Below are 57,186 nucleotides of genomic sequence, written 5' to 3'. Positions count from 1 at the left end.
CTCGGGCACGCCGGGGCCGCTGTCGGTGACCCGCAGCACGACCGTACGGCCCTCGGTGCGGAACGCGACCTCGATCTGGGCACCCGGCGTGCCCGCGACGGCGTCCAGCGCGTTGTCGACCAGATTGCCGACGACCGTGACCAGCTCGCGGGGGTCGACGAGGCGGTCCGGAAGCAGGGACTCCGGGGAGATCCGCAGGGGCACCCCGCGCTCGGCGGCCACGGTCGCCTTGCCGACCAGGAGCGCGGCGAGCAGCGGGTCGTGGACCTTCTCCGTGACCTGCTCGGCGGTGGCCCGGTGGACTCCGACCACCTCCGTGACGAACTCGACCGCCTCCTCGTGCATGTCCAGCTCCAGGAGGCCGAGGAGGGTGTGCAGCCGGTTGGCGTGCTCGTGGTCCTGGGCGCGCAGGGCGTCGATCAGGCCGCGCGTCGAGTCCAGCTCGCGCCCGAGCCGCTCCAGCTCGGTGCGGTCGCGCAGGGTCGCCACGGCGCCGCCGTCGTCGGTGGGCATGCGGTTGGCGATCAGGACCCGGTGGCCCTGGACGGTGACGAGGTCCTCGCCCGTGACCCGGCCGGCGAGGACGTCGGCGGTACGGCCCTGGCCGAGGACCTCGTCCAGGGGCCGGCCCGCGGCCTCGGGGCCGAGGCCGAGGAGGCGCTGCGCCTCGTCATTCACGAGCCGCACGGAGCCGGTGCGGTCGATGGCGACGACACCCTCCCGGATGCCGTGCAGCATGGCCTCGCGCTCGGCCAGCAGCGCGGAGATGTCGGAGAAGGCCAGGTCGTGCGTCTGGCGCTGGAGGCGCCGGGAGATCAGGTACGCCGCGAGGGCCCCGACGGCGAGCGCCCCGCCCGCGTACGCGAGGAGACCGGGGATCGCGGCCAGGAGCCGGTCGCGGACGCTGTCGTACTCGATGCCGACGGATACCGCGCCGACGATCCTGCCGTCGGCGTCGCGCAGCGGTGCCTTGCCGCGCGCCGAGCGGCCGAGCGTGCCGCTGTCGATCTCCATCACCTCGCGGCCCGAGAGGGCGGCGCTCGGGTCGGTGGAGACGCGCCGGCCGATCTGGCCGGGGTCGGTGTGCGACCAGCGCACTCCGCGGGTGTCCATGACCACGACGTACTCGGCGCCCGTGGACACCCGGATCCGTTCGGCCTCGGTCTGCACCGGGCCCCGCGCGGAGGGCGGGGTGCCGACGAGGTCGGCGGCGAGACCGGGGGAGGCGGTGGTCTCGGCGATGGCCAGGGCCCGTCGCATGGCCTGGTCGTCGAGCTGGTCGCTGAGCGGGGCGAGGAAGAGACCGGTGGCGAGGACGGTCACCCCGGTCGCGATGGCCAGCTGCATCAGCAGGACCTGCGCGAACACCCGCCGGGGCCACCCGAACCGCCGACGGCGCGCGAGGGGCCGCGCGGGGCTGGTCTGTGCGGGTCTCATGCCGAAAAGGTACGGGGCGGGCCCCCGGGACCGGAAATACCGGTCCGGGGGCGAACCGACGGCCGTCCCGCCCTCGGGCGGATTCGGACGCCCCCGGATGATCCCGCCTATCCTGGGGCCTTCCCACGGCCGTGGGAAGGAATCCCGCTACCGGAGGCACGACCCTTGAGCACGCAGCAGATTCCCGTCGTCGTCCTCGCCGGGTTTCTCGGGGCCGGGAAGACGACGCTCCTCAACCATCTGCTGCGGAGCGCCCGGGGTACCCGGATCGGGGTCATGGTCAACGACTTCGGGGACATCGGCATCGACGCGATGACCGTCGCCGGGCAGGTGGGCTCCACCGTCTCGCTCGGCAACGGGTGTCTGTGCTGCGCGGTCGACGCGAGCGAGCTCGACGAGTACCTGGAGGTCCTGACCCGGCCCGAGTCCCGGCTCGACGTCATCGTGATCGAGGCCAGCGGGCTCGCCGAGCCGCAGGAGCTCGTTCGCATGGTGCTCGCCAGCGAGAACGAGCGGATCGTCTACGGGGGGCTCGTCCAGGTCGTCGACGCGGCCGAGTTCGGGGCGACCCGGCAGCGCCACCCCGAGACCGACCGGCACCTCACGATCGCCGACCTCGTCGTCGTCAACAAGGCGGACCGGGTCTCCGAGGACGAGCTGTCGGCCGTACGCGAGACGGTGGGCGCGCTCGCCGGGAAGGCCGTCGTGGTCGACGCCTCGCACGGGCGGGTCGATCCGGAGCTGCTCTTCGACCGGGTGGTGCCCGAGGACGAGATCGAGGGCCAGATGTCCATCGAGGACATCCTGTACGGCCCCGAGGACGAGGCCCACGCGCATCCGCACGCAGAGTACGAGACCGTCTCCCTGAGCGCCTCGACCCCGCTCCACCCGCGCCGCCTCATGGCCTTCCTGGACGCGCGGCCCGAGGGCCTGTACCGGATCAAGGGCTTCGTGGACCTCGGTGCCGCCGACCCGGACAACCGCTACGCGGTCCACGCGGTCGGCCGCTTCCTGCGCTTCTATCCCGAGCCGTGGCCCGCGGGCGAGGAGCGGCTCACGCAGCTCGTGCTGATCGGCTCCGGCGTCGACTCCGCCGCGCTGCGCAAGGAGCTCGCCGCATGCGAGCAGAACGGCCCGCAGGACGCCCCCGACGAGCACAGCATGTGGGGCGTCCTGCGGTACGTACAGCAGACGGAAGAGGAACCGGACGAGCGCTAGGCCCTGTCCGACCCTGATCCGCCGGACAGGGCCTAGGGGGCGTCCGGAAAGCCCCGCCTGGCCTGCGGGCAGACGGCGCTACTTTCCGGACACCCCCTAGCTCGCCGGGCCCGCCAGCACCTCCACCGGCTGGGGGAGCGGCGTGCCCGAGCCGTCGCGGCGCGGGTCGACCTCCGGCAGTGGTGCCGGGGTGCCGTTCTTCTGCGCGGCCCGTGCCGGGGTGGCGCCCGCCCAGGCCAGGATCAGGACGTCCTCGCCCTTCAGGAACCGCTGGCAGCGGACACCGCCCGTCGCGCGGCCCTTGCGCGGGTACTGGTCGAAGGGGGTCAGCTTCGCCGACGTGCCCGCCGAGGCGTCGAGGGTGCCCGTGGAACCCGCGACGGTGAAGACCACGGCGTCCGCCGCCGGGTCCACGGCCGTGAACGAGAGCACCTCGGCGCCCTCGGTCAGCTTGATGCCCGCCATACCGCCGGCCGGGCGCCCCTGGGGCCGTACCTGCGCGGCCGGGTAGCGGAGGAGCTGGGCGTCGGAGGTGATGAAGACCAGGTCCTCCTCGCCCGACCGCAGCTCGGTCGCGCCGACGATCCGGTCACCGTCCTTGAGCGTGATGACCTCCAGCTCGTCCTTGTTCGCCGGGTAGTCCGGGACCACACGCTTCACCACGCCCTGCAGCGTGCCGAGCGCGAGACCGGGCGAGGACTCGTCGAGCGTGGTCAGGCAGACCACCGACTCGTCCGTCTCCAGGGACAGGAACTCCGAGAGCTGCGCGCCGCCGGCGAGGCTGGGGACGCTCGCGGTGTCCGGGAGCTGCGGCAGGTCGATCACCGCGATCCGCAGCAGCCGGCCGGCCGAGGTCACCGCGCCGACGTCGCCGCGCTGGGTGGCGGCCACCGCCGACACGATCAGGTCGTGCTTGGTGCGCGGCGCGTCCGGGTCGGCCGGCGGCAGCTCCGCCGTCGCCGTACGGGCCAGCAGTCCCGTCGAGGAGAGCAGCACGCGGCACGGGTCGTCCGCGACCTCAAGGGGGACGGCCGCGACGGGCGCGCCCGCGGATTCGAGCAGGACCGTCCGCCGGTCGGTGGCGAACTTCTTCGCGACCGCGGCCAGTTCCCCCGAGACCAGCTTCCGCAGCTCCGCGTCGGAGTCGAGGATCCCGGTCAGCTCGTCGATCTCCCCGTTGAGCCGGTCGCGCTCGGTCTCCAGCTCGATGCGGTCGAACTTGGTGAGGCGGCGTAGCGGGGTGTCCAGGATGTACTGCGTCTGGATCTCGCTCAGGGAGAAGCGCTCCATCAGGCGCTCCTTGGCCTGGGCGGAGTTCTCGCTCTCCCGGATGATCCGGATGACCTCGTCGATGTCGAGGAGCGCGACGAGAAGGCCGTCGACCAGGTGGAGCCGGTCGCGCTTCTTGGTACGGCGGAACTCGGAGCGGCGGCGGACGACCTCGAAGCGGTGGTCGAGGTAGACCTCCAGGAGCTCCTTGAGGCCGAGCGTGAGCGGCTGGCCGTCCACCAGCGCCACGTTGTTGATGCCGAAGGACTCCTCCATCGGCGTCAGCTTGTAGAGCTGCTCCAGGACCGCCTCCGGCACGAAGCCGTTCTTGATCTCGATGACGAGACGCAGGCCGTGGTTGCGGTCGGTGAGGTCCTTGACGTCCGCGATGCCCTGGAGCTTCTTGGAGCCGACGAGGTCCTTGATCTTGGAGATGACCTTCTCGGGGCCGACCGTGAAGGGCAGCTCGGTCACGATGATGCCCTTGCGGCGGGCGGTCACCGTCTCCACGGTCGCCGTGGCGCGGATCTTGAAGGAGCCGCGGCCCGACTCGTACGCGTCCTTGATGCCGGACAGGCCGACGATCCGGCCGCCGGTCGGAAGGTCGGGGCCGGGCACGAAGCGCATCAGGGTCTCGAGGTCGGCGCCCGGGTGGCGGATCAGGTGGCGGGCCGCCGCGATCACCTCGCCGAGGTTGTGCGGCGGCATGTTGGTCGCCATGCCGACCGCGATCCCGGACGCGCCGTTGACCAGCAGGTTCGGGTAGGCGGCGGGCAGCGCCACCGGCTCCTGCTCCTGGCCGTCGTAGTTCGGCGAGAAGTCGACCGTGTCCTCGTCGATGGACTCGGTCATCAGCAGCGCGGCGGGGGCCATGCGCGACTCCGTGTACCGCATGGCGGCGGGCGGGTCGTCGTTGCCGAGGGAGCCGAAGTTGCCGTGGCCGTCGACGAGGGGCAGCCGCATGGAGAAGGGCTGCGCCATGCGGACCATGGCGTCGTAGATCGACGCGTCGCCGTGCGGGTGGAGCTTGCCCATCACCTCGCCGACGACGCGGGCGCACTTGACGAACCCCCGGTCGGGCCGGAGCCCCATCTCGCCCATCTGGTAGACGATGCGGCGCTGGACGGGCTTCATGCCGTCGCGGGCGTCGGGGAGCGCGCGCGAGTAGATCACCGAGTACGCGTACTCGAGGAAGGAGCCCTGCATCTCGTCGACGACGTCGATGTCGAGGATCCTCTCCTCGTACGCGTCGTCCGGCGGCGGTGTCTTCGTGCTGCGGCGGGCCATCGCGGCTGCGGCTCCTTCACCAACAAGGTTGATCTGACGCGGACCATTGTGGACCGTGCCACCGACAACGCCGACCGCGACCCGGAAGAGGGACATCTGGAAGGGACGGGAACTTCGCGAGGTGTCGGCGCGCTTGCATACAGTGGCAGGACTTTTTCACATCGCGATCGAAGGGACGTACATGCCCATGGGTCACACGGCCACGGCCGAGGCCGGCTCCGGCGGCCTGACAGCGACCGAGCACCGGTTGGCGAACGGCCTGCGCGTGGTGCTCTCGGAGGACCACCTGACCCCGGTCGCCGCGGTCTGCCTCTGGTACGACGTCGGCTCGCGGCACGAGGTCGAGGGGCGCACGGGCCTCGCCCACCTCTTCGAGCACCTGATGTTCCAGGGCTCGAAGCAGGTCCACGGCAACGGGCACTTCGAGCTGGTGCAGGGCGCGGGCGGCTCGCTCAACGGCACGACGAGCTTCGAGCGCACCAACTACTTCGAGACCATGCCCACCCACCAGCTGGAGCTCGCGCTCTGGCTGGAGGCCGACCGCATGGGCTCGCTGCTCGCGGCCCTGGACGACGAGTCCATGGAGAACCAGCGGGACGTCGTCAAGAACGAGCGCCGCCAGCGGTACGACAACGTGCCGTACGGCACGGCCTTCGAGAAGCTGACCGCGCTGGCCTACCCGGAGGGCCACCCGTACCACCACACACCGATCGGGTCCATGGCGGACCTGGACGCCGCCACGCTGGAGGACGCGCGGAACTTCTTCCGCACGTACTACGCGCCGAACAACGCGGTGCTGTCGGTCGTCGGCGACATCGACCCGGAGCAGACCCTCGCCTGGGTCGAGAAGTACTTCGGCTCCATCCCCTCCCACGACGGCAAGCGGCCCCCGCGCGACGGCTCGCTGCCCGACGTCATGGGCACGGAGCAGCGTGTGGTCCTCGTCGAGGAGGTCCCGGCGCGCGCGCTCATGGCCGCCTACCGGCTGCCGCACGACGGGACGCGCGAGTGCGACGCCGCCGACCTGGCCCTGACGGTCCTCGGCGGTGGCGAGTCCTCCCGCCTGCACAACCGCCTGGTCCGCCGGGACCGGACGGCCGTCGCCGCCGGCTTCGGCCTGCTGCGGCTCGCCGGGGCCCCCTCGCTGGGCTGGCTGGACGTCAAGACCTCCGGCGGCGTCGAGGTCCCGCAGATCGAGGCGGCCGTCGACGAGGAGCTGGCCCGCTTCGCCGCCGAGGGCCCGACGCCCGAGGAGATGGAGCGCGCGCAGGCCCAGTTGGAGCGCGAGTGGCTCGACCGGCTCGGCACCGTCGCGGGCCGCGCCGACGAACTGTGCCGCTTCGCGGTGCTGTTCGGCGACCCGCAGCTCGCCCTCACCGCCGTCGACCGGGTCCTCGACATCACCGCCGAGGAGGTGCGGGCGGCCGCCGCGGCCCGGCTGCGCCCCGACAACCGCGCGGTGCTCGTCTACGAGCCGGTGACGACCGAACAGAGCGACAGCGACGAGGAAGAGGGAGCGGACCAGTGACCGACGCTGCCGTGTCTTTGACGAGCATGGACTTCCACCCGCAGCCCGCGCCGGGCGTCGCCAGGCCCTGGGCCTTCCCGGCCCCGGACCGCGGCTCCCTGGCCAACGGCCTGACCGTGCTGACCAGCCACCGCCCCGGCCAGCAGGTCGTGGCCGTGGAGCTCTTCCTGCCCGCCCCGCTGGACGCCGAGCCGGCCGGTCTCGACGGTGTCGCCACGATCATGGCCCGCGCGCTCTCCGAGGGCACGGACCAGCGCGACGCCGAGGAGTTCGCGGCCGAGCTGGAGCGCTGCGGCGCCACGCTCGACGCGCACGCGGACCACCCGGGCGTGCGGGTCTCCCTCGAGGTGCCCGTCTCCCGGCTGCCCAAGGCGCTCGGGCTGCTCTCCGAGGCGCTGATCGCCCCGGCGTTCCTGGAGACCGAGATCGAGCGCCTCGTGCGCAACCGCCTCGACGAGATCCCGCACGAGACGGCCAACCCGGCCCGCCGCGCGGCCAAGCAGCTCTCCAAGGAGCTGTTCCCGGCCGAGTCGCGCATGTCCCGGCCGCGTCAGGGCACGGAGGAGACGGTCGCCGCGATCGACGCCGCCGCGGTCCGCGCCTTCTACGAGGCGTACATCCGCCCCGGCACGGCCACCGCCGTGGTGGTGGGCGATCTGACGGGCGTCGACCTGGACAAGGTCCTCGCCGAGACGCTGGGCACCTGGACCGGAGAGCCGGCCGAGGCGCTCGCGATGCCGCCGATCACCGCCGACGACACCGGACGGGTCGTCATCGTGGACCGTCCCGGCGCGGTCCAGACCCAGTTGCTGATCGGCCGGATCGGTCCGGACCGCCACGACAGCGTCTGGGCGGCTCAGGTCCTCGGCACGTACTGCCTCGGCGGCACGCTGACCTCGCGGCTCGACCGGGTCCTGCGCGAGGAGAAGGGCTACACGTACGGCGTGCGGGCCTTCGGGCAGGTGCTCCGCTCCGACGCCGAGGGGAACGGCGCGTCGATGCTCGCCATCAGCGGCTCGGTCGACACCCCCAACACCGGTCCGGCACTTGACGACCTGTGGAAGGTGCTGCGGACCCTCGCCGCGGAAGGTCTTAACGACGCGGAGCGAGAGACGGCCGTGCAGAACCTGGTGGGTGTGGCACCGCTCAAGTACGAGACGGCCGCCTCGGTCGCCGGGACGCTCTCCGACCAGGTCGAGCAGCACCTCCCGGACGACTACCAGGCCCAGTTGTACGCGCGCCTGGCCGAGACGGGCACGGTCGAGGCGACCGCGGCCGTGGTCAGCGCCTTCCCGGTGGACCGGCTCGTCACGGTGCTCGTGGGCGACGCGGCGCAGATCGCCGAGCCCGTGCGCGCGCTCGGCATCGGTGAAGTCACCGTGGTGACCGGCTGATCGCACCCGCCGGGCCGCGGGGTCGCACCCGCCGGGCCGGCGACGGAAGGCCTCGACGTCATGATTTCGTCGAGGCCTTCCGCTTTGTCCGGATTAGAGGGCAAGGGTGGCTGTCTGCCCTGTGGCATGTCTTACAAACTGACGTGTCTGTTTGGCGATTGAAAGGCGATCCGCATAGCGTCGGTGCGTCTGTTCGTCAGTTGCACGCGCCGCACTCGCGGCAGCGGACAGTCATCGCCGAGTCCCCGTCAGGCGCGAGCCTGGGGAGCCGGGGACCCACACAGTCCCTGGGGTGAATCGGGCGCCTTCGTCGCGTACGGAGGGGCCCGTAGGAGACCTTCCTGCTCCGAACCCGTCAGCTAACCCGGTAGGCGAGAAGGAAGGAAAGGATCAGCCCCTACATGGCGTTCACCCGTGCCACCGGGAAGCATCGTGGTCCGAGCCGGATGGCGCGCCGCAGCGTGGGCATCGCCGGCGCCGCGACGCTCGCCACCACCGGCGTCATCGGAACCCTCGCCTCCCCGGCGCTCGCCGCCGACACGGAGAGGCGCTCCCCCGAGGACACCGGGCTCACGCAGGTGATCACCGAGGACTCGCTCGCCGACCGGATCGACGCCCAGGCTGCCGCCCAGGAGCAGGAGGCCTTCGAGGCCATCGCCAAGGAGAAGGCCCAGGCGGAGGCCCGCGCCGAGGCGAAGCGCAAGGCCGAGGCCCGTGCCAAGGAGGTCCGCGAGGAGCGCGAGCGCGCCGCCCGCGAGGCCGAGCGCAAGCGCCTCAACTCCTTCCAGCTCCCCGTGGCCGGCTCGTACGTGACCACCGGCTACAAGACCGGCGGCTCGCTCTGGTCCTCCGGCAGCCACTCCGGCATCGACTTCCACGCCTCCTACGGCAGCTCGGTCGTCTCCGTCGGCTCCGGCACCGTCGTCGAGGCCGGCTGGGGCGGCGCGTACGGCAACAACATCGTCATCCGGATGAACGACGGCACGTACACCCAGTACGGTCACCTCTCGTCCATCGGGGTCTACGTCGGCCAGAGCGTCGAGCCGGGCCAGCAGATAGGCATCTCGGGCTCGTCCGGCAACTCGACCGGCCCGCACCTCCACTTCGAGGCGCGGACGGGCTCCGACTACGGCTCGGACCTGAACCCCATCTCGTACCTGCGTGCCCGCGGCGTCAGCCTCTGACGCCACGCCGATCACGTCGCAGAAGCCCCGGCTCGCACTGAGTCGGGGCTTTTTGCCGACCGGAACATATGCCTGGATTCCGGAGGGGCATCGGAATTTCCGGCCTCCTGCAATAGAGTCGCGGAACGGACGCAGAACAGGCGTCGCTCGAATTGTCTCTCGCGGACCAAGGCGGAGGTCGGACATGCGCGTTCCCGCGCAATCGGTATGCACGGCGATCCGGGACGACATCGTCTCCGGTGTCTTCGAGCGGGGTGGGCGGCTGACCGAGGAGCAGCTCGCGCGCCGCTACGGGGTCTCCCGTGTCCCGGTCCGCGAGGCCCTGCGCACCCTGGAGTCCGAGGGCTTCGTCGTCACCCGCCGCCACGCCGGCGCCCATGTCGCCGAGCCCACCGAGCAGGAGGCGGCCGATCTGCTCGACATGCGGGCCCTGCTGGAACCGCTGGGGGCGGCCCGGGCCGCGCAGCGGCGCACCGAGGCACACCTGAAGGTGCTGCGGGGCCTGGTCAGGCTGGGGCAGGAGCGGGCCAGGCGCGGCCAGGGCGAGGATCTGCGCTCGCTCGGGGGCTGGTTCCACGAGACGCTGGCGCAGGCCTCCGGCAGCCCGGCCCTGACCGCGCTGCTCACTCAGCTCCGGCACAAGATCGCCTGGATGTACGCGGTCGAGCAGCCCGCCCATCCCGTGGAGGCCTGGACCGAGCACGGTGCCATCGTGGACGCCGTCGCGCGCGGCGACGCCGAGCGGGCCAGGGCCCTGACGGCGCTGCACGCGGAGCGCTCGCTGGCGCTGCACCGGCTCAAAAGGCCGGAGCGCGGCCGTGTGAGGGTTTCGCAACATGTCGTCAACACGGCGAGCGGCCAGAATTAACGCGCGCACCGTATACAAAGAAGAGTAATTCGGGGGAGCCATTTTGTGCTGCCCGGAAATGCCGGGAAATGCAGACTCCGAAAACGCGAGAACCGCGGCCGCCGGAATTTCGGCAGCCGCGGTTCTCGTCGTACGGGAAAGTGGGGTCAGACGGTCTCGGGGAGCTCGTCGAGGCCCTCGGCCACCAGCTTCGCGAGACGGTCGAGCGCGGCCTCGGCGCCGTCGGCCTCCGAGGCCAGGACGATCTCCTCGCCGCCCTGCGCGCCCAGGCCGAGCACCGCGAGCATCGAGGCGGCGTTCACGGGGGTGCCGTCGGACTTGGCGATCGTCACCGGAACGCCGGAAGCCGTGGCGGCACGGACGAAGATGGACGCGGGGCGGGCGTGGAGGCCCTCGGCCCAGCCGACGTTGACGCGGCGCTCAGCCATGGTGTTGCCCTTCAAGTCTCAAGCGGGTTGTCTAGACCAGTCTCTCACGGGATGCGTGATGCTCGTGCCGACCTCCGGCCCGGGCGGGACCGCCTTTCGGCCCTCCCCACCTTGCACGGCACGCACCCGCCGCGCGACCGGTGCCGGTGTCGTGCACCGGCCGTAGGCTGACCCCATGCAGAGCGCGTCGGAGCAGTCGGAAGCGGCGGATCGACCGGCACCACCGGCATCACCGGAGCACGCCTATCCCGATCACTGGGAGGCGGACGTGGTGCTCCGGGACGGCGGCACCGCGCGCATCAGGCCGATCACCGCCGACGACGCCGACCGGCTGGTCAGCTTCTACGAGCAGGTGTCGGACGAGTCGAAGTACTACCGCTTCTTCGCGCCCTACCCACGGCTCTCCGCCAAGGACGTCCACCGCTTCACCCACCACGACTTCGTCGACCGGGTGGGCCTCGCCGCGACCGTGGGCGGCGAGTTCATCGCCACCGTCCGCTACGACCGCATCGACGACCGAGGCATGCCCGCCTCGCACCCGGCCGACGAGGCCGAGGTCGCCTTCCTCGTCCAGGACGCCCACCAGGGACGCGGCGTCGCCTCCGCCCTCCTCGAACACATCGCGGCGGTCGCGCGGGAGCGGGACATCCGGCGCTTCGCCGCCGAGGTGCTCCCCGCCAACAACAAGATGATCAAGGTCTTCACCGACGCGGGCTACACCCAGAAGCGGAGCTTCGAGGACGGCTCCGTCCGGCTCCACCTCGACCTCGAACCGACCGACCGCTCCCTCGCCGTCCAGCGCGCGCGGGAGCAGCGCGCCGAGGCCCGGTCCGTCCAGCGGCTCCTCACCCCCCGCTCCGTCGCCGTCGTCGGCGCGGGGCGCGCCCCCGGCGGCGTCGGCCGGACCGTCCTCCGCAATCTCCTCGGGGCCGGCTTCACCGGCCGAGTCCACGCGGTGAACGCGGCGCTCACCGACGGGCCCGCGGAGCTCGACGGCGTCCCCGCCCACCCCTCCGTGGCGGCCATCGGCGAGCCCGTGGACCTGGCGATCGTCGCCGTCCCCGCCGAGCGGGTGCCGGAGGTCGTCGCCGACTGCGGCGAGCACGGAGTGCAGGGCCTCGTCGTCCTCTCCGCCGGATACGCGGAGAGCGGCCCGGCCGGCCGGGAGCGGCAGCGCCAGCTCGTACGGCAGGCCCGCTCGTACGGGATGCGGATCATCGGACCCAACGCCTTCGGGATCATCAACACCTCCGAGGACATCCGGCTCAACGCCTCCCTCGCCCCCCACATGCCGGCCGCCGGGCGGATCGGGCTCTTCGCCCAGTCCGGGGCGATCGGGATCGCCCTCCTCGCCGGACTCCACCGGCACGGCGCCGGGCTCTCCTCCTTCATCTCGGCCGGAAACCGCGCCGACGTGTCCGGCAACGACTTCCTCCAGCACTGGTACGACGACCCGGGCACGGACGTCGTCCTCCTCTATCTGGAGTCGATCGGCAATCCCCGGAAGTTCACCCGGCTGGCCCGCCGCACCGCCGCCGTCAAACCGGTCGTGGTCGTCAAGGGCGCCCGGCACAGCGGCAGCGCGCCGCCCGGCCACCGGGTGCCCGTCACCCGCATCCCGCACGCCACGGTCTCCGCGCTGCTGCGCCAGGCCGGGGTGATCCGCGTCGACACCGTCACCGAGCTCGTGGACGCCGGACTGCTCCTCGCCGCCCAGCCGCTGCCCGCCGGGCCCAGGGTCGCGATCCTCGGCAACTCCGAGTCGCTCGGCCTGCTCACGTACGACGCCTGCCTGACCGAGGGACTGCGCCCGCTGCGCCCGCTCGACCTGACGACCGCGGCGGGCCCGGCGGACTTCCGGGACGCGCTCGCGGCGGCGCTCGCGGACGAGACGTCCGACGCGGTCGTGGTGACGGCGATCCCCTGGGTCGGGGAGAACGGCGCCACCGAGTCCGGCGACGGGGAGGTCCTCGCGGCCTCCCTGCGAGAGGCCGTCGCGTCGGTCCCCGCCCCGGCGAAGCCCGTCGTCGTCGTCCACGTCGAGATGGGCGGCCTGGCGGAGGCCCTCGCGGTCGCGACGAGCACCCGACCGGCACCGGCGGGGACCCGTACGGCACCTGCATCGACATCGGCACCCGCGTCGGCATCGGCCTCCGCGCCGTCCCCGTCCCCGGCCCACCCCGGGAAGCCCACCGGCGACGCCGCCGCGCCCCCGGCGCAGACCGCCGCCCCGGCCGGCCCCGAGAGCACCGCCGAGGCCGACGCCTCCCAGGCCGCCGACCGCCACACCACCATCCCCGCCTACCCCGCCGCCGAGCGCGCCGTGCGGGCGCTGGCCGAGGCCGTGCGGTACGGGCAGTGGCGGCGCCAGGCCGCCGAGCCCGGGCGGGTGCCCGAGTACGAGGACATCGACGAGGCGGGAGCCGCCTCGCTCATCGAGCGCGTGCTCGGCGCCGGCGGCGACACGGACACGCGCGGTGTGACCCTCGACACCGCTGACGCGGGGGAGTTGCTCTCGCGGTACGGGATCACGGTCCTGCCCACCCTCCCCGCGCCCACCCCGGACGCCGCCGTCGACGCCGCCCGCCGGCTCGGCTACCCCGTCGCGCTCAAGACGACCGCGCCCCACCTGCGCCATCGCCCCGACCTCGGCGGCGTCCGGCTCGACCTGGCCACCGAGGAGCAGCTCCGCACGGCCTACGCCGAGCTGACCGAGGTCCTGGGCAAGCCCGAGGAGCTCCAGCCCGTCGTCCAGGCGATGGTGCCCCGGGGCGTCGACACCCTCGTCCGCTCCGCCATCGACCCCGCCGTCGGGGCCGTCCTGTCCTTCGGCCTCTCCGGCGCGGCCTCCGAGCTCCTCGGCGACACGGCCCACCGGCTGGTCCCCGCCACCGACCGGGACGCCGCCGAGCTCGTACGCTCCATCCGCACCGCCCCGCTGCTGTTCGGCTGGCGCGGATCCGCCCCGGTAGACACCCCCGCCCTGGAGGAGCTCCTGCTCAGGGTCTCCCGGCTCGTCGACGACCACCCGGAGGTGGTGGCGGTCTCCCTGGAGCCGGTCGTCGTGGCCCCACGCGGGCTGTCCGTCCTCGGGGCCACCGTCCGACTGGCCCCGCCCCCGCCCCGCACCGACCTCGGCCCGCGCCGCCTGCCGAGTTACTGAGGCTCTGAGGGGGCCCACGGCCCCGTAGGATGGAGTCCATGGCGAAGAGCGGTACGACGACCCAGGGGCTGCGCGCGGCGATCGAGCGCAGCGGCTACTACCCGGCCCTCGTGGCCGAGGCGGTGGAGGCCGCTGTCGGCGGCGAGGCCGTGGCGTCGTACGTGGTGCACCAGGAGACCACCTTCGACGCGAACGAGGTCCGGCGCCACGTCACCGTCCTCGTCCTGACGCCGCACCGCTTCATCGTGAGCCACACCGACGAGCAGGCCGCCGACACCAGCTCCCCGACGCCGTACGCCACGACGTCCACCGAGTCCGTGAAGCTCGACCGGATCTCCTCGGTCGTCGTCAGCCGGGTCGTGGCCAACCCCGAGTCGTACACCCCGGGCACGCTGCCCCGCGAGGTGGTGCTCACCATCGGCTGGGGCGCCGTCTCCCGCATCGACCTGGAGCCCGCCGCCTGCGGTGACGCCAACTGTGACGCCGACCACGGCTACACGGGCAACGCCACGGCCGACGACCTCAGCCTGCGGGTGAGCGAGGCCGGCGACGGTCCGGACACCGTCCGGCAGACCCTGGCCTTCGCCCAGGCGCTCTCCGAAGCGATCGCGGCCACCGCCGCCACCGCTCGCTGATGGTGCAGCCCACCGCCTTCGCCCACGGCTGGCCCGACGACCCGGTCCCGCTGTCCCCGGACACCGCGCCGGTGCCCGAGTACACCTTCGGCTCCCTCGGCGACCTGCTCCCGACGCTCGTCGCGGCGCAGGGCGTGCCCGGCTTCGCCCCGCGGATCGCGGAGCTGGCCCCGGCCGACCGGAACTGCGTCTTCCTGATCGACGGGCTCGGCTGGGAGCAGATCGCGTCCCATCCGGACGAGGCCCCGTACCTGACCTCGCTGATCGGCTCCTCGCGCGGCGGCACGGGCCGCCCGGTCACCGCCGGGTTCCCCGCCACCACCGCGACCTCGCTCGCCTCCGTCGGCACCGGCCGCTACCCCGGTACGCACGGGCTGCCGGGCTACACCGTGCGCAACCCCGACACCGGCGAGCTGATGAACCAGCTGCGCTGGCGGCCGTGGACCGAGCCGCGCGTCTGGCAGCCGTACCCGACCGTCTTCCAGCTCGCGCACGCGGCCGGGATCCACACCGCCCAGGTGTCCTCCCCGATCTTCGAGCAGACCCCGCTCACCCAGATCGCGCTCAGCGGCGGAACGTTTCACGGACGGCTCAGCGGCGAGGAGCGCATGGACTTCGCCGCCGAGCAGCTCGCCGCCGGCGACCGCTCGCTGGTGTACACGTACTACAGCGAACTCGACGGCGCGGGACACCGCTTCGGCATCGACTCCGACGCCTGGCGCGGACAGCTCATGTTCGTCGACCGGCTCGTGCAGCGTCTCGCGGAGCAGCTGCCGCCCCGCTCCGCGCTGTACGTCACGGCCGACCACGGCATGGTCGACATCCCCTTCGACGAGCAGCACCGCATCGACTTCGACGAGGACTGGGAGCTGCGCGCCGGCGTGGCCCTGCTCGGCGGCGAGGGCCGTGCCCGTCATGTGTACGCGGTCCCCGGCGCCGAGGCGGACGTCCTCACCTGCTGGCGCGAGGTGATCGGCGAGCAGTTCTGGGTGGCGAGCCGGGACGAGGCCATCGCCCTGGGCTGGTTCGGCGACGAGATCGACGACCGGGTGTACGGGAGGATCGGCGACGTGGTCGCCGCGGCCCACGACGACGTCGCGATCACCGCGTCCGTGAACGAGCCCCACGAGTCGGCGATGGTCGGCATGCACGGGTCCATGACCCCCGCGGAGCAGCTCGTCCCGCTGCTCGAAGTCCGTTCCTGACGTCTTCTCGAAACCCCTCCGGACACCCTCCCCCCGACCTGAAAGGTCCCCGACCCGTCATGCCCGAGCTGGTCTTCTTCTCCGGAACCATGGATTGCGGGAAGAGCACCCTGGCCCTCCAGATCGCCCACAACCGCGACGCGCGCGGGCTCCAGGGCGTGATCTTCACGCGTGACGACCGGGCGGGGGAGGGCAAGCTGTCCTCCCGGCTCGGCCTGGTGACGGAGGCGGTCGAGGCTCCGCAGGGCATGGACCTGTACGCGTACCTCGTCACGCAGCTGTCCCAGGGCGGCAAGGCCGACTACGTGATCGTCGACGAGGCGCAGTTCCTCGCGCCGGAGCAGATCGACCAGCTCGCCCGTATCGTCGACGATCTCGGCCTCGACGTCTTCGCCTTCGGCATCACGACGGATTTCCGGACCAGGCTCTTCCCCGGGTCGCAGCGCCTGATCGAGCTGGCGGACCGGATCGAGCAGCTCCAGGTCGAGGCGCTGTGCTGGTGCGGTGCCCGGGCCACGCACAATGCCCGTACGGTCGGTGGAGAGATGGTGATCGAGGGCGAGCAGGTCGTGGTCGGGGACGTGAACCGGCCGGCGGAGGAGATCGGTTACGAGGTCCTCTGCCGCCGCCACCACCGCCGGCACATGACCTCGGCCACGGCCCACGCCGGCGCCCTCTCCCCGGACGTCCTCCCGGTGAACCACGCCTGACTGCTCCGAGGTGCTGTCGTCGGCCGTGTCTTTCTCCGCAGCTGAGCTCGATCGGTCGCGCGCATGCTCGTAGCGCCGTGCCGGCGGCCTCAGCGGGTCTCCCGCCTGGTGGGGCGAGACCGGCTGACGGAGGCGGGGCCCCGGCCGACGACGTCGGCCGGGCCCGGGCGGATCTGGGCGCTGGCGGGGGCGGGTCAGTCCTTGATCTCGCAGATCGCGGCGCCGGAGGTGAGCGAGGTACCCACGGCCGCACTCAGATCCTTGATGATGCCTGCCTTGTGCGCGTTCAGCGGCTGTTCCATCTTCATGGCTTCGAGGACGACGACCAGGTCGCCCTCGGCCACCTCCTGGCCCTCTTCGACGGCGACCTTGACGATGGTGCCCTGCATCGGGGAGGCGAGGGTGTCGCCGGAGGCGGCCGGGCCGGACTTCTTGGCGGAGCGGCGCTTCGGTTTGGCGCCGGCGGCCAGACCGGTGCGGGCCAGTGCCATGCCCAGGCTGGAGGGCAGGGAGACCTCCAGGCGTTTGCCACCGACCTCGACGACGAGCGTCTCCCGTCCCGCCCCGTCCTCCGCCTCCACGTCGGATCCGGTGGAGAAGGGTGTGACGGCGTTGACGAACTCCGTCTCGATCCATCGTGTGTGGACACGGAAGGGATCGGCGGTGAACGCCGGGTCGACGACGACGGCCCGATGGAACGGGATGGCGGTGGCCATGCCCTCCACCGTGAACTCGGCCAGGGCGCGGGCGGCGCGCTGGAGCGCCTGCTCGCGGGTCGCGCCGGTGACGATCAGCTTGGCCAGGAGCGAGTCCCAGGCCGGGCCGATGACACTGCCCGTCTCCACGCCCGCGTCCAAGCGGACGCCGGGGCCGGAGGGCGGGGCGAAGAGGGTGACGGTGCCGGGCGCGGGCAGGAAGCCGCGGCCCGGGTCCTCGCCGTTGATACGGAACTCGAAGCTGTGGCCGCGTACTTCGGGGTCGCCGTAGCCGAGGGCCTCGCCGTCGGCGATCCGGAACATCTCGCGGACCAGGTCGATGCCGGTGACCTCTTCGGTGACCGGGTGCTCGACCTGGAGGCGGGTGTTGACCTCCAGGAAGGAGATCGTGCCGTCGAGGCCGACGAGGAACTCGACCGTGCCGGCGCCGACGTAGCCGGCCTCCTTCAGGATCGCCTTCGACGCCGCGTACAGTTCGGCGTTCTGTGCCTCCGTCAGGAAGGGCGCGGGGGCCTCCTCGACGAGCTTCTGGTGGCGGCGCTGCAGCGAGCAGTCACGGGTCGAGACGACGACCACGTTGCCGTGGGTGTCGGCGAGGCACTGGGTCTCGACGTGCCGGGGCCTGTCGAGGTAGCGCTCCACGAAGCACTCGCCACGGCCGAAGGCCGCGACGGCCTCGCGAACCGCCGATTCGTACAGCTCCGGGACCTCCTCCAGGGTGCGGGCCACCTTCAGGCCACGCCCGCCACCGCCGAAGGCGGCCTTGATCGCGATGGGCAGGCCGTGCTCCTGCGCGAACGCCACGACCTCCTCGGCGCCCGACACCGGGTCCGGCGTACCGGCGACCAGCGGGGCACCGGCGCGCTGCGCGATGTGACGGGCCGCGACCTTGTCACCCAGGTCACGGATCGCCTGCGGCGGCGGACCGATCCAGGTCAGCCCCGCGTCCAGCACCGCCTGCGCGAACTCGGCGTTCTCCGACAGGAAGCCGTAGCCGGGGTGGACGGCGTCCGCGCCCGAGTCCTTCGCAACGGCCAGCACCTTGGCGATGTCCAGGTACGACGCCGCCGGCGTGTCGCCGCCCAGGGCGAATGCCTCGTCCGCGGCCCGCACATGCAGCGCGTCCCGGTCCGGGTCGGCGTAGACGGCTACGCTCGCGATCCCGGCATCCCGGCAGGCCCGGGCAACACGGACAGCGATCTCGCCTCGATTGGCTATGAGTACCTTGCGCACGATGGCTCCCTCCTCCGGACGCTCCGGATACCTCGCTCACCCTCACCGGAGGCCGCTTCAGGGATCAACGCCCTTGAGTACAGACCTTGGTCAACTCCCTCACTCAGGGATGGCCGAGCCGGAAGCCGACCCCTCGTACGGTGATGACCCAGCTGCTGGCTCCCAGCTTGTTGCGCAGGCTGCTGACGTGCGTGTCGATGGTGCGCCCCGGCCGCGACCAGGAGTCGTCCCAGACCTGGGTCATCAACTGCTTGCGTGAGATGACCGTTTCGGGCTGGGAGGCCAGCAGGTGCAGCAGGTCGAACTCCTTGCGTGTCACCTCGACGGACCGGCCGTCGAGGCGGATCTCGCGCGTACCGGCGTCGATCCTCAGCGGACCGCGCATGATGACCTGTTCAAGGGGCTGCGGCGGCCTGACCCTGCGCATGATCGCTTCCATCCGGGCCATCAGCTCACGGAAGCCGTAGGGCTTGACCATGTAGTCGTCCGCTCCGGCCTGCAGGCCCAGCACCCGGTCGAGTTCGGAGTCGCGCGCGGTGACGGCGATGATCGGGGTTTCGCAGGTGGCCCGGACGCTGCGGCACACCTCGAGACCGTCCAGGTCGGGCAGATCGAGGTCGAGCAGGATCAGGTCGGCACTCCGGTGCACCTGCAGCGCCTTGGCGCCGGTGGCGACACTCTCGGCCTGGTATCCGTGTCGGCGCAGGCCGAGCACCAAGGAGTCGGCGGCTCGGGCCTCGTTCTCCACCACGAGGATCCGCAGCGCCTCCCGACGGGGACGGGCGGCGGGTTCCGCCGCTGGTACGTAGGGATCCTGCCCCACCGGGGACTCCGAGTCGCGGTGTCGCGATATCCGCGGTGCCAGCAGGTCTGTCGGCTGCCCATCCATTCGTCTCTCCCCCATGTCAGCGCACCGGGCGCATCCTAAGTAGACGTTCGACAAGAGAATACAAACCGCGTTGGCGGTTTGTCAAAGTTCCCCGGGCCCCGCCTGGGGCTTTCGCGAGTCCCCACTCGCACTGCTGTCCGAATTGAACCGGTTGGCCACATTTCTCGGGACCCTTGTGCGATCCTTCATGCAAACATGACCGTCACTTGGTCGACCATGCGTTCCGTCAAGCGGAATGATCGGTACTCGGCCATTCGGGAGCAGCGGGGCCCAACTGGTAGAGATCAAACCAGCGTGCTGGTTTGATACATCCGTGAGGCATACGTTCGCGACGGGAGTCAAACAGTGAGCAAACAGGAGCGGGCCGCCCGTACCCGCAACGCGCTGATCCGCTCGGCGGCCGATCTCTTCGAGCGGCACGGCTACGTCAAGGCCAGCCTGGACGAGATCAGTTCGGGCGCCGGCGTGAGCCGTGGCGCCCTGCACTTCCACTTCGCGAACAAGGCCGCCGTGGCCGACGCCGTCGAGACGGCCGCCGCCCTCTCCCTGCGCAGGGCGGCGGACGACGCCGGGCCGGCGCACGTGAACGCCCTGCAGGCGCTGGTGGACCTCTCGCACGCGCTGGCGCGCCTGCTGCACAAGGAGGTGGTGGTGCGCGCCGGGTTCCGGCTCAACTGTGAGACGGGGCTGCACACCGACCTCAGCCTCCGCCGGCAGTGGCAGCGATGCGTGCAGAGGCTCGTGGCCCAGGCCGCGCGCGAGAAGGTGCTCGCCGCGGGGGTGTCGCAGGAGCGATTCGTCGCCACCGTGGTGGCCGCGACCACCGGGTTCGAGGTGCTGAGCAGGAGTGACAGGGACTGGCTGTCCCCCTACGCGCTCGCGGGGTTCTGGCAGTTGCTGCTGCCGGCGGTGGCCTCCCCGCGTGTGCTGGGAGGGCTCGATCCGAGCGGTACGGACTCGGTGCGCGACGGTGCGCCGGGTCTGCCCGGGCAGTTCGCGCCCATCAGGGACGTGCGGCCCCACTGACACGCGTGGGCCTCGATGCCGCGGGGGAGCGGGGCCCCCTCGGTGCTGCCCGGTGAAACCGGGTGACCGGTTTCACCGGGGCGTTTTGTCCATGTATAGGCATATCGGCGAAGGATGAACCCTGGGTCTCTCGCATGCCGGGTGCTTGACAAACAGGCAGACCGGTTTGTTATTTTTCCGTACCCGCCCTACTTCAACCTCAGCCGTCGGAGACCACCGTCGGCATACTCGAACGAGGCTGATCATGGAGATACGACCTCTTCCGGCCGGCCGGTCCGGGATCGGCATGCTGGAATCCTTTGTGGGACAGGGGTTCGCAGCCGCCCTGCAGGACGGCCTGAGCCGGTCCGTCTCGCCGTACGCCTCCGCGCCCCGCAGCGGGTCCGGACGCCGCTTCGGTCCGCTGCAGCGCCATGACCCCGCCCAACAGCACCTGGAAGGTGCCGAGTTACCTGATGGCGTGCTGCTGCCCCAGGAGACCGGCGCGATCCTTCGTCTCTTCGAGCAGCGGCTGCACTCGGCGCTCCAGTCCGACCGTGAACTCGAACTGGACACCCTCGCGGTGCGGGCTGCGCTGACCGCCTGCGCCCACCGGATCCTCGACGACGCCGGGGTGAAGGCCGACGGCGCGGGCGCCGAATCCGCACCCCACGGAACCGGCTTGCCGGCCCTGACCCCGGAGCTGATCTCTGCGGCGGGCAGTCTGCTGACCGAGTGCGCCCTGCTGCATGTCCTCGCGGGCACGCACTCCACGCAAGCCGTCGCGCGCGCGATCGCGCTGATCCAGCCGATCGGCCGGGCCATCCGCAGACAGAGCGCCGCCCGGCCCGTGCCGGCCGACGCGCACCGCGACCTGTGGCACGAACGGCGCAGACTGGCCCGGGAGATGCACGACGGGCTCGGCACCAATCTCTCCGTGGCACTCCGCCGCCTGGAGCTCCGCGCCGAACACGACGAGGACCCCGACGGGCATCTCGCCGCCGCCGGAACCTGCCTGCGCTCGGCCCTCGGCCACGCGCGCGACCTGGTCACCGGCCTGCGCGAGGAGACCGTGGTGCCGCCACTCCGGGAGGCAGTCGAATCCTTCGCCGCGCAGGCGGCGCCCGACTCGGTCGACGTCACCTTCTCCGCCACCGGTGCCGAGCGCCTCGTGCCCGACTCCTCTCGGCACCAGATCTTCCTCGCCGTACGTGAATGCCTGCGCAACTGCTTCGAGCACGCGGCGGCCGACCAGGTCACGGTGACCAGCCGCGTCACACGCCGCTGGGCTCACGTCCGGGTGAAGGACAACGGCATCGGCTTCGACGCCGACGGCATCGGCCCGGACACGCATGAAGGCAACGGGCTGCGCTGCATGTCGGAACGCATCGCGGAGATCGGTGGGCGCATCACGGTCGACAGCAGGCCCGGAGAGGGGACCAGCATCGACATCCACCTTCCCCTCCACGCGCGGCCGTAGACACGGAGGAGTCAGGGCGAGCGGCGCAGGGCGTTGAGCGTCCGCAGCACGTCGGCGTGGTGGTAGTAGGTGCGGCCCTGCTTGCTGTGGCGGCGCCACTTCTGCTGGCTCGCGTGGCGGTAGACCGTGCCCGACGGGATGCTCCACAGCCGGGCGACATCGGCCGCGGTGAACCAGGTCACCGGCTGAGCCTCGGGCTCGCCCGTCTCGCGCCGGTCGGCCTGTGCCCCGCCGGCGTCCTCCCCGCGGGTGGTCAGGGCCGTACGGGCGCTGAGCCGACGGCTCAACTGCAGCCACTGGTGGCCGAGCCAGTGGTGTTCCGGGGAGGCGTCACAGCTGATCTCGGCCGGCACCGCCGGACGGTCCGGGCGGACCACGGCGGTGAGGCCGCCGGGGCAGCCGTGCTCCACGCAGTCGCCGATGGTCACGCGGCGCTGCGGGCCGGGGTCGATCACCCGCCAGGCGCCGCGCGCCAACCGGGCGACCTCCAGGGAGAGATCGCCCGCCGCCTCATGGGTGGTGAGCCAGTCGGCGTGCCGCCGCAGAAACGCGGTGAGCAGCGGGACCGTGCGCCGCGGCCCGGGAACGCGGCGCTGTTCGGCGACCACGCCGGCCCATGAGGACAGCACCGCGAGAATGGACGAACGGACCTCCAGGGCCGCGGTGTTGAGGGGCATGCCCGGCAGCGCGCCACCCGAGGTCTTCTCCCGCGTGCCGTTCGAGCTGCCGTCGATCCGCCGCGCGCACTCCTCGTACAGGGCGGGCAGTCGTCCGAGCTCCTGGAAGAGGCGTTCCCGGCAGGTCGGGCACAGCCGGGTGCCGGTGACGGCGAGGCGCCTGGCCCGCCCCGCGGACTCGCGGCGCCGGCACTCCGCGCCCGCGCACACCGTGGTCCCCCTGGCCGTTCGGATCGTTCCGTGGATCACCGTAGCCCCCACTCGTCATTGTCTGCAGGAATGGCAACGTAATTCCTGCATTCAGTACGGGACAAGCGCCCGAGGGCAATCTGTGGAATCTCTGACGTGCATTTCAATGTTCTCTCGCATGGCTTGGGAGAGCTGACGTCGGCCGTCTGCGGCGAGTCGAGTTTGCATTTCCCTGTAACTCTTCTGACCAGCTGATTCCCGTCATGTAGCTGCGTGACGGAACATTACGGAGACCTGAACGGAGAGGTCTTGTGGTTCCTTTCCGGAGCGAAGAAGCTCATTACTAGCTTCCGATGTTCTGTCTTGAGACGCGAGTGCTTCCGTATTCGTACGACCGGGAAGCGTGAATGCCTCAATCCCTGAAGGAAACCCCGAGATGGCCAAGGAGAGGTACATGGACGCAGCAGTGATTGTCGTGGGCGCGGGCCCCGCCGGAATGATGCTGGCGGGCGAACTGCGGCTCGCGGGAGTCGATGTCGTCGTCCTGGAGCGCCTCGCGCAGCGCACCGGGGAGTCCCGGGGGCTCGGCTTCACCGCCCGCACCATGGAGGTCTTCGACCAGCGGGGCATCCTGCCGCGCTTCGGTGACGTCGAGACCAGCAACCAGGGGCACTTCGGCGGTCTGCCGATCGACTTCGGTGTCCTCGAAGGCGCCTTGCAGGCGGCCAAGACGGTCCCGCAGTCCGTCACCGAGACGCACCTGGAGCAGTGGGCCGGCAGCCTCGGCGCCGACATCCGGCGCAGCCACGAGGTGCTCTCGCTGACCGACGACGGCGACGGCGTCACGGTCGAGGTGCGCGGCCCCGAGGGCGAACACACCCTGCGCGCCGCCTACGTGGTGGGATGCGACGGCGGACGCAGCCTGGTGCGCAAGGCCGCGGGCTTCGACTTCCCCGGCACCCCCGCCACGATGGAGATGTACCTCGCCGACATCAAGGGCATCGAGCTCGCGCCCCGCATGATCGGCGAGACACTGCCCGGCGGCATGGTCATGGTCGGCCCGCTGCCCGGCGGCATCACCCGCATCATCGTCTGCGAGCGCGGCACCCCGCCGCGGCGGCGCGAGACCCCGCCCTCCTTCGAGGAGGTCGCCGACGCCTGGAAGCGGCTCACCGGGGACGACATCTCGCACGCCGAGCCGGTCTGGGTCAGCGCCTTCGGCAACGCGACCCGCCAGGTCACCGAATACCGTCGCGGCCGCGTCATCCTGGCAGGCGACTCCGCGCACATCCACCTGCCCGCCGGCGGGCAGGGCATGAACACCAGCATCCAGGACGCCGTGAACCTCGGCTGGAAGCTCGGCGCCGTGGTCAACGGCACCGCGCCGCAGGACCTGCTGGACACCTACCACAGCGAGCGGCACGCGGTCGGCAAGCGGCTCCTGATGAACACCCAGGCCCAGGGCCTGCTGTTCCTCAGCGGACCCGAAGTGCAGCCGCTGCGCGACGTACTGGGCGAGCTCATCAAGTACGAAGAGGTCGCCAAGCACCTCGCCGCCATGGTGAGCGGTCTGGAGATCACGTACGACGTCGGCACCGGCAGCCACCCGCTGCTCGGCAAGCGCATGCCCCACCTGGAGCTGCTGACCGGCTCGGGCCGCACGACCTCCAGCACCGAACTGCTGCACTCCGCTCGCGGTGTGCTGCTCGACCTCACGGACAACCCCCGCCTTCGCGCACGCGCCGGGGCCTGGTCCGACCGTCTCGACATCGTCACCGCCACCCCGGGCGCCGGCTCCGCGGCCGCCGAGCTCGAGGGCACCACGGCCGTGCTCGTACGCCCCGACGGCTACGTCGCCTGGGCCGCCCCCGGCAGCCACCACGACCTGCCGATGGCGATCGAGCGCTGGTTCGGCAAGCCGTCGGCCGCCTGAACACCGCCGCGCATCCGCTCAGACCAGCACGTCAAAGGGAGGAACACCGAATGGCAACGCCGCAGGCAACGATCGCGCGGGTCCAGGCCGGTCCGGCGGAGGAGCGCCAGGCCGTCGTACGGGCGGCGCGCACCGTCTTCGCCCGGGAGGGCTGGACCCACACCACCGTCGAGGCCATCGCCGTCGAGGCCGGCCTCGAACAGGCCATGGTCGAGCACTACTTCAAGGACAAGGAGCAGCTGCTGCTCTCCGTCCTGCTGGACAGCGCCGCCTCCGTCGCCGCAGCGCTGACGGTCGTCGCCGAGGAGCACCTGGGCCAGGTCACCGACCTGGAGCGGGACCTCACCGCCCTGGGCCACGCCTGGCTGACACCGCTCACCGCCTTCCCCGAGCACTTCGCCATCGTGCGGCACCTCAGCGCCGAGGTGACCAGGCTGCCGGCCGGAGTGCTGGAGATGTGGCAGACCGCGGGACCTCGCCAGGCCCAGCGTGAACTGGCCCGCCGACTCGCGCTCATCGCCGTCGAAGGACTCCTCGACATCGCCGACGCCGACCACGCCGCCGGCCGCTTCATCCAGCTGGTCGCCGGTCAGGTCGTACAGCGGTCGTTCCATGGCGCGCTCCCGCTCGCGGACTTCGAAACCGACGCGCTGATCGCCGACGGGGTGGCGGACTTCATCCGCCTCTTCAGCCCCGCATCCGTCCGCTGAAAGGCGAACAGCCGCCCACCCACGGAAGAGAGAAGACATGCACAGCACCCTGATCGTGGCCCGGATGGACGTGGAGTCCAGCGTCGAGGTCGCCAAGCTCTTCGGCGAGTTCGACCGGACCGAGATGCCGCACCGCATGGGTACCCGGCGCCGCCAGCTGTTCTCGTACAAGGGCCTGTACTTCCACCTGCAGGACTTCGACGGCGAGAACGGCGGCGAGCTGATCGAGGACGCCAAGACCGACCCGCGGTTCGTCCAGATCAGCCAGGACCTCAAGCCGTTCATCGAGGCATACGACCCGGCGACCTGGCGGTCCCCGGCCGATGCCATGGCCACCCGCTTCTACAACTGGACGGCAGCTCAGTGATGCCGGTCCGCGCCAACACGAGGGGAGGCCACCGCTAGTGGGCCGCCGGGTAGTAATCACAGGTCTTGGAGTGCTCGCGCCGGGCGGAATCGGCGCCAAGAACTTCTGGAGTCTGCTCAGCGAAGGACGCACGGCGACCCGGGGGATCACCTTCTTCGACCCCTCCTCCTTCCGCTCCAGGGTCGCGGCCGAGGCCGACTTCGACCCCGCGCTGCACGGACTGACCCCGCAGGAAATCCGCCGCATGGACCGCGCCGCCCAGTTCGCCGTGGTCACCGCACGTGAGGCGCTCGCGGACTCCGGGCTCGACCTCGCGGGATTCGACCCGCACCGCACCGGTGTCACCATCGGCAGCGCGGTCGGCGCGACCACCGGGCTCGACGACGAGTACCGCGTGGTCAGCAACGACGGCCGGCTCGACCTGGTCGACCACACCTACGCGCCGCCGCACCTGTACAACCACTTCGTACCGAGCTCCTTCGCCGCCGAAGTGGCCTGGGCCGTGGGCGCCGAGGGCCCGGCCACCGTGGTCTCCACCGGCTGCACCTCCGGTCTCGACTCGGTCGGCCACGCCGTCGAGCTGATCCGCGAGGGCACCGCCGACATCATGATCACCGGCGCGACGGACGCCCCGATCTCGCCGATCACGATGGCGTGCTTCGACGCGATCAAGGCCACCACGCCGCGCAACGACGACCCCGAGCACGCCTCGCGGCCCTTCGACGGCACCCGCAACGGCTTCGTCCTCGGCGAGGGCAGCGCCGTCTTCGTCCTCGAGGAGCTCGAGAGCGCGAAGAAGCGCGGCGCGCACATCTACGCCGAGATCGCCGGCTACGCCTCGCGCTGCAACGCCTTCCACATGACGGGCCTTCGTCCCGACGGCCGGGAGATGTCGGAGGCCATCGACGTGGCCCTCGCCGAGGCCCGGATGAACCCGGACCGGATCGACTACATCAACGCCCACGGCTCCGGCACCAAGCAGAACGACCGGCACGAGACCGCCGCGTTCAAGCTGAGCCTCGGCGAGCACGCGTACCGCACGCCGGTGAGCTCCATCAAGTCGATGGTGGGTCACTCGCTCGGCGCGATCGGCTCGATCGAGATCGCCGCGTCCGTGCTGGCGATGGAGAACCACGTGGTGCCGCCCACCGCGAACCTGCACACCCCCGACCCGGAGTGCGACCTCGACTACGTCCCGCTCACCGCGCGTGAGCACCGCACGGACGCGGTCCTGACGGTCGGCAGCGGCTTCGGCGGTTTCCAGAGCGCGATGGTGCTGGCCCGTCCCGAGAGGAGCCAGGCGTGAGCGCCAAGACGATCATCACCGGTATCGGCGTCGCCACCCCCAACGGGCTCGGCGTGGACGACTTCTGGGCTGCGACCCGGGTCGGAAAGAACGCCATCGACCGGATCACCCGCTTCGACGCCTCGTCCTACCCGTCGCAACTGGCGGGTGAGATCAGGGGGTTCGAGGCGTCGGACCACCTGCCCAGCAGGCTGATCCCGCAGACCGACCGGATGACCCGGCTCGCCCTCGTCGCGGCGGACTGCGCCTTCGAGGACGCCGGGGTCAAGCCGGGCGACATCCCCGAGTTCGACATGGGCGTCGTCACCGCATCCACGTCGGGCGGCTTCGAGTTCGGCCAGAACGAGCTGCAGAAGCTGTGGAGCCAGGGCAGCCAGTACGTCAGCGCGTACCAGTCCTTCGCCTGGTTCTACGCCGTCAACAGCGGCCAGATCTCCATCCGCAACGGGATGCGCGGCCCCAGCGGTGTCGTCGTCAGCGACCACGCGGGCGGTCTCGACGCGATCGCCCAGGCGCGCCGGCAGATCCGCAAGGGCAGCAAGCTGATCTTCTCCGGCGGCTTCGACGCGTCGATCTGCCCCTGGGGCTGGGTCGCGCAGATCGCCGGCGGCCGGCTGTCCACCAGCGACCAGCCGGAGCGCGCCTATCTGCCCTTCGACGCGGCGGCCGGCGGCTATGTGCCCGGCGAGGGCGGCGCGCTGCTCATCCTCGAGGACCGGCAGTCGGCCCTCGAGCGCGACGCCGAGAACGTCTACGGCGAGGTCGCCGGCTACGGGTCGACCTTCGACCCGAAGCCCGGCAGCGGCCGTGAGCCCGGGCTGCGCCGCGCCATCGAGGTGGCGCTCGCCGACGCCGGTGTCGAGGCCGGCCAGGTCGACGTGGTCTTCGCCGACGCCGCCGGCACCCCGCAGCTCGACCGCGAGGAAGCCGACGCCATCACCGCGGTGTTCGGCCCCGCCGGCGTCCCCGTCACCGCGCCCAAGACGATGATCGGCCGCCTCTACTCCGGCGCGGGCCCGGTCGACGTCGTCTCCGCGGTCCTGGCGATCCGCGAAGGCCTCATCCCGCCGACCACCAACGTGGTGCTGTCGCCCGACTACGACATCGACCTGGTGACCGGCCAGCCGCGCACCGCCTCGGTGCGTACCGCGCTGGTGCTCGCCCGGGGCTACGGCGGCTTCAACTCCGCCGTGGTGATCCGCGCCGTCGACTAGACCGCGCCGCCCACCAGATCTCCGCCGCCGCCCCTCTCCCCCCGGGGAGCGGCGGCGGGTACTCCACGGCATCCGCCCTCCTTCCCCCACAGGGGCGGCGGGTGTTCCACCTGACCTCGCGCCCGTCCACCAGGCGCGGCACCTTACGAAAGGACCCCCATGTCGAAGCAGGAATTCACCATCGAGGACCTCAAGCGCATCCTGCTGGAGGGCGCCGGCGCCGACGAGGGCGTCGACCTCGACGGCGACATCCTCGACGCCGACTTCGAGGAGCTGGGCTACGAGTCCCTCGCGCTCCTGGAGACCGGCGGCCGCATCGAGCGGGAGTACGGCATCTCCCTCGACGACGAGATATTCACCGAGAACCGCACCCCGCGCACCCTCGTGGTGGCGATCAACACCTACCTCGGGGAGCTCGCGTCCGCCGCGTAGCGCGGCGCCCGGCCCATGCACCCCCTTGTGGCACCGCCGCGCCGTAGCGCGGCGCGGCGGTGCCACAAGCCACCGAGTCACCCCATTTCCCATGGAGAAGAGAGTCATGTCGCAGCAGGACAAGCGGGTCGCCCTCGTCACCGGTGCCACCAGCGGAATCGGGCTCGCCGTCGCCCGCCTCCTGGCCACCCAGAACCACCGGGTGTTCATCGGCGCGCGCAACGCCGAGAACGTCGCCGAGACCGTCAAGCAGCTCCAGAGCGAGGGCCTCGACGTCGACGGCACCACCCTGGACGTCCGCTCCACCGCCGACGCCCGGGCCTTCGTCCAGGCCGCCGTCGACCGCTTCGGCACCGTCGACGTCCTCGTCAACAACGCCGGACGCAGCGGTGGCGGCGTCACCGCGGACATCGACGACGAGCTGTGGAACGACGTCATCGACACGAACCTCAACAGTGTCTTCCGGCTGACCCGCGAGGTGCTCACCACCGGCGGTCTGCGCGACAAGGACCGCGGTCGCATCATCAACATCGCCTCCACCGCCGGCAAGCAGGGCGTCGTGCTCGGCGCCCCCTACTCGGCCTCCAAGCACGGTGTCGTCGGCTTCACCAAGGCCCTCGGCAACGAGCTGGCCCCGACCGGCATCACCGTGAACGCGGTCTGCCCCGGCTACGTCGAGACGCCCATGGCGCAGCGTGTCCGCCAGGGCTACGCGGCCGCGTACGACGCCACCGAGGAGGCCATCCTCGAGAAGTTCCAGTCGAAGATCCCGCTGGGCCGCTACTCGACGCCCGAGGAGGTCGCCGGCCTGGTGGGCTACCTGGCCTCCGACACCGCCGCCTCCATCACCTCGCAGGCGCTCAACGTCTGCGGCGGCCTCGGCAACTTCTGAGCCGACCGTCCGCACGGGCAGCCCGTCGAGCGGGCCGTCCCGATCCGTATCCGATCTTTGAACCGAGGAGCATGAGCATGTCGCAGCCCGGCCTGCGCGAGGTGGAGCACGAGATCACGGTCTCGGCCCCGGCCGCCGCCGTCTACCGTCTGATCGCCGAGGTGCAGAACTGGCCCCGGATCTTCCCGCCGACCATCTACGTCGACCACGTGGAGCAGGGCGAGGGCGAGGAGCGCATCCGGATCTGGGCCACCGCCAACGGCGAGGCCAAGAACTGGACCTCGCGCCGCACCCTGGACCCGGAGCAGCTGCGGATCACCTTCCGCCAGGAGGTCTCCGCGCCCCCGATCGCCTCGATGGGCGGCACCTGGATCATCGAGTCCCTCTCCGCCGACGAGTCCCGTGTCCGGCTCCTGCACGACTACCGGGCCATCGACGACGACGCCGACAGCCTCGCGTGGATCGACGAGGCCGTCGACCGCAACTCGCGCTCGGAGCTCGCCGCGCTGAAGCAGAACGTCGAGGCGGCGCACGCGGCCGAGGACCTGACGTTCTCCTTCGAGGACACCGTCCAGATCAACGGCTCGGCCAAGGACGTCTTCGACTTCGTCAACGAGGCGGGGGAGTGGCCCGAGCGGCTGCCGCACGTCGCCACCGTCCGCTTCTCGGAGCCCTCCCCGGGCATGCAGGAGCTCGAGATGGACACCCGCGCCAAGGACGGCTCGGTGCACACCACCAAGTCGTACCGGGTGACCTTCCCGCACGACAGGATCGCCTACAAGCAGGTGACGCTGCCGGCGCTGATGACGCTGCACACCGGCTACTGGACGTTCGCCCCGAACGACCAGGGCGTGGCCGCCTCGTCCCAGCACACGGTGACCATCAACACCGAGAACATCACCAGGATCCTCGGTGCCGACGCGACCGTCGACGACGCCAAGCAGTACGTCCAGAGCGCGCTGAGCACCAACAGCCGCGCCACCCTGGGCCACGCCAAGGACTACGCCGAGCGCAAGGCGGCATGACCATGGCCGGGGACTGCACCGAAACCCAGGTGATCGTGGTCGGGGCGGGCCCGGTCGGGCTCTTCCTCGCGGGCGAGCTGCGGCTCGCCGGTGCGGACGTGGTGGTCCTCGAGCAGCTCACCGCGCCGACCACCGAGTCGCGCGCCTCCACCCTGCACGCCCGCACCATGGAGATCCTCGACACCCGCGGCCTGCTCGCCCCGCTCGGTGAGATACCGAACGAGCCGAAGGGTCACTTCGGGGGGATCCCGCTCGACCTCACACTTCCCAGCCCGTACCCGGGCCAGTGGAAGGTCCCGCAGACCCGCATCGAGGAGCTGCTCGGACAGTGGGCGAAGGACCTCGGCGCGGACATCCGGCGCGGTCACGAGGTGACCGGGCTGACCGTGACCGAGGACCACGCCGAAGCCGAGGTGCGCACGGCCCGGGGAACGACGGAGTTCTTCCGGGCCGGGTTCATCGTCGGCTGCGACGGAGAGAACAGCGCCGTACGCCGCCTGGGAGGCTTCGACTTCCCCGGCGCCGACGCGGAACGCGAACTGCTGCGCGCCGACGTGGCGGGCATCGACATCCGCAACCGCCGCTTCGAGCGGCTCGACGGAGGACTCGCCATCGCCGCCCGGCGTCCCGACGGGGTGACCCGGGTGATGGTGCACGAGTTCGGTGCCCGGCCGCAGGGCAGGCAGCCGCGGTTCGAGGACATCGCCGACACCTGGAAGCGCGTCACAGGGGAGGACATCAGCGGCGGCACACCGCTGTGGGTGAACTCCTTCGGTGACGCCTCCCGGCAGGCGGCCACCTACCGCGCCTCCCGGCTCCTCCTGGCGGGCGACGCGGCACACCAGCAGATGCCGATCGGCGGCCAGGCCCTCAACCTCGGGCTGCAGGACGCCGCCAACCTCGGCTGGAAGCTCGCCGCGCAGGTGACCGGGCGAGCCCCGGACGGCCTGCTCGACAGCTACCACGGCGAACGGCACGCGGTCGGCCAGGAAGTCCTGAGCAACATCAGGACCCAGGCGCTGCTGCTGCTCGGCTCGCAGCAGGTCGACGCGGTCCGGCAGGTCTTCGCCGAACTGGCCGAGGAGAGCGAGAACGTCCGGGCCCACCTGGCCGGAATGGTCTCCGGCCTGGACATCCGCCACGACATGGGTGCGGGCGATCATCCCCTGCTCGGCGTGCGACTGCCGCACTGGCAGCTCAGCACCGACGAGGGACCGCTCACCAGCACCGAGATCCTGCGCCCCGGGCGCGGCGCCCTGCTCCTGCTGCCCGGCGACACCGCCGGGCAGCAGGAGCTGCGCACCGTCGCCGCCCGCTGGGACGGCCCGGTCCACACGGTGACCGCCGTCCCGCACCCCGACGCCGTGGCCGGCGCCGACGCCCTGCTGGTGCGCCCCGACGGCTACATCGCCTGGGCCGGCACCGGGGGAGCGGACCTGGAGCAGGCGCTGAACCGCTGGTTCGGCGCGCCGTCGTCCGCGCAGTCGGCCGAGTCCCGGCAGGCCCAGGGGGATCCGGCATCCGCCGGGTCCCGGAAGACCCCGGCGACTTCGCTACCGACGAAGTCGTCGGACACAGCAACGGTGAAGAAGTGGAGAACAGATATGGGCAGGCTCACGGGCAAGACCGCGCTCGTCACGGGCTCGAGCCGGGGCATGGGCCGCGCGGCCGCCGTACGCCTCGCGGCGGAGGGCGCGCTGGTCGCCGTCCACTACACCTCTCGCAAGGACGCGGCCGACGAGGTCGTCGCCTCGATCGAGAAGGACGGCGGCCGGGCCTTCACGGTCCGTGCCGAGCTCGGCGTCCCCGGCGACGTGCACGAACTGTTCCTCGGGCTCGAGAGCGGCCTGCGGGAGCGCACCGGTGGCACCGACCTGAACATCCTGGTCAACAACGCCGGTGTGATGGGCGGGGTCAAGCCCGAGGACACCACGCCGGAGAAGTTCGACGAGCTGTTCGCGGTCAACGCCAAGGCGCCGTTCTTCCTCATCCAGCGGGCCCTGAAGAACATGCCCGACGGCGGCCGCATCATCAACATCACCTCCGGCCTGACCCGCTTCGCGAACCCGGACGAGATCGCGTACGCGATGACCAAGGGCGCCGTCGACCAGCTCGCCCTGCACTTCGCGAAGCACCTCGGCTCGCGCAACATCACCGTCAACTCCGTCGCGCCGGGCATCACCCGTAACGACAACCCCGTCTTCGGCATCCCCGAAGTGGTGGAGCAGATGGCGCGGATGTCCACCTTCAACCGCGTCGGCGAGCCGGAGGACGTCGCGGACGTCGTGGCCTTCCTCGCCAGCGACGAGGCCCGCTGGATCACCGGCTCCTTCGTCGACGCCACGGGCGGCACGCTGCTCGGTTGAGCAGCCCGGCCCGACGGACCGCCGGCGCGTCACCCCCCCTCGCGCCGGCCGGGCCGGCCGCGGAACCCCTTCCGCGGCCGGCCCGCCCCCTGACCGAAGCCCCTCACTCACCCTCTACGGCGGACGGGACCATGACACGTTCGAGGACACCCCGGGCCCCTGCTCAGGCCGAGACAGAAGCCGACGGGCGGTGGAGCCCTGCCCTGTGGGGCCTGCTGTTCGTGCTCGCCGGAAACATGCTCATCGACGCCCTCGAGGTGTCCGTGGCTCTGGTGGCACTGCCCTCCATCGGCGAAGACCTCGGCCTGGCCACATCCCAACTCCAGTGGATCGTCTCCGGATTCGCCGTCGGCTTCGGAGCGCTGCTGCTCTTCGGCGGCCGGGTCGTCGCCCTGCTCGGCCGCCGGCCGGTCTATCTGGCCGCGCTGCTCGTGTTCGCCGCGGCATCCCTCGTGAGCGCCCTCGCGGACAGCGCGACGCTGCTCGTGGCCACCCGGTTCGTGAAGGGGTTCTGCGCCGCGCTGACCGCGCCCACCGGGCTCGCCATCATCGCGTCCACCTTCCCCGAGGGCCCGGCGCGCAGCCGTGCGCTCTCGGTCTACACGCTCTTCGGCGCCAGTGGCTTCTCGGTGGGGCTGCTCCTCTCCGGGGCGCTCACCGAGGTGAGCTGGCGCTGGACCTTCGCCTTCCCGGCGCCGGTCGCCCTGCTCCTCTTCGTCGCCGGGCTGCGTCTGATCCCCCGGGACAGGCCCGACCCGAAGACGCCGCGGCGGTACGACGCCGCGGGCGCCCTCAGCCTCACCGGGGCGATGCTGCTCCTGGTGTACGCGATCGCCTCCGGGCCGGCCGCCGGCTGGGACCATCCCCGCACCATCGGCGCCTTCCTGCTCGCGGCGCTCCTCGCGGTGGTCTTCGTACGCGTGGAACTGCGCGCCGAGCAACCGCTGCTGAAGCTGGACCTGCTCGCCCACGAACCGCTGGTGCGCTCCGCGCTCGGCGCCGGCGCCCTCAACGGCTCCTACCTGGGGCTGCTCCTGGTGAGCACCCTGCACCTGCAGCAGCAGGCGGGCTTCGGGCCGCTGCGCACCGGGCTCGCCTTCCTGCCGGCCGCCGTACCGCTCGCCCTCACCGCGCTGCACTCCGGGAGGCTCGTCACCCGCTTCGGGCCCGCCCGGCTGATCGCGGCGGGAGCCGCGGCCGCACCCCTCGGCTATGCGCTCTACCCGCGCGAGGGCGGCACGGTCGACTACGCCACGGACGTGCTCCCCACCCTGCTGCTCGTCGGCGCCGCGTTCGTCCTCGCCTTCACGGCCTTCCATGTGCAGGCCACCGGATCCGTTCCGGCTCCGCAGCAGGCGATGGCCGGCGGCCTCTACCAGACCGCCGTCCAACTGGCGGCGGCGCTCATGACCGTGCTCTGCGCCGCGCTGTACTCGGCGGGCCGGGGGCCCGTGCTCGCGCTGATCACGGCCGTCGGCGTCGCCGGCCTGCTCGTCGCACTCCGCGGCCTCGCGAGACGGCCGGTGGCGGACACCGCCGCCCGGGCAGTCCCTTCGGCCGGACCCATGAACGAACCACGTCACCCAGCTCAGGACAGAACATGACAGCGACGCCACAAGCCAGCCGGACACGCCCGTCCGCCGTCGAGGTGCGCGTGCCCGATCGCGCCGCCCTGGCCGCGGCGGATCACCGCGAGCGCAGCAGCATGCTCGACACGTACGTACGCCAGGAGCTCGGCCGGCTCCTGGGGATTCCGCCGCAGAGCGTGGACACCACGGGCCGGCCGATGAACAGTCTGGGCATCGGCTCGATCGCCGGCCTCGAACTCCAGCACCGGATGGAGGCCGCCCTCCAGGTCGAACTGAACCTGCAGATGCTGTTGCTGGCCAACAGCGCCGCCGAGCTGGTCGACTGTCTGGCAGGCCAGCTCGGAGGGGACCGCACCTCGCACTGGAGCGACTCCGGAGTCATGGCATGACGGCGGCGCACAGAGCGCCGACCGGCCGGCCCACGCGTCACCCCGACCCGCAGGAGCAGGAGTTCACCGTCTCCGAGGGCCGGCTCGACCTGTGGCTGGTGCGCCGCCCGGACGAGACGGCCGGGGCGGTGCTCGACACCTCGGAGCTCGACTGGGCGGAGCGGCACAGAGCCGCCTCGTTCATCCGCCCGGCGGACGGGCTGCTGTACGCCACCGCCCACGTCGCCCTGCGCAGACTGCTCGGCCGCTACACCGGCACCCTGCCCCAGGACATCCGCTTCGTCCGCGAGCCCTGCCCGGGGTGCGGCGGAGCGCACGGCCGGCCGGCGGTCGCTCCGACACCGGCCCGGCCGCCCCTGCACTTCTCCCTGTCCCACAGCAGCGGAGTCGCCCTGGTGGGCGTGGCGGCCGCCCCGGTCGGGGTGGACGTGGAGAGACTGCCGCGCCAGGAGAGTGTGGAGATCTGCGGCGAGGCCCTGCACCCGGACGAACAGAGCGAGCTGGCGGACGCCACGGCGGAGGAGCTGAAGGCGGCTCTGTTCGGCCGGATCTGGACCCGTAAGGAAGCCTTCCTCAAAGGGATCGGCACGGGGCTGAGCCGTTCCCCCGCCGAGGACTACCTCGGCGCCGACGAGCGGCGCCACCCGCCCGGCTGGACCGTACTCGACATCCCCTGCACCGCCACGCACTCCGCCGCGGCAGCGGTCCGGGGGGCGGCTCCCCGCTCGGTCAACGTCCGCTGGCTGAACGGGGACTGGCTCCGCACCCACGACACCGGCGGCGGAGCGGACCTATCCGAGCCGGCCGTACCGGCCCTCGCCTGCTGAGGCGCACCGGCCGCCCGGCGACCCCGGCTGACCGACGACAAGGACGTGACTGGATGAACCGCACCGCATTCGTCTTCCCCGGGCAGGGCTCACAGCGCGTGGGCATGGGCAGGCACCTGCTCGCCCAGCGGCCCGATCTGGTGGAGACCTACTACCGCACCGCCGACGACGTGCTCGGCATCCCCCTGTCGAGGCTGAGCTGGCACGGTCCCGGCCGGGACCTCGACGACCCGGCGGTCTCGCAGCCGGCCATCCTGCTCACCAGCCTGGTCACCCTGGAGGTGCTGCGCGGGCAGGGTGTCGAGCCCGACGCGGTCGCCGGACACAGCCTCGGCGAGTACGCGGCGCTGGTCGCCGCGGGCGTCCTGGAATGGACGGACGCGCTGCGTCTGGTACGGCTGCGTGGCGAGCTGGTCGCCACGGTCGACGACCGGGTGCGGGGCGCCACGGCCGCGGTGCTCGGCCTCGACCGCCCCGCGGTGGCCCGCCTGTGTGGCGAGGTCGCCGCGGACACCGGTCGCACGGTCGAGATCAGCGGCGACAACGGCCCCGGCCAGACGGTCGTCTCGGGCGAGGCGGAGGCCGTGACCCTGCTGACGCGAGCGGCGCACGCCGCCGGGGCCACCCGGGTGGCGGAGCTGCGGGCCGGCGGCCCCTTCCACTCCAGCCTGCTGCGCGGCATCGAGGCGGAGTTCACCGAGGCGCTGATCACCACCGAGTTCCGGGACCCGGAGATCCCGCTGGTCTCCAGCGTCACCGGAGCCCGGGTGTCCACCGCCGCCGAGGCGATCGTCGCCCTGGCCGGCCAGCTCACCCGCCCGGTGCGCTGGACCGAGGCGGTCGAGGAGCTCGGCGCGGCGGGCGTGGACCGCTTCATCGAGGCCGGACCCGGCCTGGTGCTCGGCGGCCTGGTCCGGCGCATCGCACCGCACGCCCGCGTCCACGCGACGAGCAGCGCCCGCCAGCTCGCCCTGACCACCGGTGCTTTCACTGCCACAGACAACGCCGTCTGACCATCGACTTAACGAGAGTGTGGACCCGCATGTCCCCAGTAGACGAGACGATCCACGGCCGCATCACCGAGCTGGCCGACATCAAGGAGTCGGCGCGCAGCGGCCCCGACCCGGCCGCCACCGAGCGCCAGCACGCCAAGGGCAAGCTGACCGCCCACGAGCGGATCGCGCTGCTCCTGGACAAGGGCTCGTTCAACGAGGTGGAGCCCCTGCGCCGGCACCGGGCCAGCGGCTTCGGCCTGGAGAACAAGAAGCCGTACAGCGACGGAGTGATCACCGGCTGGGGCAGTGTCCACGGCCGCACGGTCTTCGTGTACGCCCACGACTTCCGGGTCTTCGGCGGCGCGCTCGGCGAGGCGCACGCGCAGAAGATCCACAAGATCCAGGACCTGGCCGAATCGGCCGGCGCACCGCTGGTCTCGCTCAACGACGGCGCGGGAGCCCGCATCCAGGAGGGCGTGACCGCGCTCGCCGGCTACGGCGGCATCTTCCAGCGCAACACCAGGGCCTCGGGTGTCATCCCGCAGATCTCGGTGATGCTCGGCCCGTGCGCCGGCGGCGCGGCCTACAGCCCCGCCCTGACCGACTTCGTCTTCATGGTCCGCGAGACCTCGCAGATGTTCATCACCGGCCCGGACGTCGTCAAGGCGGTCACCGGCGAGGAGATCAGCCAGAACGGCCTCGGCGGCGCCGACGTGCACTCCGCCGTCTCCGGCGTCTCGCACTTCGCGTACGACGACGAGGAGCACTGCATCGAGGACGTGCGCTACCTGCTGTCGCTGCTGCCCGCCAACAACCGCGAGCTCTCGCCCGTCGAGCGCTCGGGCGACCCGGCCGACCGTCTCAACGAGTCGCTGCTCGACCTGGTCCCGGCCGAGCCGGGACAGGCGTACGACATCCGCAAGGTCATCGAGGAGGTCGTCGACGACGGCGAGTACTTCGAGGTGCACCCGGCCTGGGCGACCAACATCGTCTGCGCGCTGACCCGGCTCGACGGCCATGTCGTCGGCATCGTCGCCAACCAGCCCGCCTCCATGGCCGGCGTCCTCGACATCGAGGCCTCCGAGAAGGGCGCGCGCTTCGTGCAGTTCTGCGACGCCTTCAACATCCCGCTGGTCACCCTGGTCGACGTGCCCGGCTTCCTGCCCGGCGTGGACCAGGAGCACAACGGCATCATCCGGCGCGGCGCCAAGCTCCTGTACGCGTACTGCAACGCCACCGTGCCGCGCGTCTCGCTGGTGCTGCGCAAGGCCTACGGCGGCGCCTACATCGTCATGGACTCCCGCTCCATCGGAGCCGACCTGGCCCTGGCCTGGCCCACCAACGAGATCGCGGTGATGGGCGCCGAAGGCGCGGCCAACGTGGTCTTCCGCCGGGAGATCAACGCGGCCGAGGACCCCGAGGCCGTACGGCAGCAGCGCATCGCGGAGTACAAGGACGAGCTCATGCACCCCTACTACGCGGCCGAGCGCGGACTGATCGACGACGTCATCGATCCGCGCGAGACCCGTTCGGTGCTGATCCGGTCGCTCGCCATGCTGCGGGCCAAGCACGCGGACCTGCCCTCGCGCAAGCACGGCAATCCGCCGCAGTGAGCCGAAAGAACCCTGTCAGCCCGCGTCATTCCTTGGTCAATTCCCTTGCCCGGGCAGCGGGTGCCGCAGAAGCTCAAATCTGTCTGCCTCCCTCTGAATTCCCCTCTCTCCTCCAGGTCTTAAGGATGTCATGACTGCAGCACAAAGTGGTGAGCGTTCCTATGAGCAGCGCTGTGCGCAGGCGGTGAATGCGCTGCATTCGATCTCGTATTTCACCCCGGATCTGGGAGTGGAACTCGAGCGATTCGGCGTCACCGATCCCCTGAGCGTCTACATGGCGTGCCGCTCGGCACCGCTCGGCGCGGTGGACGCCCCGGTCGTGACCGCGGTCTTCCACGGCTTCGCCCCCGCCTTCGTCGCGGAGCGCGTGCCCGCGGTCTGGGACTCCGTTTCGCCGAAGCAGGCGATCCTCGCGCGCCAGAAGGCCATCGGCACGGCGCTCGAACGCCTCCTCGGCCCCGAGGTCATCCGGTCGGAGCAGATGGCGGAAGCGGCGAAGCTGGCCACGGCCGCGGCGTGGGGGGCCTCCTTCCCCGGGCGCCCGCTCTACGCGGCCAACGTCGCCCTGGAGCAGCCCGACGAGCCGCACATCGCGCTGTGGCACGCCGCGACCATGCTCCGGGAGCACCGGGGTGACGGGCACGCCATCGTGCTCGGCCACCTCGAACTGATCGGGGCCGAGGCGCTCGTCCTCGACTGCGCCAGCGAGCTGGGCATGCCGAAGGAGGTCGTGATGCCCCAGCGCGGCTGGTCCGAGCAGGACTGGTCGGCCGCGCAGGAAAGGCTCGTCGACCGCGAGCTGATCGACGGTGCGGGGACCCTGACCGCCCGTGGGGTCGCGCTGCGGGAGGAGATGGAGCGCGAGACGTGCCGGCTGGACCGGGCACCGTACACGGCTCTGAGCGACTCCGACGTCGAGAAGCTGGCCCTGTACGTCCGCGAACTGGTCACCACGGCGGCCGGATCCGGGGCCTTCATGCCGCAGCTGCGGGAGTTCTTCGCCCCGAAGGCCGAGGCCTGGAACCGGCTCTGACGCACATGGCCGTGCGCCGCTCCTCCGCGCGGCCCCGCCGAGCGAGAACCGAAGACCCGACCACACCAGGAGAGACGACAACCATGCCCAGTTCCACCGCCCCGATGGCCGTCGACCCGGACATCACCCGCCCCGACTCCCACGCGGTCTACATGAGCTACTGGTTCGTGGAGGGAGCGGACCAGGGACGCGCGGTGCTCGACGAGATCATGGACGCCTGGGACAGCACGCCCCGGCCCGACGGCATCCTGTCGTTCGCCTGCTACCTGAGCACGGGGAACGATGTCGTCCTGACCTACGCGCAGTGCACGGACGACTCCGTCTACCGGCCGTTCACGCGCGGCCTGAACCTGCCCGAGGGCCCGGCGAGCACGGACGCGATCGAGTACCGCCTGCACCGCGACGTGCTCATCGACCCGACGGGGCAGGCTCCGGGCGCCATGGTCGCCGCCAGCTTCGACGTGGACGGTTCGGAGCGGCAGCGGAGCATCGTGGACGCGATCGTCAGCAACGTGGAGAGCGCTTCGGTGGACGAGCAGGCGGGCCTGATCGCCGCGCACTTCCACCTCAGCGTCGACGGCAGCCGCGTGCTCAACTTCGCCGAGTGGACGGACGACGAGGCGCACATCGAGTTCCTCGGCGGCGAGTTGAGCCGCAGGTCGCTGGAGATCGCCAACGAGATGCCGGGAGTCCGTCCCCTCGGCTTCAGGCGCTACCACCTCCACCGGAGCCTCGCCGTCTGACGGCACCCCCCACCGGCTGACAGGGCCGGCCGGCCGAGCAGGCGCTCGCGGCACCCCCCACGTCATGTGTCGGACAGGACCTGTCAGCTCTGCGGCAATTCGATTGCTTCTCCCGGACGGTCCGAAGAGGCTGGTCCACAGAGTCCGACACCCAGGCCGTCCGGTCGGTGAGGACGAGCTGTTCTCCGGCCGTGGACGAGGCCCGAGCCCCTGGAGACCGGCGCCTTCACCCGAGCGCGAATGCGGCCCCGTCATCGACGACGGCTTCGCCGGAAGCCGCGCCCCGCGGGCCCTCGGCACCACCACGAACGCGCACCCCCACCCCACCCCCACCCCCCACACCGCGGCGGACAGCCCGGCCTTCTCCGTACGCCCATGACGTGTGCAGACACGACAAGGAGACCCGAATGACTTCCCTCCCTTCCGCTCTCGCTCCCGCTCCCGCCGATCTGGAGGAGAGACTGCGCGCCCTGGAGGACCGGAACGAACTGGTCGGCCTGGTCGACCGGTTCGTGCACGGACTCGACGAGCCGGCCCCCCTGACCGAGGACTGGTACCGCGCGCTGCTCACCGAGGACGTCCTGCTGGTCCTTCCCAACGGCACCCACCAGGGCATCGACGGGCTGTCGGCGTTCATGAGCGCCCCCAAGGCGATGTGGGCCGGCACCCAGCACTACGCCACCAACTGCGTCGTCGACTGCGCCGTCGACGCGGACGGCGACCGCGCCTCGATACGCGCCAACGTCCACGCCGTGCACGTCCCGCACGACGGGTCCGCCCCGCTCTTCACCGGCGGCGCCCACTACGACGTACGGGCCGAGCGGACCCGGGAGGGCTGGCGCATGGCGGAGCTGAACGTGACCGTGCTGTGGACCCAGGGAGGGCGCGGGTGACCCCCGGCCCCCGGAACCTCATGTATTCGCCCAGCGAGAAAAGTCGAGCATGCCCCCGAAACAGGGGCGAGAGGAAGTTTCTGCGATGAAAGCCCTGGTGTTGTCGGGCGGGTCCGGGACCCGTCTGCGGCCGTTCAGTTACTCCATGCCGAAGCAGCTCATACCCATTGCCAACAAGCCGGTTCTCCAGCACGTCCTGGAGAACATCTCCGATCTCGGCGTCACCGAGATCGGCATCATCGTGGGCGACCGGCTGCCGCAGATCAGCGCCGTCCTCGGAGACGGTTCGGCGCTGGGCGTGAAGATCACCTACATCCCGCAGGAGAAGCCCCTGGGCCTCGCCCACTGCGTGAGCCTGGCCCGGCCCTTCCTCGGCAACGACGACTTCGTGATGTACCTCGGTGACAACATGCTCACCGGGGGAGTCAAGCGCATCGCCGAGGAGTTCGCCGCGAGCCGCCCCGCCGCGCAGATCGTCGTCCAGAAGGTCGCCGACCCCTGCGCCTTCGGAGTCGCCGAACTCGACTCCGAGGGCCGGGTGGAACGGCTGGTCGAGAAGCCCAAGGAGCCGCGCAGCGATCTCGCGCTGGCCGGCGTCTACTTCTTCACCCCCGCCATCCACGCGGCGGTCGACGCCATCGAGCCCAGCGCACGCGGCGAGCTGGAGATCACCGACGCCATCCAGTGGCTCGTGACCGAGGGGGCCGACGTCCGCGCCAGCGAGTACGACGGCTACTGGAAGGACACCGGCCGCGTCGAGGACGTCCTGGAGTGCAACCGCACCCTCCTGGACGACCTCAAGCCGCACACGGCCGGCCAGGTCGACGAGAACAGCACCCTCGTCGGACCGGTCGTCGTCGAGGAGGGCGCCCGGGTGGTGCGCTCGCGCATCGTCGGCCCGGCCGTCATCGCCACGGGCACGGTCATCACCGACAGCTACATCGGCCCGTACACCTCCATCGGCAAGGACTGCGTGCTCAGCGACACGCACATCGAGCAGTCCATCGTCCTGGACGGCGCGACCGTCTCCGAGGTGCGCGGTCTGCACCACTCCCTCATCGGCCGCTCCGCCGCCGTGGTGCCCGCCGAGAACGACACCGTCCACCACCGGCTGGTCGTCGGCGACCACACCCGGGTCGAGGTGGCGGCATGAAGAAGATCCTGATCACCGGCGGTGCGGGCTTCATCGGCTCGCACTACGTCCGGACCCTCCTGGACGACGGGTTCGAGGACTGGGCGGGCTGTCATGTCACGGTCCTCGACAAGCTGACCTACGCGGGCAACCGCGACAACCTCCCGCCCGCGCACCCCCGCATGACCTTCGTCCAGGGCGACATCTGCGACACCGAGCTGCTGAGCGAGCTGCTGCCCGGCCACGACGCGGTGGTCCACTTCGCCGCCGAGTCGCACGTGGACCGCTCCCTCGAATCCGCCGAGGAGTTCGTCCGGACGAACGTGACCGGCACACAGCGGCTCCTCGACGCGGTCCTCGCCGCCAAGGTCCCCCGTGTCGTGCACGTCTCCACCGACGAGGTGTACGGCTCCATCGACGAAGGCTCCTGGACGGAGGAGTGGCCGCTCGAGCCCAACTCCCCCTACTCCGCGTCGAAGGCCTCCTCGGACCTGCTGGCCCGCTCCTACTGGCGCACCCACGGGCTGAACCTCTCGATCACCCGCTGCTCCAACAACTACGGGCCCTACCAGCACCCGGAGAAGCTCATCCCGCTGTTCGTCACCAACCTCATCGAGGGCGAGCAGGTCCCGCTGTACGGCGACGGCGGAAACATCCGCGAGTGGCTGCACGTCGACGACCACTGCCGGGCCATCGACCTGGTGCTCAACCGGGGCCGGGCGGGCGAGATCTACAACGTCGGCGGCGGAAACGAGCAGACCAACCTGGCCATCACCGAACGGCTCCTGGAGCTGACCGGGAGCGACTGGTCCAAGGTCCGCCGCGTCGCCGACCGCAAGGCGCACGACCTGCGCTACTCGCTCGACGAGACGAAGATCAGCGAGGAGCTCGGGTACGCCCCGCGCATCCCCTTCGAGGAGGGCCTCGCGTCCACCGTCGACTGGTACCGCGACAACCCGAACTGGTGGAAGGGCACCAAGCACGGCACGGACGCGGCCGGCGCGCCCGGGACGGCCGGGTGAACAGCGGTGCCCCCACGGTGCTCGTGCTGGGCGGCACGGGATTCCTGGGCCGCCACATCACGGCCGGCTTCGCGGCCGCGGGCGCCCAGGTCGTCCCGTCCGCCCGCCACGGCGCCCACCGGGTCGACCTCACCGCGGCCGACCCGGGCCCGCTGGCCGCGCTGCTGCGCGACGTCCGCCCCGGCGTCGTCGTCAACGCGTCCGGCCGGGCCTGGGGGGCCGGCGCGGAGGAGATGGCCGCGGCCAACTGCGACGCCGTCGTCACCCTGGCCGCCGCCCTCGCCGAGCTTCCCGCCCCGCCCCGCCTCGTCCACCTCGGCAGCGTCCACGAGTACGGCCCCGGCACCGTCGGTGCCGGAACCCGGGAGGACCACGAGCCCGCCCCGGTCACCGACTACGGGCGCTCCAAGCTCGGCGGCACCCGGGCCGTGCTCGACGCCGTACGGACCGAGGGGCTGGACGCGATCGTGCTGCGCCTCGCCAACGTCTGCGGACCCGGCACCCACCGAGGCAGTCTGCTCGGCGCGGTGGGGGCCCGCCTGGCCGAGGCCCAGGTCGCGGCAGGACCGACGGCGGACCCGGTGGAGCTGCGCCTGGCGCCGCTGCGGGCGCACCGTGACTTCGTCGACGTACGGGATGTGGTGGACGCCGTCCTCACGGCGGCCGGGGCGCCGCGCCAGGACCACCCGGTCATCAACATAGGCAGCGGGGCGGCCCGGCCGATGCGCCGGATCGTCGACCGGCTGGTCGCGCTGAGCGGACTGCAGGTGCGGATCGTCGAGGACGCGGGCGACCCGCGCCGTACCGACGCCGAGTGGCAGCAGCTCGACATCACCCGGGCCCGCCGGGTCCTGAAGTGGTCGCCCGCCCGCGACCTGGACACCTCGCTGAGCGACCTGCTCGGCGCCGCACGCACAGAGCTCACCACGCAGACAGCCATGGAGAGGAAGACATGAGCGTCCACAAGGACATCGCCCTGGACGAGGTCCGCAAGTTCCACCAGGACACCCTGCCCGACGGCAGGTTCGTCCCCGGTACCACGGAGATCTGGCCCGCGGGCGCGGTCCTCGACGAGAGCGACCGCACGGCCCTGGTCGAGGCCGCCCTGGAGATGCGGATCGCCGCCGGACCGAGCTCCCGCAAGTTCGAGTCGCGGTTCGCCCGCAAGATGGGGCGCCGCAAGGCGCATCTGACCAACTCCGGCTCGTCCGCCAACCTCCTCGCCATGACGGCGTTCACCTCGCACCTCCTGGAGGACCGCCGGCTGAGGCCCGGCGACGAGGTGATCACCGTCGCGGCGGGCTTCCCCACCACGGTCAACCCGATCATCCAGAACGGGCTCATCCCCGTCTTCGTCGACGTGGAGCTGGGCACCTACAACACCACCGCCGCCCGGGTCGCCGCGGCGATCGGCCCGAAGACCAGGGCCATCATGATCGCGCACGCTCTGGGCAACCCCTTCGAGGTCGCGGAGATCGCCCAACTCGCCGAGGAGCACGACCTGTTCCTGATCGAGGACAACTGCGACGCGGTCGGTTCGACCTACGACGGGCAGCTGACCGGTACCTTCGGCGACCTCGCGACCGTCAGCTTCTACCCGGCCCACCACCTGACCATGGGGGAGGGCGGCTGCGTACTGACGTCGAACCTGGCCCTCGCCCGGATCGTGGAGTCGCTGCGCGACTGGGGCCGGGACTGCTGGTGCGAGCCGGGCGAGACCAACAAGTGCCTCAAGCGCTTCAAGTACCAGATGGGCACGCTGCCCGAGGGCTACGACCACAAGTACATCTTCTCGCACGTCGGTTACAACCTGAAGGCCACCGACATCCAGGCCGCCCTCGGGCTGACGCAGCTCGAGAAGCTGGACACCTTCGTCGACGCCCGCCGCCGCAACTGGCGCCGGCTGCGGGACGGCCTGGAGGGCGTTCCGCACCTGGTCCTGCCCCGCGCCACCGAGCGCAGCGACCCGAGCTGGTTCGGGTTCGCGCTCACCGTGGACCCCGAGGCGCCGTTCAAGCGGGCGGAACTGGTGGACTTCCTGGAGGACCGGAAGATCGGCACCCGTCGCCTCTTCGCCGGCAACCTGACCCGCCACCCGGCCTACATCGACGCGCCGCACCGCGTCGTCGGCGACCTCACCAACAGCGACATCATCACCGAGCAGACCTTCTGGGTCGGCGTCTATCCGGCACTGACCGACGAGATGATCGACTATGTCGCCTCCTCCGTGCGGGAGTTCGTGGCGGCTCGCGGATGACATCGGAGACCCCTCCCGCGGCGCCGGCCGGCGGGAGAGCGGCGGTCCCGGTCTCCCCGCCCACGAGCCCTGTCGGCCCGCCCCCGACCAGCGTCGGCCCGCCACCGGCCTGACCAGGTCGCCGTCACCGGCGCCCCCCGGACGGCCACCGAAAAGCCCCACCACGATTTCCCAGGAGTGCGCGATGCGCGTCATGTTCACCATCCTCCCGGCGACGGCCCACCTCTACCCCGTCGTGCCGCTGGCCTGGGCGCTCAAGAGCGCCGGGCACGACGTCTGCGTGGTCAGCCAGCCGGATCTGGCCGGCCCGATCACGGCGGCCGGACTCACCGCGGTGGGCCTGGGCGATCCGCTCGACCACACGCCGAAGACGGAGGGGGAGGAGGAGAGCGAGAGCGAGCAGCCGGACCCGTGGGACAACGTCGTCCCCTCGGCGTCCGAGGCACACCTCTGGGACTTCTTCCACCGCCGGATACTTCCCGCCCTGCCCTTCTACTACCCGGCCGAGCCGGGCCCCGGCGGCGTCACCTTCACGGACGAACTGGTCGCGTTCGCCCGCCGGTGGAAGCCCGACCTCGTGCTCTGGGACCCCGCGTGCATCCCCTCACCGATCGCCGCGCGGGCCGCCGGTGCGGCGCACGCCCGCCTGCTGTGGGGCCTGGACTACTTCGCCTGGTCGCGGACGCTGTTCGCCCCCGGTGAGGACCCGCTGACCGGTGTGGTCCGCCCCCTCGCCCGGCGACACGGGTACGAGGTGGACGAGGAGATGCTCCTCGGACAGTGGACCGTCGACCCGGTGCCGCCCCGGCTGGCGCTGCCGCTGGGCCTGCCGACCGTGCCGGTGCGCATGGTCCCGTACAACGGCGGGTCGGAGATACCGGAGTGGCTCCTCGAGCACCCGGAGCGGGCGCGGGTGTGCGTCTCGCTCGGGGTCACCACCCGCGAGCGCTCCAAGGAGGGCCACATCCCGCTCGGCGAGCTCCTCGAAGGGCTCGCGGAGCTGGACGCCGAACTGGTCGTCACCGCCAACGCGCAGCAGCTCGCCTCCCTGGGCACCCTCCCCGAGAACGTCAGGACCGTCGACTACGTCCCGCTGACCCTGCTGCTGCCGAGCTGCGCGGCGATCCTGCACCACGGCGGCGGCGGCACCTTCACGGCGGCCGCGACCCAGGGCGTTCCCCAGCTCATCGCCCCCGGTGTGCGCGGTGACTTCCTCGACACCGCGCGGTACGTCGAGGAGCGCGGGGCCGGGCTCGTCGTCGACACGCCCCGCTTCACCGTGGGAGCGGTCCGGGACCAACTCGCCCGGATCCTCACCGAGCCCGGCTTCCGCAAGGGCGCGGACGTGCTCCGCCAGGACCTCCTCGACCAGCCGGGCCCGGCCGACATCGTGGCCGAACTGGAGCGCCGCACCTTCCCGTTGCGACGTGACGAAGGCGACGGAAACGCAGTCTGACGCCGACCGCCACGGCATGATCGAACCCGCCACCGCTCACTCACTCCCCACCGTCCTTCCCTGAAGCAGGAGACCCCCATGCCGGCACAACCGCAGCCCGTACGCATCGAGATGGTCCTCGACGTCATCTGCGCCGCGTCCTACATCGGATACACCAGGCTCGCCAAGGCGGTCGCCAAGCACCGCGCGTCCGGCGGCGACGTCGAATTCACCTTCAGCCCCTTCCAGCTGGCACCGGAGGCGACCGGCGAGGGCGAGCCGCTGCTCGACGCGCTGCGCGAGGTGTTCGGCGAGGAGGCCGCCGCGCACACCACCCAGGTCGCCGCGGACGCGGTGCGCGACGGCCTGGAGCTGAACTACGACCGGGCCATCGCCACCAGCACCTTCGGCGCGCACCACCTCATCGCGGTGGCGAGCGGGCAGGGCAAGGGCGAGGAGGCCGTCGAGCGGCTCTTCCGCGCACACTTCACCGACGGGCTGAACATCGGCGACCCGGCCGTCCTCGCCGCCCTGGCCGAGGAACTCGGCGTCATCGTGCGGGAACCGGCCGGCGCGGCGCTCCAGGCGGAACTCGACCGGGTGCGCCGGCTCGGCGTGCGGGGTGTTCCGGTGTTCGCGTTCAGCGCGGGCCCCACCGTCACCGGCACGCAGAGCGAGGACTTCTTCCGGCAGATCCTCGTCAAATCGAGCAACTCTTCCGTCAACTGACGTGAAACCTCCGGCAATTCACTTGCCTCCGGTTTTCGCCGAGTAGAGCGTAGCGGCACGTGTGCGCCGCATCCCCTGGCAGACGTCCGTGCGGCGCCATCTGAGGAAATCACCTCGACAGGGATGTGGAACGGCAGTGCACATAGCAGAGTTGGAAATTCCCGGGGTGTTCGTCGTCACTCCGGAACTCCGTAAGGACGAGCGCGGATCCTTCTTCGAAGGAATGCGGGCGGACGAGTTCGAAACGGTCATGGGGCGGACTTTCGTACCGCGCCAGATCAACTACTCGGTGTCGCAGGAGAACACCCTGCGCGGCATCCACAGCGTGACCAGCCCCCCGGGACAGGCGAAGTTCGTCACCTGCGTCCGGGGGGCACTGCGTGACTTCGTGGTGGACCTGCGGCCGGGCTCGCCCACCTTCGGACAGTCCGCGAGCAACGTCCTGGACCCCGAGTCCGGCCGGTCGGTCTTCGTTCCCGAAGGCGTCGGCCACGGCTTCCTCGCCCTCGCCGACGACTCGTGCATCTCCTACGTCCTGTCGAGCGTGTACGTGCCCGGCACCCAGATCGACATCAACCCGCTCGACCCCGACCTGGCCCTTCCCTGGGGCTGGACCCGGCCGCCCCTGATGTCGCAGAAGGACGCGAACGCCATGTCGCTGCGACAGGCCGAGGAGGCAGGCCTGCTCCTGCCGTACAGCGCCCCGGACGCCAGGCCGGCCTGATCACCCGTCATATCCCGTCATCCCAACCTCAGGAGTACGCCATGTCGGCTACGTTCGTCACGACCGCAGTCGGCCAGACTGCCCTGCAAGCCCGCGAGGACGCTGCGATCGCCGACCGGATAGCCCGGTCGGCGGCGAGCACGGCCGGCGCGCAGCTGAGCACGGAGGCCTTCCCGGACTGGCTCGAGGAGCGCCGCAGGGCGCACCGGTTCCGGGTCGACCGGATCCCGTTCGACGCCCTCGAAGGCTGGTCGTTCGAGGAGGGCACCGGGAACCTGGTGCACCGCAGCGGCCGGTTCTTCTCCGTGGAGGGACTGCACGTCACCCACGAGGGGGGCGCGTTCCCCCAGTGGCACCAGCCGATCATCAAGCAGCCCGAGGTCGGCATCCTGGGCATCCTGGTCAAGGAGTTCGACGGAGTCCTGCACTTCCTCATGCAGGCCAAGATGGAGCCGGGCAACCGCAACCTGCTCCAGCTCTCGCCGACCGTGCAGGCCACCCGCAGCAACTACACCAAGGTCCACGAGGGCGCGGACGTCAAGTACATCGACTACTTCGTCCGGCCCGGCAAGGGCCGGATCCTGGCCGACGTGCTCCAGTCCGAGCACGGCTCGTGGTTCCTGCACAAGAGCAACCGCAACATGATCGTCGAGGCCGTCGGCGACGTCCCGCTCGACGACGACTTCTGCTGGCTGACCCTGGGGCAGATCGGCGAGCTCCTGCACCGGGACAACGTCGTCAACATGGACTCCCGTACGGTCCTGGCCTGCGCGCCCTTCCCGGACCAGGCCACCGGCGCACTGCACTCCGACACGGAGCTGCTGTCGTGGATCACCGCCGAGCGCTCCCGGCACGACGTGAGCGCCCGCCGGGTGCCGCTGGACGGGCTCCCCGGCTGGCAGCGGAGCGAGGAGGCCATCGACCGCGAGGACGGCCGGTACTTCCGTGTCGTCGCGGTCTCCGTCCAGGCGGGCAGCCGCGAGGTCTCCGGCTGGACCCAGCCGCTGTTCGAGCCGTACGGGCTCGGCGTCGCCGCCTTCCTCACCCGGTGGATCGACGGGGCGCTCCACGTCCTGGTCCACGCCCGGGTCGAGGGTGGCTTCCTCGACACCATCGAGCTCGGCCCCACCGTCCAGTACACCCCCGACAACTACTCCCACCTGGACGGCGACGGCCGCCCCCGCTACCTCGACGAGGTCCTCGCGGCCGGGCCCGACCGGATCCGCTACGAGGCGCTGCACTCGGAGGAGGGAGGCCGGTTCCTCAACGCGGAGAGCCGCTACCTGCTGGTCGAGGCGGACGAGGAGACCGCCCCGCTCAACCCGCCCGCCGGGTACCGCTGGGTCACGCCCGGCCAGCTGACCTCCCTGGTCAGGCACGGCCGCTACGTCAACGTCCAGGCCCGCACCCTGCTCGCCTGCCTCCACGCGACCGGGGCCGGTGCCTGATGGACGCCCTGCGGATCGGCGTCCTCGGCTGCGCGGACATCGCACGCCGCCGCATGCTGCCGGCGATGGCGGCGGCGCCCGGCGTGCGGGTCGCCGCGGTCGCGGGCCGCGACGCCGACCGGGCGCGCGAGCTCGCCGGACGGTTCGACGCCCGCCCGGTGCACGGCTACGCCGCCCTGCTGGCCCGGGACGACGTCGACGCGGTGTACGTGCCGCTGCCCGCGGCCCTGCACGCCGAGTGGGTCGAGGCGGCGCTGCGCGCCGGCAAGCACGTCCTCGCGGAGAAGCCGCTCACGACCGACCTTGCCGCCACGGAGCGACTGTTCGACCTGGCGACGGAGTCGGGCCTGTTCCTGATGGAGAACGTCATGTTCGTCCATCACCCCCAGCACGCAGCCGTCGAGAAGCTCGTGGCCGAGGGTGTGATCGGCGAACTCCGGGGATTCCAGGCGTCGTTCGCTGTGCCCCGACTGCCCGACGGTGACATCCGCTACCGCCCCGAACTCGGCGGCGGCGCCCTGTGGGACACCGGTGTGTACCCGCTGCGGGCCGCCCTGCACTTCCTGGGCGAGCGGCTCGGAGTCGTCGGCGCCACCCTCTCGCACGGCCCCGCCGACGCGGTCGACACCTCGGGCGCGGTGCTGCTGCGCACCCCGGAAGGGGTCGGCGTGCAGCTCTCCTTCGGCCTCGACCACGGATACCGGTCGATGTACGAGCTGTGGGGGAGCGAGGGCAGAGTCACCGTCGAGCGGGCGTTCACCCCGCCCGCCGACCACCGCCCCCTGGTCCGTGTCGAGCGGCGCGGCGGCAGCGAGGAAGTGGTCCTGCCCGCCGGCGACCAGGTGGCCGGCACCGTGGCCGCGTTCGCCCGGGCCGTGCGCTCCGGAGCGGCCCCCGATCCGGTGATGCTCACCCAGGCCCGGCTGCTCCAGGCCGTCCGGGCGAGGGCGGCGGTGTGAGCGCGACCGCCGGGTGATCCCCCCCCAGCATCCCCCTTCGCACGACCTGACGCAGCGCCGTCCGCCCTTCCGTACAGGGCGGGCGGCGTCTGTCCGTCCGGGGCCCGCTCAGTCGGCCCGCTCGGTCGGCCCGCTCAGCCGGTCCGCTCAGCCGGCCCGACCGCCCGGCCCCCACGGATCCGAACCAGGACTCGTCCGGAAAGGACAAAGAACGTGACCACCCAGACTCCCACTCCCGCTCTCGACGCCGAGCACCTCTTCCGCGTGGAACGAGGTGTGCCCACCGAGGAGGAGACGGCCGCACTCGCCGTGGTCCTCCTCATGCGCATGTCCGGCACGCCGGGCGCCGGAGAGGAGCAGGGCCCCGCCCCCGCCCACTGGCGCAGCCGCGACCGCGCGCACGGCCACCGCGTCGCCCCCCGCAGCTGGCGCGCCGGAGTGCGCCGCCCCGAGCCGGGCGCAGGAGAGCCCGGATGACGACACTCGAGAAACCCCCGACGATGCCTTCCGACACCGGCCTGGCCACACGGTCGTACACCGCGACACCCCTGCGCACGCTCGTACGCCGCCGTATCGCGTGGAGCCTCGGCCGCCGCCAGGGGCCGCCGGGCAGGGCCGACCGCCGGCTCCCCGGTCACCCCTCCCCGGGACCTTCCGATCCGTCCGTGCACGAGGAGTACTGATCACATGGCGCAGCCACCACATTCCGGTGCCCCGGAGATCCGTGAGATCACCCTCGATGCCGGCGGCGTCCCGATCTCCGCGCTGCTCGCCGAACCGGCCACGCAGCCGCCGCGTGCGGTGGTGGTCGCCATCCACGGCGGCGGCATGCGGGCCGGCTACTTCGACAGCCGGTCCCGCCCCGGCCTCTCACTCCTGGCCCTGGGGGCCGAGCTCGGCTACACCGTGCTGGCCGTCGACCGCCCCGGCTACGGTCTGTCCCTCGCGCAGCTGCCCGACGGGCAGGGCGTCATCGACCAGGCGGTCACCCTGCACGCCGCGCTGGCCGACTTCGCCGCCACCCGTGACATCGGGGCGGGCTTCTTCCTCGTCGCCCATTCCAACGGCGGCAAGCTCGCGCTGGCCGCCGCCGCGGACGAGCGCGGCGGCGACCTGATCGGCCTGGACATCTCCGGACTCGGCAACCGCCTCGCCGTGGCCCCGCACCAGTTGCCCGGCACCGGCAGGCACGGTGACTGGCGACGGCACTGGGGAGCCCTGCGGCTCTATCCGCCGGACGCCTTCCGGCTCGGCCGCGCGCTGATCTGCCCGGTTCCGGCCGCCGAGGCGCAGCAGGGGCCGCTGTGGCCGGAGCTGTATCCCGGCATCGCGGCGCTCGTGCGGGTGCCCGTGCGCTTCACCTTCGCCGAGCAGGAGCAGTGGTGGCTGTTCGACGAGGAGGCCATCGCCGCCCTGCGGCGCCCCCTGTCGGGGGCGAAGACGACGGTGGACCTCCAGCCGGACGCCGGCCACAACATCAGCCTCGGCTGGGCGGCCCGCACCTACCACCTCAGGGCGCTCGGGTTCCTGGAGGAGTGCCTGCTGGCGAAGGACGCGGCACCGCCCGGGAACCGGATGCGGAGCAGACAGGCACAACCCGACAGCGGAGGAGCGGACACCCGACATGCAGACGCCCATCGAGCACACACGTACGCGTGAGAACCGGCCGGCGTGCCGCACCGGCCGGAGCGAGGCCCCGGGAAGGCCTGCCGCCGAGCTCGGATCCGGGCGGCCCGTCCTCCTGGCCGGCGAGGAAGGGGACATCCCCGACCGCCACATCTTTCGCGGCATCGACTGAACCGAGAAGGCGGGAGGATCCCTTTGACGCATTCGCCGCGGTCGCCGTGGCGAGAAATAGGCATTCGAAAAGGGGCTGAAAACCGAGGTCCCGTCATGTGCCGAAATCGTGGCCCGACGCTCGCCACGCCGCCGCGGCCCAGGCGGCGCAGGGGGCGGCCGGCACCCCCGGACGGCCGTCGGCCGACGTGGACCGGACGTTCCTCTGACGTGCATGACAAAGATCTGTAGAACTCCACGCGGATATGAACTGCATTCCCTTGACCCCGGATTCCAGGTCGAAGATGCTAACTAATGGTTTCGGTTGAGCTGGGGGAATCTGGATTCCAGAGATCGCGCGCCTGGCATCACACTCTACGCCGATCAAAGGTAGCGGAATCCGGCGATTGTCCCCTCGGACCAAAATCTCTCGGCCCCGGCCACGCAGGACGCTACACAGATTGGAAGAATTTCCTATGCAGGAGAACCCCATCAAGCTCGCCGTGATCATCGGCAGCGTACGCGGCGGCCGTTTCGGCCCGACAGTCGCCAACTGGTTTGTCGAGCAGGCGAAGAAGAGCGGCGAATTCACCGTCGACCTCATCGACCTGAAGGACTTCCCGCTCCCCATGGAGATGCCGGCGTTCGGCGAGGAGCCCGACGCCGAGACGAAGGCGGTCTCGGACCGGCTCTCCGCGCGCCTCCACGACGCCGACGCCTTCGCGGTCGTCACCCCCGAGTACAACCACACGGTCGGCCCGTCGCTGAAGAACGCCATCGACTGGTACTTCGAGGAGTGGAGCCTGAAGCCCGTCGGCCTGGTCTCCTACGGCGGCATGGGCGGCGGCCTGCGCGCCTCCGAGCACCTGCGCCAGATCTTCGCCGAGGTCCACGCCACGACCGTGCGCGACATGCTCAGCTTCCACAACGCCTGGGGCGACTTCGAGAAGGACGGTCAGCCCGCCAGCCCCGCGGGCAGCGAGGACGCGGCCGCGAACCTGCTGAAGCAGGTCGCCTGGTGGGCCGACGCGCTGCGCGAGGCGCGCAGCAAGGGCATGTACAAGCTGCGCTGAGGCCAGGCCCGTTCCGTACGAAGTTCCGGGCACCGGTCACCCCACTGGTGCCCGGCGCTGTTTCCCGTATGTCGTGCCCAAGACCTTGCCATACCTGGGAGTACCCCGCCATGAAAGCACCGACGAGCACCGGCCGCAGCGGCGTGCTCCCCATCCTCATGCTCGCCTCGACCCTCTCCGTCATGGCGGGGGCCGTCATCTCCCCCGTCCTGGAGATCATCCGGGGCGACCTCGAACTCAGCGCCACGGCCGCCGGCCTGATCCTCACCACCCACGGCCTCTCCATCGCCCTGGCCAGCCCGGTCGTCGGCTGGATGATCGACCGCTGGGGCGTCCGGACCCCGCTCGTCTGGGGACTGCTGCTGTACGGGATCGCCGGCGGCGCCGGGGCGTTCACCAGCTCCTACGCGGCCCTCATCGCCACCCGCGTCCTCTTCGGCGCCGGTGCCGCCGCGGTGTTCGCGGGCACCACCGTCGCTCTCCTGTCGCTGTACACCGGGGATCAGCGCAACCGCGTCATGGGCTGGCGCTCCACGGCCATCAGCCTCGGCGGCGTCACCTGGCCACTGCTGGCCGGAGCCATCGGCGGCTTCTCGTGGCACGCCCCCTTCGCGATCTACTTCGTGGGCATCCCGCTGGGCCTGGCCGCGCTGGTGATGCTGCCGGCCACGACGAGCGCCGGCGCCGGGTCGGGCGCGCCCAAGGAGCGCATCCTTCCGCTGCTCGGCCGGCGCCCCGCACTGCTCGGCTACTACGCCCTGTTCGCCGTCAGTTCCGTACTGCTCTACGGCCTGGCCGTGTTCCTCCCCATCCGGCTCGGGGAGATCGGCGTCGAGCAGCCGTTCCTCGTCGCCGCCATCGGCGCCACCGTGTCGGTCGCCATGAGCGTCATCGGCTTCGCGTACGCCAAACTCCGGGCCTCGATGGGCTACGGGCCCCTGCTGCGGCTGACCGCCGCCTCCTGGGTCCTCGCCTTCGCCTCGCTCGGTCTGACCGGCAACGTCCCGATGATCGTCGTGGGCTCGGCCCTCTTCGGCCTGGGCATGGGCATCCTGATGCCCGCCGTCACCGTACTGATCGGCGACACCGCGCCGCCCTCCCTGCGCGGCCAGGCCACCGCCCTGTCCGGCACCGCCTCCTTCGCCGGGCAGTTCGCCTCCCCGCTCGTCCTCGGCCCGCTGATCGACAGGACCTCCGTGCAGACGGGATTCCTGGCGGCGGGCGGCGCGGCCACGCTGCTGCTCCTGATCCTGCTGGCCGTCCGGATCGACGATCCGGCCCTGGCGCGGGACGGCGAGGCCGAGCAGGCCCCCCGTGAACCCGTCACTTCCGAGGAGAAGTCATGAAGGTCCTGTTCATCCCCGGCGGCAGCGCGGCCACGGTCTTCGGACTGGTCCCGCTCGCCCATGCGCTGCGCGGCGCCGGCCACGAGGTGATCATGGCCTCGACCGAGGACATGATGCCGGTGATCACCGGCACCGGCATTCCCGCCACCGCCGTGACCTCGCGCGACATCTGGCACTACGTCACCACGGACCGCGAGGGGAACCGCAAGGAGGAGACGCCTCTCGACCTGGAGGGGCAGGCCCTTTCCACCGGCCGCTGGTTCGCGCAGATGGGCGCCGACTGGCTTCCCGCTCTGCTCGACATGGCCAAGGGCTGGACGCCCGACCTGGTCGTCGGCGGATCCATGTCGTACGTGGCCCCGCTGATCGCCGCCCACCTGGACATTCCCTACGTACGCCAGGCCTGGGACATCGACGACTCCAACATCCAGGACCGCGGCGCCGAGCTCGAACTCCGCCCGGAACTGGACGCCCTGGGCCTCGACCGGCTCCCCGAGCCGGACCTGCGGATCGAGCTCGCCCCGCCGAGCCTCACCCCGCCCGAGGTCGCCCCGGCCGAGCTCATGCGCTGGCTCCCCGGCAACGTGCAGAGCGCGCTGGAGCCCTGGATGTTCACCAAGGGCGAGCGACGCCGGGTCTGCGTCACCTCGGGGAGCCGCGCCAGCAAGGAACGCGAGCACACCTTCGAGTTCCTGCAGGCCGTGGCGCGGGACCTCGCACCGCTGGACGTCGAGATCGTCATGCCGGCGCCCGAGAAGCTCGCGGTCGAACTGCGCAAGGTGATCCCCGGCGTCCGTGCCGGCTGGATACCGCTCGACGTCCTCGCGCCGACCTGCGACCTGGTCGTCCAGCACTCCGGCGGCGCCACCACCCTGACCGCCCTGAACGCCGGCGTCGCCCAGCTCATCATCCCGGAGGCCGTGGTCTTCGAGGCGCCGGCACGGCGCATCGCCGACTACGGCGCCGCAATCATGCTGCAGCCGGCCGAGGCCACGCCGGAGCGAGTGGCCTCGGCCGTCGCCGAACTGCTCGCAGACCCCTCCTACACCGAGCGCGCGCGGGAACTGGCCCAGGAGATCGCCAGCCTGCCGCTGCCGTCCGACATGGTCGGGCGACTGGAGAAGCTCGCCGCCCGGAACCAGGGCTGACCGTCTGCCCCCGAGCGGACCGCCCCGACCCACTCATCCAGGAGACAGACGTGATCAATCTCTTCCAGCCGCAAGTGGGCGAGGAGGAACTCGCCGCCGTGGCCGAGATCTTCGAGAGCAGGTGGCTGGGGCACGGCCCGCGCACCAAGGCGTTCGAGGCCGAGTTCGCCCAACACCTGGGAGTCGAAGCGGACCGGCTGGTCTTCCTCAACTCCGGCACGGCCGGGCTCTTCCTCGCCATGGAGATGCTGAACCTGTCCGAGGGCGACGAAGTCGTGCTGCCGTCGACGAGCTTTCTCGCCGCGGCCAACGCCATCGTCGCCCACGGCGGGCGCCCGGTCTTCTGCGATGTGGCCGCGGAGACCCTCAACCCCTCCTGGCAGGACATCGAGGCGGCCGTCACGCCGCGCACCAAGGCCGTGATCGTCCTGCACTACGGCGGCTACCCCGGTCACATCGTGGAGATCGCGGAGCGCTGCCGCGCCCTCGGCATCCAGCTGATCGAGGACTCCGCCTGCTCCCCGGCGTCCCGCGTCGACGGCAAGGCGGTCGGCACCTTCGGCGATCTGGCCATGTGGAGCTTCGACGCCGCGAAGGTCATGATCACCGGGGACGGCGGCATGCTCTACGTCCGCGACGCCGAACAGGCCGCACGGGCCAGGCGACTGGCCTACCACGGTCTGGTGCAGGCGACCGGGCTGGCCTACGCCAAGGTCTCGCACCGATGGTGGGAGCTGGAGGTGCCCGAGATCGGGCGCCGGGTCATCGGCAACGACCTCACCGCCGCCATCGGCCAGGTACAGCTGCGCCGGCTCGACGAGTTCATCAACCGGCGCCGCGAGATCGTGGACCTGTACAACACCGAGCTGGCCGACATCGACGGCATCCGGCTCCCGCCGGAGCTGCCGGCCGGACACGAGTCCTCGTACTACTTCTACTGGGTGCGGATGAGCGCGGCCATCCGCGACCAGGTCGCCTCCGACCTGCTCGCGGCCGACATCTACACCACCTTCCGGTACGCCCCGCTGCACAAGGTGCCCACCTACGGCTCCGATGCCGTGCTCCCCGGCAGCGACCAGGCCGCCGGGGAGACGCTCTGCCTGCCGATCCACCCCGGGCTGAGCGACGCCGATGTGCTGACCGTGGCCGCCGCCCTGCGCAAGGCGGTCGAGGCGCACAGCAAGGAACCGGTCCCGGGCAACGACGCCTGAGGCCCGCACGGCCGTACGAGTGGTGCCTGCCCGGCACCCTCGTGGGGGCACTCCTCCATGACGACACCAGGGGCACACTCGGCA

Annotated in this window: 50 protein-coding genes and 1 riboswitch (1 of these 51 running past the window's edge); of the genes, 44 read left to right on the top strand and 6 right to left on the bottom strand. The window is 71.5% G+C overall.

Features of this window, described 5'->3' with window-relative positions:
* Positions 1-1,437, bottom strand: partial view of a sensor histidine kinase gene (locus DEJ46_RS10055; protein ID WP_150265355.1) — the 5' portion only. 252 nt of this gene lie to the left of the window's left edge; 1,437 of the gene's 1,689 nt are visible here — the first part of the coding sequence; it begins with the start codon at positions 1,435-1,437; its stop codon lies beyond the left edge, outside the window.
* 165 nt (positions 1,438-1,602) lie between these two features.
* Between DEJ46_RS10055 and DEJ46_RS10050 the strand changes: the two genes are divergently transcribed.
* Complete coding sequence (locus DEJ46_RS10050) at positions 1,603-2,655, top strand: CobW family GTP-binding protein (RefSeq protein ID WP_150265353.1); 1,053 nt, start codon at positions 1,603-1,605, stop codon at positions 2,653-2,655.
* 96 nt (positions 2,656-2,751) lie between these two features.
* On the opposite strand, the gene DEJ46_RS10045 is transcribed toward DEJ46_RS10050, so the two are convergent.
* Positions 2,752-5,211: a DNA topoisomerase (ATP-hydrolyzing) subunit A gene (locus tag DEJ46_RS10045; RefSeq protein ID WP_150265351.1), complete on the bottom strand. Its 2,460-nt coding sequence runs from the start codon at positions 5,209-5,211 to the stop codon at positions 2,752-2,754.
* A 181-nt stretch (positions 5,212-5,392) separates the two neighbouring features.
* Between DEJ46_RS10045 and DEJ46_RS10040 the strand changes: the two genes are divergently transcribed.
* From DEJ46_RS10040 to DEJ46_RS10025, 4 genes are all read left to right on the top strand, one after another.
* Complete coding sequence (locus DEJ46_RS10040; protein WP_150265349.1) at positions 5,393-6,739, top strand: M16 family metallopeptidase; 1,347 nt, start codon at positions 5,393-5,395, stop codon at positions 6,737-6,739.
* 26 nt (positions 6,740-6,765) lie between these two features.
* Positions 6,766-8,133: a M16 family metallopeptidase gene (locus DEJ46_RS10035; protein ID WP_190623179.1), complete on the top strand. Its 1,368-nt coding sequence runs from the start codon at positions 6,766-6,768 to the stop codon at positions 8,131-8,133.
* A gap of 225 nt (positions 8,134-8,358) precedes the next feature.
* Positions 8,359-8,522, top strand: a riboswitch (cyclic di-AMP (ydaO/yuaA leader).
* A 12-nt stretch (positions 8,523-8,534) separates the two neighbouring features.
* Positions 8,535-9,317, top strand: coding sequence for a M23 family metallopeptidase (locus tag DEJ46_RS10030; protein ID WP_150265345.1), 783 nt, complete (start codon positions 8,535-8,537; stop codon positions 9,315-9,317).
* 184 nt (positions 9,318-9,501) lie between these two features.
* A complete protein-coding gene (locus tag DEJ46_RS10025; protein ID WP_150265343.1) occupies positions 9,502-10,185 on the top strand; it encodes a GntR family transcriptional regulator in 684 nt (227 codons plus the stop codon).
* A gap of 146 nt (positions 10,186-10,331) precedes the next feature.
* Here the strand turns inward: DEJ46_RS10025 and DEJ46_RS10020 are convergent, their stop codons facing one another.
* Positions 10,332-10,613: an HPr family phosphocarrier protein gene (locus tag DEJ46_RS10020; RefSeq protein ID WP_015036698.1), complete on the bottom strand. Its 282-nt coding sequence runs from the start codon at positions 10,611-10,613 to the stop codon at positions 10,332-10,334.
* A gap of 175 nt (positions 10,614-10,788) precedes the next feature.
* Between DEJ46_RS10020 and DEJ46_RS10015 the strand changes: the two genes are divergently transcribed.
* Genes DEJ46_RS10015 through DEJ46_RS10000 form a run of 4 tightly spaced genes read left to right on the top strand, consistent with a single transcriptional unit; the run spans position 10,789 to position 16,326 of the window.
* A complete protein-coding gene (locus DEJ46_RS10015; protein WP_150265341.1) occupies positions 10,789-13,776 on the top strand; it encodes a bifunctional GNAT family N-acetyltransferase/acetate--CoA ligase family protein in 2,988 nt (995 codons plus the stop codon).
* A gap of 38 nt (positions 13,777-13,814) precedes the next feature.
* Entirely contained in the window at positions 13,815-14,411 is a 597-nt protein-coding gene (locus DEJ46_RS10010; RefSeq protein WP_055645982.1) for a DUF5998 family protein, read from the top strand.
* On the top strand, positions 14,411-15,616 hold the full coding sequence (locus DEJ46_RS10005) for an alkaline phosphatase family protein (RefSeq protein ID WP_150265339.1): 1,206 nt from the start codon (positions 14,411-14,413) through the stop codon (positions 15,614-15,616). Before DEJ46_RS10010 ends, DEJ46_RS10005 begins: the two co-directional genes overlap by 1 nt.
* A 59-nt stretch (positions 15,617-15,675) precedes the next feature.
* The gene (locus DEJ46_RS10000) at positions 15,676-16,326 is read left to right on the top strand and encodes a thymidine kinase (protein WP_150265337.1); all 651 of its coding nucleotides are present in this window, start codon (positions 15,676-15,678) and stop codon (positions 16,324-16,326) included.
* Positions 16,327-16,520: 194 nt separating this feature from the next.
* On the opposite strand, the gene DEJ46_RS09995 is transcribed toward DEJ46_RS10000, so the two are convergent.
* Positions 16,521-18,275 (bottom strand): acetyl/propionyl/methylcrotonyl-CoA carboxylase subunit alpha, encoded by a 1,755-nt coding sequence (locus DEJ46_RS09995; RefSeq protein ID WP_150265335.1) that lies wholly within the window; start codon positions 18,273-18,275, stop codon positions 16,521-16,523.
* A 103-nt stretch (positions 18,276-18,378) separates the two neighbouring features.
* Complete coding sequence (locus tag DEJ46_RS09990; RefSeq protein ID WP_411757738.1) at positions 18,379-19,098, bottom strand: response regulator transcription factor; 720 nt, start codon at positions 19,096-19,098, stop codon at positions 18,379-18,381.
* Positions 19,099-19,509: 411 nt separating this feature from the next.
* Between DEJ46_RS09990 and DEJ46_RS09985 the strand changes: the two genes are divergently transcribed.
* Positions 19,510-20,190 carry a ScbR family autoregulator-binding transcription factor gene (locus tag DEJ46_RS09985; protein ID WP_150265331.1) on the top strand — a complete coding sequence of 227 codons (681 nt, stop codon included), beginning with the start codon at positions 19,510-19,512 and terminating at the stop codon, positions 20,188-20,190.
* A gap of 286 nt (positions 20,191-20,476) precedes the next feature.
* Entirely contained in the window at positions 20,477-21,649 is a 1,173-nt protein-coding gene (locus DEJ46_RS09980; protein ID WP_190622545.1) for a sensor histidine kinase, read from the top strand.
* Between the two features lie 11 nt (positions 21,650-21,660).
* Here DEJ46_RS09980 and DEJ46_RS39095 read toward each other — a convergent pair whose 3' ends face one another.
* The gene (locus DEJ46_RS39095) at positions 21,661-22,575 is read right to left on the bottom strand and encodes a helix-turn-helix domain-containing protein (RefSeq protein ID WP_190623348.1); all 915 of its coding nucleotides are present in this window, start codon (positions 22,573-22,575) and stop codon (positions 21,661-21,663) included.
* Between the two features lie 394 nt (positions 22,576-22,969).
* On the opposite strand from DEJ46_RS39095, the gene DEJ46_RS09970 reads away from it, so the two are divergent.
* From DEJ46_RS09970 to DEJ46_RS09810, 33 genes are all read left to right on the top strand, one after another.
* Positions 22,970-24,448, top strand: a complete 1,479-nt coding sequence (locus DEJ46_RS09970; RefSeq protein WP_150265327.1) for an FAD-dependent monooxygenase — start codon at positions 22,970-22,972, stop codon at positions 24,446-24,448.
* Between the two features lie 50 nt (positions 24,449-24,498).
* Entirely contained in the window at positions 24,499-25,158 is a 660-nt protein-coding gene (locus DEJ46_RS09965) for a TetR/AcrR family transcriptional regulator (protein WP_150265325.1), read from the top strand.
* Positions 25,159-25,195: 37 nt separating this feature from the next.
* Entirely contained in the window at positions 25,196-25,525 is a 330-nt protein-coding gene (locus DEJ46_RS09960; protein WP_150265323.1) for a TcmI family type II polyketide cyclase, read from the top strand.
* Positions 25,482-26,831 carry a beta-ketoacyl-[acyl-carrier-protein] synthase family protein gene (locus DEJ46_RS09955; protein WP_150265322.1) on the top strand — a complete coding sequence of 450 codons (1,350 nt, stop codon included), beginning with the start codon at positions 25,482-25,484 and terminating at the stop codon, positions 26,829-26,831. The genes DEJ46_RS09960 and DEJ46_RS09955 overlap by 44 nt, the downstream gene beginning before the upstream one ends.
* A complete protein-coding gene (locus DEJ46_RS09950; protein WP_150265320.1) occupies positions 26,828-28,045 on the top strand; it encodes a ketosynthase chain-length factor in 1,218 nt (405 codons plus the stop codon). Before DEJ46_RS09955 ends, DEJ46_RS09950 begins: the two co-directional genes overlap by 4 nt.
* Before the next feature lie 159 nt (positions 28,046-28,204).
* Complete coding sequence (locus DEJ46_RS09945) at positions 28,205-28,477, top strand: acyl carrier protein (RefSeq protein WP_150265318.1); 273 nt, start codon at positions 28,205-28,207, stop codon at positions 28,475-28,477.
* A gap of 106 nt (positions 28,478-28,583) precedes the next feature.
* A complete protein-coding gene (gene fabG, locus DEJ46_RS09940; RefSeq protein ID WP_150265316.1) occupies positions 28,584-29,369 on the top strand; it encodes a 3-oxoacyl-ACP reductase FabG in 786 nt (261 codons plus the stop codon).
* 77 nt (positions 29,370-29,446) lie between these two features.
* On the top strand, positions 29,447-30,394 hold the full coding sequence (locus DEJ46_RS09935; RefSeq protein ID WP_150265314.1) for an aromatase/cyclase: 948 nt from the start codon (positions 29,447-29,449) through the stop codon (positions 30,392-30,394).
* A gap of 2 nt (positions 30,395-30,396) precedes the next feature.
* The gene (locus tag DEJ46_RS09930; protein ID WP_150274281.1) at positions 30,397-32,760 is read left to right on the top strand and encodes an SDR family oxidoreductase; all 2,364 of its coding nucleotides are present in this window, start codon (positions 30,397-30,399) and stop codon (positions 32,758-32,760) included.
* A 131-nt stretch (positions 32,761-32,891) separates the two neighbouring features.
* Positions 32,892-34,364, top strand: a complete 1,473-nt coding sequence (locus DEJ46_RS09925) for an MFS transporter (RefSeq protein WP_150265312.1) — start codon at positions 32,892-32,894, stop codon at positions 34,362-34,364.
* A complete protein-coding gene (locus DEJ46_RS09920; protein ID WP_150265310.1) occupies positions 34,361-34,738 on the top strand; it encodes an acyl carrier protein in 378 nt (125 codons plus the stop codon). Before DEJ46_RS09925 ends, DEJ46_RS09920 begins: the two co-directional genes overlap by 4 nt.
* Positions 34,735-35,565 carry a 4'-phosphopantetheinyl transferase family protein gene (locus DEJ46_RS09915; protein WP_150265308.1) on the top strand — a complete coding sequence of 277 codons (831 nt, stop codon included), beginning with the start codon at positions 34,735-34,737 and terminating at the stop codon, positions 35,563-35,565. Before DEJ46_RS09920 ends, DEJ46_RS09915 begins: the two co-directional genes overlap by 4 nt.
* Before the next feature lie 53 nt (positions 35,566-35,618).
* A complete protein-coding gene (gene fabD, locus DEJ46_RS09910) occupies positions 35,619-36,578 on the top strand; it encodes an ACP S-malonyltransferase (protein ID WP_150265306.1) in 960 nt (319 codons plus the stop codon).
* 29 nt (positions 36,579-36,607) lie between these two features.
* Entirely contained in the window at positions 36,608-38,173 is a 1,566-nt protein-coding gene (locus DEJ46_RS09905; protein ID WP_150265304.1) for an acyl-CoA carboxylase subunit beta, read from the top strand.
* A gap of 130 nt (positions 38,174-38,303) precedes the next feature.
* Entirely contained in the window at positions 38,304-39,206 is a 903-nt protein-coding gene (locus tag DEJ46_RS09900) for an SCO6745 family protein (protein WP_411757737.1), read from the top strand.
* A gap of 83 nt (positions 39,207-39,289) precedes the next feature.
* Positions 39,290-39,949: an antibiotic biosynthesis monooxygenase gene (locus DEJ46_RS09895; protein WP_190622541.1), complete on the top strand. Its 660-nt coding sequence runs from the start codon at positions 39,290-39,292 to the stop codon at positions 39,947-39,949.
* A gap of 407 nt (positions 39,950-40,356) precedes the next feature.
* Positions 40,357-40,842 (top strand): nuclear transport factor 2 family protein, encoded by a 486-nt coding sequence (locus DEJ46_RS09890; RefSeq protein ID WP_150265298.1) that lies wholly within the window; start codon positions 40,357-40,359, stop codon positions 40,840-40,842.
* 85 nt (positions 40,843-40,927) lie between these two features.
* A complete protein-coding gene (locus DEJ46_RS09885) occupies positions 40,928-41,995 on the top strand; it encodes a glucose-1-phosphate thymidylyltransferase (protein WP_150265296.1) in 1,068 nt (355 codons plus the stop codon).
* On the top strand, positions 41,992-42,996 hold the full coding sequence (gene rfbB, locus DEJ46_RS09880) for a dTDP-glucose 4,6-dehydratase (protein WP_150265295.1): 1,005 nt from the start codon (positions 41,992-41,994) through the stop codon (positions 42,994-42,996). The genes DEJ46_RS09885 and rfbB overlap by 4 nt, the downstream gene beginning before the upstream one ends.
* Complete coding sequence (locus tag DEJ46_RS09875; protein WP_190622539.1) at positions 42,993-43,952, top strand: NAD-dependent epimerase/dehydratase family protein; 960 nt, start codon at positions 42,993-42,995, stop codon at positions 43,950-43,952. The genes rfbB and DEJ46_RS09875 overlap by 4 nt, the downstream gene beginning before the upstream one ends.
* Positions 43,949-45,253 carry a lipopolysaccharide biosynthesis protein RfbH gene (rfbH, locus tag DEJ46_RS09870; RefSeq protein ID WP_150265291.1) on the top strand — a complete coding sequence of 435 codons (1,305 nt, stop codon included), beginning with the start codon at positions 43,949-43,951 and terminating at the stop codon, positions 45,251-45,253. The genes DEJ46_RS09875 and rfbH overlap by 4 nt, the downstream gene beginning before the upstream one ends.
* Positions 45,254-45,437: 184 nt before the next feature.
* Positions 45,438-46,709: a nucleotide disphospho-sugar-binding domain-containing protein gene (locus tag DEJ46_RS09865; RefSeq protein WP_150265289.1), complete on the top strand. Its 1,272-nt coding sequence runs from the start codon at positions 45,438-45,440 to the stop codon at positions 46,707-46,709.
* Positions 46,710-46,787: 78 nt separating this feature from the next.
* On the top strand, positions 46,788-47,417 hold the full coding sequence (locus DEJ46_RS09860; RefSeq protein WP_150265287.1) for a DsbA family protein: 630 nt from the start codon (positions 46,788-46,790) through the stop codon (positions 47,415-47,417).
* Positions 47,418-47,553: 136 nt separating this feature from the next.
* Positions 47,554-48,141, top strand: a complete 588-nt coding sequence (locus tag DEJ46_RS09855) for a dTDP-4-dehydrorhamnose 3,5-epimerase family protein (RefSeq protein WP_150265285.1) — start codon at positions 47,554-47,556, stop codon at positions 48,139-48,141.
* A 41-nt stretch (positions 48,142-48,182) separates the two neighbouring features.
* Positions 48,183-49,589 carry an NDP-hexose 2,3-dehydratase family protein gene (locus DEJ46_RS09850; RefSeq protein WP_150265283.1) on the top strand — a complete coding sequence of 469 codons (1,407 nt, stop codon included), beginning with the start codon at positions 48,183-48,185 and terminating at the stop codon, positions 49,587-49,589.
* The gene (locus tag DEJ46_RS09845) at positions 49,589-50,548 is read left to right on the top strand and encodes a Gfo/Idh/MocA family protein (protein WP_150265281.1); all 960 of its coding nucleotides are present in this window, start codon (positions 49,589-49,591) and stop codon (positions 50,546-50,548) included. The genes DEJ46_RS09850 and DEJ46_RS09845 overlap by 1 nt, the downstream gene beginning before the upstream one ends.
* Before the next feature lie 213 nt (positions 50,549-50,761).
* Positions 50,762-51,025: an acyl-CoA carboxylase subunit epsilon gene (locus tag DEJ46_RS09840; protein WP_190622537.1), complete on the top strand. Its 264-nt coding sequence runs from the start codon at positions 50,762-50,764 to the stop codon at positions 51,023-51,025.
* Positions 51,022-51,231, top strand: coding sequence for a hypothetical protein (locus DEJ46_RS09835; RefSeq protein ID WP_150265277.1), 210 nt, complete (start codon positions 51,022-51,024; stop codon positions 51,229-51,231). Before DEJ46_RS09840 ends, DEJ46_RS09835 begins: the two co-directional genes overlap by 4 nt.
* A gap of 4 nt (positions 51,232-51,235) precedes the next feature.
* Positions 51,236-52,207: an alpha/beta hydrolase gene (locus tag DEJ46_RS09830; protein WP_150265275.1), complete on the top strand. Its 972-nt coding sequence runs from the start codon at positions 51,236-51,238 to the stop codon at positions 52,205-52,207.
* 593 nt (positions 52,208-52,800) lie between these two features.
* A complete protein-coding gene (locus tag DEJ46_RS09825; protein ID WP_150265273.1) occupies positions 52,801-53,397 on the top strand; it encodes an NADPH-dependent FMN reductase in 597 nt (198 codons plus the stop codon).
* Positions 53,398-53,507: 110 nt separating this feature from the next.
* Positions 53,508-54,743 carry an MFS transporter gene (locus DEJ46_RS09820; RefSeq protein WP_150265271.1) on the top strand — a complete coding sequence of 412 codons (1,236 nt, stop codon included), beginning with the start codon at positions 53,508-53,510 and terminating at the stop codon, positions 54,741-54,743.
* Entirely contained in the window at positions 54,740-55,891 is a 1,152-nt protein-coding gene (locus tag DEJ46_RS09815) for a glycosyltransferase (protein WP_150265269.1), read from the top strand. Before DEJ46_RS09820 ends, DEJ46_RS09815 begins: the two co-directional genes overlap by 4 nt.
* Positions 55,892-55,941: 50 nt before the next feature.
* Positions 55,942-57,102 (top strand): DegT/DnrJ/EryC1/StrS family aminotransferase, encoded by a 1,161-nt coding sequence (locus DEJ46_RS09810; protein ID WP_190622535.1) that lies wholly within the window; start codon positions 55,942-55,944, stop codon positions 57,100-57,102.
* Positions 57,103-57,186: the final 84 nt, after the last annotated feature.

Origin of the sequence: Streptomyces venezuelae, assembly GCF_008642375.1 — a bacterium.
Lineage (GTDB): Bacteria > Actinomycetota > Actinomycetes > Streptomycetales > Streptomycetaceae > Streptomyces > Streptomyces venezuelae_G.
The sequence above is the reverse complement of the archived record's forward strand: the minus strand, read 5'-3'. Positions and strand labels throughout refer to the sequence as shown.

What these genes read in the sequence shown, in the direction of transcription:
- DEJ46_RS10045 (WP_150265351.1), bottom strand. Translation starts at nt 5,211, where the DNA reads ATGGCCCGCCGCAGCACGAAGACACCGCCGCCGGACGACGCGTACGAG.
- DEJ46_RS10040 (WP_150265349.1), top strand. Translation starts at nt 5,393, where the DNA reads ATGCCCATGGGTCACACGGCCACGGCCGAGGCCGGCTCCGGCGGCCTG.
- DEJ46_RS10035 (WP_190623179.1), top strand. Translation starts at nt 6,766, where the DNA reads ATGGACTTCCACCCGCAGCCCGCGCCGGGCGTCGCCAGGCCCTGGGCC.
- DEJ46_RS10030 (WP_150265345.1), top strand. Translation starts at nt 8,535, where the DNA reads ATGGCGTTCACCCGTGCCACCGGGAAGCATCGTGGTCCGAGCCGGATG.
- DEJ46_RS10025 (WP_150265343.1), top strand. Translation starts at nt 9,502, where the DNA reads ATGCGCGTTCCCGCGCAATCGGTATGCACGGCGATCCGGGACGACATC.
- DEJ46_RS10020 (WP_015036698.1), bottom strand. Translation starts at nt 10,613, where the DNA reads ATGGCTGAGCGCCGCGTCAACGTCGGCTGGGCCGAGGGCCTCCACGCC.
- DEJ46_RS10015 (WP_150265341.1), top strand. Translation starts at nt 10,789, where the DNA reads ATGCAGAGCGCGTCGGAGCAGTCGGAAGCGGCGGATCGACCGGCACCA.
- DEJ46_RS10010 (WP_055645982.1), top strand. Translation starts at nt 13,815, where the DNA reads ATGGCGAAGAGCGGTACGACGACCCAGGGGCTGCGCGCGGCGATCGAG.
- DEJ46_RS10005 (WP_150265339.1), top strand. Translation starts at nt 14,411, where the DNA reads ATGGTGCAGCCCACCGCCTTCGCCCACGGCTGGCCCGACGACCCGGTC.
- DEJ46_RS10000 (WP_150265337.1), top strand. Translation starts at nt 15,676, where the DNA reads ATGCCCGAGCTGGTCTTCTTCTCCGGAACCATGGATTGCGGGAAGAGC.
- DEJ46_RS09980 (WP_190622545.1), top strand. Translation starts at nt 20,477, where the DNA reads ATGCTGGAATCCTTTGTGGGACAGGGGTTCGCAGCCGCCCTGCAGGAC.
- DEJ46_RS09970 (WP_150265327.1), top strand. Translation starts at nt 22,970, where the DNA reads ATGGACGCAGCAGTGATTGTCGTGGGCGCGGGCCCCGCCGGAATGATG.
- DEJ46_RS09965 (WP_150265325.1), top strand. Translation starts at nt 24,499, where the DNA reads ATGGCAACGCCGCAGGCAACGATCGCGCGGGTCCAGGCCGGTCCGGCG.
- DEJ46_RS09960 (WP_150265323.1), top strand. Translation starts at nt 25,196, where the DNA reads ATGCACAGCACCCTGATCGTGGCCCGGATGGACGTGGAGTCCAGCGTC.
- DEJ46_RS09955 (WP_150265322.1), top strand. Translation starts at nt 25,482, where the DNA reads ATGCCATGGCCACCCGCTTCTACAACTGGACGGCAGCTCAGTGATGCC.
- DEJ46_RS09945 (WP_150265318.1), top strand. Translation starts at nt 28,205, where the DNA reads ATGTCGAAGCAGGAATTCACCATCGAGGACCTCAAGCGCATCCTGCTG.
- fabG (WP_150265316.1), top strand. Translation starts at nt 28,584, where the DNA reads ATGTCGCAGCAGGACAAGCGGGTCGCCCTCGTCACCGGTGCCACCAGC.
- DEJ46_RS09935 (WP_150265314.1), top strand. Translation starts at nt 29,447, where the DNA reads ATGTCGCAGCCCGGCCTGCGCGAGGTGGAGCACGAGATCACGGTCTCG.
- DEJ46_RS09930 (WP_150274281.1), top strand. Translation starts at nt 30,397, where the DNA reads ATGGCCGGGGACTGCACCGAAACCCAGGTGATCGTGGTCGGGGCGGGC.
- DEJ46_RS09925 (WP_150265312.1), top strand. Translation starts at nt 32,892, where the DNA reads ATGACACGTTCGAGGACACCCCGGGCCCCTGCTCAGGCCGAGACAGAA.
- DEJ46_RS09920 (WP_150265310.1), top strand. Translation starts at nt 34,361, where the DNA reads ATGACAGCGACGCCACAAGCCAGCCGGACACGCCCGTCCGCCGTCGAG.
- DEJ46_RS09915 (WP_150265308.1), top strand. Translation starts at nt 34,735, where the DNA reads ATGACGGCGGCGCACAGAGCGCCGACCGGCCGGCCCACGCGTCACCCC.
- fabD (WP_150265306.1), top strand. Translation starts at nt 35,619, where the DNA reads ATGAACCGCACCGCATTCGTCTTCCCCGGGCAGGGCTCACAGCGCGTG.
- DEJ46_RS09905 (WP_150265304.1), top strand. Translation starts at nt 36,608, where the DNA reads ATGTCCCCAGTAGACGAGACGATCCACGGCCGCATCACCGAGCTGGCC.
- DEJ46_RS09900 (WP_411757737.1), top strand. Translation starts at nt 38,304, where the DNA reads ATGACTGCAGCACAAAGTGGTGAGCGTTCCTATGAGCAGCGCTGTGCG.
- DEJ46_RS09895 (WP_190622541.1), top strand. Translation starts at nt 39,290, where the DNA reads ATGCCCAGTTCCACCGCCCCGATGGCCGTCGACCCGGACATCACCCGC.
- DEJ46_RS09890 (WP_150265298.1), top strand. Translation starts at nt 40,357, where the DNA reads ATGACTTCCCTCCCTTCCGCTCTCGCTCCCGCTCCCGCCGATCTGGAG.
- DEJ46_RS09885 (WP_150265296.1), top strand. Translation starts at nt 40,928, where the DNA reads ATGAAAGCCCTGGTGTTGTCGGGCGGGTCCGGGACCCGTCTGCGGCCG.
- rfbB (WP_150265295.1), top strand. Translation starts at nt 41,992, where the DNA reads ATGAAGAAGATCCTGATCACCGGCGGTGCGGGCTTCATCGGCTCGCAC.
- rfbH (WP_150265291.1), top strand. Translation starts at nt 43,949, where the DNA reads ATGAGCGTCCACAAGGACATCGCCCTGGACGAGGTCCGCAAGTTCCAC.
- DEJ46_RS09865 (WP_150265289.1), top strand. Translation starts at nt 45,438, where the DNA reads ATGCGCGTCATGTTCACCATCCTCCCGGCGACGGCCCACCTCTACCCC.
- DEJ46_RS09860 (WP_150265287.1), top strand. Translation starts at nt 46,788, where the DNA reads ATGCCGGCACAACCGCAGCCCGTACGCATCGAGATGGTCCTCGACGTC.
- DEJ46_RS09850 (WP_150265283.1), top strand. Translation starts at nt 48,183, where the DNA reads ATGTCGGCTACGTTCGTCACGACCGCAGTCGGCCAGACTGCCCTGCAA.
- DEJ46_RS09845 (WP_150265281.1), top strand. Translation starts at nt 49,589, where the DNA reads ATGGACGCCCTGCGGATCGGCGTCCTCGGCTGCGCGGACATCGCACGC.
- DEJ46_RS09835 (WP_150265277.1), top strand. Translation starts at nt 51,022, where the DNA reads ATGACGACACTCGAGAAACCCCCGACGATGCCTTCCGACACCGGCCTG.
- DEJ46_RS09830 (WP_150265275.1), top strand. Translation starts at nt 51,236, where the DNA reads ATGGCGCAGCCACCACATTCCGGTGCCCCGGAGATCCGTGAGATCACC.
- DEJ46_RS09825 (WP_150265273.1), top strand. Translation starts at nt 52,801, where the DNA reads ATGCAGGAGAACCCCATCAAGCTCGCCGTGATCATCGGCAGCGTACGC.
- DEJ46_RS09820 (WP_150265271.1), top strand. Translation starts at nt 53,508, where the DNA reads ATGAAAGCACCGACGAGCACCGGCCGCAGCGGCGTGCTCCCCATCCTC.
- DEJ46_RS09815 (WP_150265269.1), top strand. Translation starts at nt 54,740, where the DNA reads ATGAAGGTCCTGTTCATCCCCGGCGGCAGCGCGGCCACGGTCTTCGGA.